The 40871-nt window shown below is 59.9% G+C and carries 39 protein-coding genes and 3 pseudogenes; 16 read left to right on the top strand and 26 right to left on the bottom strand.

The features are described from left to right. Positions 1–340 precede the first annotated feature (340 nt). Positions 341–2632 (bottom strand): putative bifunctional diguanylate cyclase/phosphodiesterase, encoded by a 2292-nt coding sequence (locus tag YP76_RS05910; RefSeq protein ID WP_046762705.1) that lies wholly within the window; start codon positions 2630–2632, stop codon positions 341–343. Positions 2633–2789: 157 nt separating this feature from the next. Continuing rightward, positions 2790–4550, bottom strand: coding sequence for a fatty acyl-AMP ligase (locus YP76_RS05905; protein ID WP_046762704.1), 1761 nt, complete (start codon positions 4548–4550; stop codon positions 2790–2792). A 150-nt stretch (positions 4551–4700) separates the two neighbouring features. Here YP76_RS05905 and YP76_RS05900 point away from each other — a divergent pair, with 150 nt between their 5' ends. From YP76_RS05900 to YP76_RS29155, 4 genes and pseudogenes are all read left to right on the top strand, one after another. After that, a complete protein-coding gene (locus YP76_RS05900) occupies positions 4701–5225 on the top strand; it encodes a regulatory protein RecX (protein WP_046762703.1) in 525 nt (174 codons plus the stop codon). A gap of 62 nt (positions 5226–5287) precedes the next feature. Next, positions 5288–5824, top strand: a complete 537-nt coding sequence (locus YP76_RS05895) for a DUF192 domain-containing protein (protein ID WP_046762702.1) — start codon at positions 5288–5290, stop codon at positions 5822–5824. 45 nt (positions 5825–5869) lie between these two features. Next, positions 5870–6268 carry an NADH:ubiquinone oxidoreductase subunit NDUFA12 gene (locus YP76_RS05890; RefSeq protein WP_046762701.1) on the top strand — a complete coding sequence of 133 codons (399 nt, stop codon included), beginning with the start codon at positions 5870–5872 and terminating at the stop codon, positions 6266–6268. After that, positions 6265–6666 (top strand): annotated as a pseudogene (locus YP76_RS29155) (DUF2155 domain-containing protein); the annotation flags it as partial. The gene YP76_RS05890 and the pseudogene YP76_RS29155, both read left to right, overlap by 4 nt. 35 nt (positions 6667–6701) lie before the next feature. Here YP76_RS29155 and aat read toward each other — a convergent pair. The 5 genes from aat to YP76_RS05860 form a co-directional block, all read right to left on the bottom strand. Continuing rightward, positions 6702–7463 carry a leucyl/phenylalanyl-tRNA--protein transferase gene (gene aat, locus YP76_RS05880; protein ID WP_046762699.1) on the bottom strand — a complete coding sequence of 254 codons (762 nt, stop codon included), beginning with the start codon at positions 7461–7463 and terminating at the stop codon, positions 6702–6704. A gap of 237 nt (positions 7464–7700) precedes the next feature. After that, a complete protein-coding gene (locus YP76_RS05875) occupies positions 7701–8516 on the bottom strand; it encodes a ferredoxin--NADP reductase (protein WP_046762698.1) in 816 nt (271 codons plus the stop codon). A 147-nt stretch (positions 8517–8663) separates the two neighbouring features. Next, positions 8664–8924, bottom strand: a complete 261-nt coding sequence (locus YP76_RS05870; RefSeq protein WP_046762697.1) for a hypothetical protein — start codon at positions 8922–8924, stop codon at positions 8664–8666. A 98-nt stretch (positions 8925–9022) separates the two neighbouring features. Beyond that, a complete protein-coding gene (locus YP76_RS05865; protein ID WP_046762696.1) occupies positions 9023–9340 on the bottom strand; it encodes a hypothetical protein in 318 nt (105 codons plus the stop codon). A gap of 114 nt (positions 9341–9454) precedes the next feature. Beyond that, positions 9455–11050 (bottom strand): phosphoenolpyruvate carboxykinase, encoded by a 1596-nt coding sequence (locus YP76_RS05860; protein ID WP_046762710.1) that lies wholly within the window; start codon positions 11048–11050, stop codon positions 9455–9457. Positions 11051–11342: 292 nt separating this feature from the next. Between YP76_RS05860 and YP76_RS05855 the strand changes: the two genes are divergently transcribed. From YP76_RS05855 to YP76_RS05825, 7 genes are all read left to right on the top strand, one after another. After that, positions 11343–12050 carry a response regulator transcription factor gene (locus YP76_RS05855; protein ID WP_046762695.1) on the top strand — a complete coding sequence of 236 codons (708 nt, stop codon included), beginning with the start codon at positions 11343–11345 and terminating at the stop codon, positions 12048–12050. Continuing rightward, on the top strand, positions 12016–13611 hold the full coding sequence (locus tag YP76_RS05850) for a stimulus-sensing domain-containing protein (protein WP_046762694.1): 1596 nt from the start codon (positions 12016–12018) through the stop codon (positions 13609–13611). Before YP76_RS05855 ends, YP76_RS05850 begins: the two co-directional genes overlap by 35 nt. Positions 13612–13769: 158 nt before the next feature. Next, positions 13770–14219 carry an HPr kinase/phosphorylase gene (locus tag YP76_RS05845; protein ID WP_046762693.1) on the top strand — a complete coding sequence of 150 codons (450 nt, stop codon included), beginning with the start codon at positions 13770–13772 and terminating at the stop codon, positions 14217–14219. After that, the gene (gene rapZ, locus YP76_RS05840) at positions 14216–15148 is read left to right on the top strand and encodes an RNase adapter RapZ (RefSeq protein ID WP_046762692.1); all 933 of its coding nucleotides are present in this window, start codon (positions 14216–14218) and stop codon (positions 15146–15148) included. Before YP76_RS05845 ends, rapZ begins: the two co-directional genes overlap by 4 nt. 32 nt (positions 15149–15180) lie before the next feature. Beyond that, a complete protein-coding gene (locus tag YP76_RS05835; RefSeq protein WP_007687176.1) occupies positions 15181–15585 on the top strand; it encodes a PTS sugar transporter subunit IIA in 405 nt (134 codons plus the stop codon). Beyond that, positions 15582–15854, top strand: coding sequence for an HPr family phosphocarrier protein (locus YP76_RS05830; protein WP_020818371.1), 273 nt, complete (start codon positions 15582–15584; stop codon positions 15852–15854). Before YP76_RS05835 ends, YP76_RS05830 begins: the two co-directional genes overlap by 4 nt. A gap of 116 nt (positions 15855–15970) precedes the next feature. Next, positions 15971–16966, top strand: coding sequence for a sensor domain-containing diguanylate cyclase (locus tag YP76_RS05825; protein WP_046762691.1), 996 nt, complete (start codon positions 15971–15973; stop codon positions 16964–16966). A gap of 156 nt (positions 16967–17122) precedes the next feature. Here YP76_RS05825 and YP76_RS05820 read toward each other — a convergent pair whose 3' ends face one another. After that, positions 17123–18340 carry an ROK family transcriptional regulator gene (locus tag YP76_RS05820; RefSeq protein ID WP_046762690.1) on the bottom strand — a complete coding sequence of 406 codons (1218 nt, stop codon included), beginning with the start codon at positions 18338–18340 and terminating at the stop codon, positions 17123–17125. Positions 18341–18383: 43 nt separating this feature from the next. Continuing rightward, complete coding sequence (locus YP76_RS05815; protein WP_052757322.1) at positions 18384–18989, bottom strand: MFS transporter; 606 nt, start codon at positions 18987–18989, stop codon at positions 18384–18386. A 182-nt stretch (positions 18990–19171) separates the two neighbouring features. Between YP76_RS05815 and YP76_RS05810 the strand changes: the two genes are divergently transcribed. Beyond that, entirely contained in the window at positions 19172–21523 is a 2352-nt protein-coding gene (locus tag YP76_RS05810) for a GH92 family glycosyl hydrolase (RefSeq protein WP_046762689.1), read from the top strand. On the opposite strand, the gene YP76_RS05805 is transcribed toward YP76_RS05810, so the two are convergent. After that, a complete protein-coding gene (locus YP76_RS05805; RefSeq protein ID WP_157035680.1) occupies positions 21490–22776 on the bottom strand; it encodes an MFS transporter in 1287 nt (428 codons plus the stop codon). The genes YP76_RS05810 and YP76_RS05805 overlap by 34 nt on opposite strands. Positions 22777–22799: 23 nt before the next feature. Between YP76_RS05805 and YP76_RS05800 the strand changes: the two genes are divergently transcribed. After that, positions 22800–23180, top strand: a complete 381-nt coding sequence (locus YP76_RS05800) for a hypothetical protein (protein WP_046762687.1) — start codon at positions 22800–22802, stop codon at positions 23178–23180. Between the two features lie 20 nt (positions 23181–23200). Here the strand turns inward: YP76_RS05800 and YP76_RS05795 are convergent, their stop codons facing one another. The 3 genes from YP76_RS05795 to YP76_RS05785 form a co-directional block, all read right to left on the bottom strand. After that, the gene (locus YP76_RS05795; RefSeq protein ID WP_046762686.1) at positions 23201–23482 is read right to left on the bottom strand and encodes a hypothetical protein; all 282 of its coding nucleotides are present in this window, start codon (positions 23480–23482) and stop codon (positions 23201–23203) included. Between the two features lies 1 nt (position 23483). Next, positions 23484–23720, bottom strand: coding sequence for a hypothetical protein (locus tag YP76_RS05790; protein ID WP_046762685.1), 237 nt, complete (start codon positions 23718–23720; stop codon positions 23484–23486). 107 nt (positions 23721–23827) lie between these two features. Beyond that, a protein-coding gene (locus YP76_RS05785; RefSeq protein WP_157035679.1) for an IS3 family transposase occupies positions 23828–24966 on the bottom strand; the annotation gives its coding sequence in 2 pieces (ribosomal slippage) (positions 23828–24699 and positions 24699–24966; 1140 coding nt in all). 135 nt (positions 24967–25101) lie between these two features. Here YP76_RS05785 and YP76_RS05775 point away from each other — a divergent pair. Beyond that, the gene (locus YP76_RS05775) at positions 25102–26127 is read left to right on the top strand and encodes an IS110 family RNA-guided transposase (RefSeq protein WP_408640427.1); all 1026 of its coding nucleotides are present in this window, start codon (positions 25102–25104) and stop codon (positions 26125–26127) included. Between the two features lie 195 nt (positions 26128–26322). On the opposite strand, the pseudogene YP76_RS27620 reads toward YP76_RS05775, so the two are convergent. Beyond that, positions 26323–26475 (bottom strand): annotated as a pseudogene (locus YP76_RS27620) (IS1380 family transposase); the annotation flags it as partial. A gap of 163 nt (positions 26476–26638) precedes the next feature. On the opposite strand from YP76_RS27620, the gene YP76_RS05770 reads away from it, so the two are divergent. Next, positions 26639–27997, top strand: a complete 1359-nt coding sequence (locus YP76_RS05770; RefSeq protein WP_052757321.1) for a hypothetical protein — start codon at positions 26639–26641, stop codon at positions 27995–27997. A 2-nt stretch (positions 27998–27999) separates the two neighbouring features. Next, a complete protein-coding gene (locus YP76_RS05765) occupies positions 28000–28785 on the top strand; it encodes an ABC transporter permease (RefSeq protein ID WP_046762682.1) in 786 nt (261 codons plus the stop codon). 69 nt (positions 28786–28854) lie between these two features. On the opposite strand, the gene YP76_RS27615 is transcribed toward YP76_RS05765, so the two are convergent. The 12 genes and pseudogenes from YP76_RS27615 to YP76_RS05710 form a co-directional block, all read right to left on the bottom strand. Then, a complete protein-coding gene (locus tag YP76_RS27615; RefSeq protein ID WP_157035678.1) occupies positions 28855–29709 on the bottom strand; it encodes a WcbI family polysaccharide biosynthesis putative acetyltransferase in 855 nt (284 codons plus the stop codon). Beyond that, on the bottom strand, positions 29709–31220 hold the full coding sequence (locus YP76_RS05755) for a GSCFA domain-containing protein (protein ID WP_232307465.1): 1512 nt from the start codon (positions 31218–31220) through the stop codon (positions 29709–29711). Before YP76_RS05755 ends, YP76_RS27615 begins: the two co-directional genes overlap by 1 nt. A 169-nt stretch (positions 31221–31389) precedes the next feature. Beyond that, complete coding sequence (locus tag YP76_RS05750; RefSeq protein WP_046762680.1) at positions 31390–33234, bottom strand: glycosyltransferase family 4 protein; 1845 nt, start codon at positions 33232–33234, stop codon at positions 31390–31392. Positions 33235–33259: 25 nt separating this feature from the next. Beyond that, positions 33260–33403: a hypothetical protein gene (locus YP76_RS28580; protein WP_232307464.1), complete on the bottom strand. Its 144-nt coding sequence runs from the start codon at positions 33401–33403 to the stop codon at positions 33260–33262. After that, a complete protein-coding gene (locus YP76_RS05745; RefSeq protein WP_046762679.1) occupies positions 33400–33645 on the bottom strand; it encodes a hypothetical protein in 246 nt (81 codons plus the stop codon). The genes YP76_RS28580 and YP76_RS05745 overlap by 4 nt, the downstream gene beginning before the upstream one ends. A 158-nt stretch (positions 33646–33803) precedes the next feature. Further along, positions 33804–35045 (bottom strand): HAD-IIIA family hydrolase, encoded by a 1242-nt coding sequence (locus YP76_RS05740; RefSeq protein WP_046762678.1) that lies wholly within the window; start codon positions 35043–35045, stop codon positions 33804–33806. Next, complete coding sequence (locus YP76_RS27610) at positions 35045–36553, bottom strand: glycosyltransferase family protein (RefSeq protein WP_157035677.1); 1509 nt, start codon at positions 36551–36553, stop codon at positions 35045–35047. The genes YP76_RS05740 and YP76_RS27610 overlap by 1 nt, the downstream gene beginning before the upstream one ends. After that, positions 36510–37169 (bottom strand): ABC transporter ATP-binding protein, encoded by a 660-nt coding sequence (locus YP76_RS05730; protein ID WP_046762676.1) that lies wholly within the window; start codon positions 37167–37169, stop codon positions 36510–36512. The genes YP76_RS27610 and YP76_RS05730 overlap by 44 nt, the downstream gene beginning before the upstream one ends. 58 nt (positions 37170–37227) lie before the next feature. Beyond that, complete coding sequence (locus YP76_RS05725; RefSeq protein WP_046762675.1) at positions 37228–38334, bottom strand: polysaccharide biosynthesis/export family protein; 1107 nt, start codon at positions 38332–38334, stop codon at positions 37228–37230. A gap of 232 nt (positions 38335–38566) precedes the next feature. After that, positions 38567–39577: a GDP-mannose 4,6-dehydratase gene (locus YP76_RS05720; RefSeq protein WP_046762674.1), complete on the bottom strand. Its 1011-nt coding sequence runs from the start codon at positions 39575–39577 to the stop codon at positions 38567–38569. Continuing rightward, positions 39577–40443, bottom strand: a complete 867-nt coding sequence (locus YP76_RS05715; RefSeq protein WP_046762673.1) for an NAD-dependent epimerase/dehydratase family protein — start codon at positions 40441–40443, stop codon at positions 39577–39579. The genes YP76_RS05720 and YP76_RS05715 overlap by 1 nt, the downstream gene beginning before the upstream one ends. After that, positions 40434–40871 (bottom strand): annotated as a pseudogene (locus tag YP76_RS05710) (dehydrogenase); the annotation flags it as partial. The gene YP76_RS05715 and the pseudogene YP76_RS05710, both read right to left, overlap by 10 nt.

The following is a 40871-nucleotide window of genomic DNA, read 5'->3' as shown; positions in this document are numbered from 1 at the left end:
AGGCGATCCGGCGACCGCCCGAAGTAGCGACTGAACTTGGTCACCGCGTGCAAATAGGACCGCTGAGTGGCGGGGGACAGGTTGCGCAAGCTCATGTCGTCGATCATACGACGGCGCAGCGGGCTGACCGTTACTGTGACGTCTGTCATGGGATGAACTCCTGGTGAGGGGTTGGTCTTCAGCAACCAAATCCTCCCACCAGGGGGTCATTCCCGCCAGCCTCCACGCGCCAGTCGAGCGTCAGCGAGTTCGTTCAATCCCTAAAATGTCACTACGGCCTAGCCTTTTGTTTGCCGCGATTTCTTAACCAGCAATCGATCCCGATCGCCTGGAAATCGCTCTAGGCCCGCGCCCGAAGCTGATCCGCCGGAAACAGCGCCGCCGCCTCGACGGCAGGCATCGGCCGCCCGAAATAATAGCCCTGCACCTTGCGGCAACCAAGGCCCCGGACCATCGCCAGTTCCGTTTCGGTCTCCACTCCTTCGGCGGTGGTGGCCATCCCCAGGCTGTCGGCCAGCGTCACGACCGCGCGGATGATCGCCAGGCTTTCCGCCTTGTTGTTCGACGCGCCCACCACGAAGCTGCGGTCGATCTTGATCGTGTCGAACCGCGTGCGGCTGAGATATCCCAAGGAGGAATAGCCCGTTCCGAAATCGTCGAGCGACAATTGCACCCCAAGGCCGCGCAACTGGTCGAGGATCTTGAGCGCCCCGGTATCGGCGTTGACGAACACGCTTTCGGTGACTTCCAGTTCCAGCCGCCGCGCCTCCAGCCCGCTCTGAGCCAGGGCCGATACCACCGCGCCCACGAAGCTGGGGTGCGACAATTGCTCGGCCGACACATTGACCGCGATGCGGACCGGCGCGGGCCAGCGCGACGCCTCCATACAGGCGGTCCGCAGCACCCATTCCCCGATCGGCCCGATCAGCCGCGCCTCCTCGGCCACAGGCACGAATTTCGCGGGGGAGATCGGCCCCATTTCCGGATGAGTCCAACGGGCCAGCGCTTCGAACCCGACGACGGTCCCCGTCTCGGCTTCCACCACCGGCTGGAACAGCACATGGAGCTGGTCCTTCTCCAGCGCATCGCGCAGCGCCAGTTCCAGTTGCCGCCGCTCTTCCGCCTGGGCATGCAGTTGCGGCTCATAGGCGCAATGGACACCGCCCCCTTCGCTCTTCGCCTGATAGAGTGCCAGGTCGGCGCTGCGGATCAACGCTTCGGACTCGCTGCCATCCTGCGGCGCCAGCGCCGAACCCACCGACGCCCCGACATAGAGCAGATGTTCGTCCACCTGATAGGGCGCGGACAGGCCGCTGATGATAGCCCCCGCCAGCGTGTCGATGCCGCGATTGGCCGCGACATGCGGGATCACCACGGCGAATTCGTCACCGCCGATCCGCCCGCAAAACTCGCTGCCCGAACAGATGTGCCTCAACCGCCGCGCCACCTGGGTCAGCAGCTTGTCTCCGACCTGATGGCCCAGCGTGTCGTTGACCGCCTTGAACCGATCGAGGTCGATCATGAGGAAGGCGCAGCCCGGCACGCCTGTCCGCATCCCGACCATGGACTTGTCCAATACCTCCCGCAGATGCGCGCGGTTGGGCAGGCCCGTCAGCGGATCGAACCGCGCCAGCTGGGTGATCCGTTCCGCCGACTCGCGTTGCTCGGTAATGTCGGAGCCCACACCGCGGAAACCCAGGAACACCCCCGTTTCATCATAGCGCGGCGACGCGGACAATTCCCACCACCGCACGCCCCCTTGCGCCTCGACCGGCAAGGCGATGGCGCTGAAATTCTCCCGCCGCTTCAGATGATCGGCCAGTTCATGCAATTCGGCCGGGAACAGACCGCTTTCCCAGGCGCTGCCTGCCAATATCTGCACCAGCAACGTGCCTTCGACTTCCGCCGGGGTGCGCCCCAGCATTTCAGCCATGCGCGGCGACACGCCGTTCAACCGCCGCGCGGGATCGGTCTGCCACAGCCAGTCCGATGCGCCATGTTCATATTCGCGGAGCAGCAGGCTCACCACCTCGCTCTTTTCCTCCAGTTGCACGCTGGCGCTGTGCTGACGGGCGAAGGTCCGCGCATAGATGAAACAACCCACCAGCAACGACAGCGCATAGCTGGTCGCCAGCGCGCGCAGGGGCAACTCCTCCGGACCGTCGAACATGAAGAACAGCCCGACGATGCAGGGCAGCAGGAACCCGGTCGCGGCCAGCGGCGTCGCGGCATAGCTGATCGCCCCGCATATCATGATGCAGCTGATCAGCGTCCAGTGCGCCACCAGTTGCGACGCGCTATGTCCCGAAGAGAACATCATCATGCATGCCGCCCAGACCAGCCCGTGCATCAGGCCGGTGCAGCCATGAACACGCAGGTCGGCGGCCGTCACCCCGGAACCCGTGCGACGGCGACGGTCCAGCAAGACCCCGCCGGCCATCGATGCCACCAGCCCGACGCTCCAGAGGATCAGCATGGATGCCGAGCCTTGATGGCCGAAAACCTGCCACAGGAACATGAGGCCGAAGACGTTCATCGCCTGCCGCAGCAGGGCGACGGCGGCGGCGGATTGTAATTGCCCCGCTATCACGCGCTCCACCGCGTCGCCCGACAAAGCGGTAAAGCCCATCATCGCCCGAAGCGATATGCGCTCCTGAGGTGCCTGGTCGGAGGATGAACTTTGCCCGCGTCTCACCCACCCGGCTTAGCAGCAAGCGGTTAGCAATCCGTAACGCCTGGGACGAACGCGGCAGAAAAATTGCAGCGCCGGGAAAGGCGCCGCGAAAGGATCAGGCGGCGATGTCGTAAGGCCGGATTTCGCCGGTCAGATAGAGATTGCGCGCCTTCGACCGGCTCAATTTGCCCGAGCTGGTGCGCGGCAGGGTACGCGGCGGCACCAGTTCGACCACGCAGTTCATGCCGGTGATCGCCCGCACCCGCTCGCGAATCTGGTCGCGCAGCCGCGTGCGCTCGTCATTGTCGGAGGTGCGGCAATGCACCAGCACGGCGGGCGCTTCCTCGCCGCCCGGTGTGGTGATGGCGAAGGCGGCGATGTCGCCCTGCTTGAAGCCGGGAAGCTGCTCCACCGCCCATTCGATATCCTGCGGCCAGTGATTCTTGCCGTTGATGATGATCATGTCCTTGGCGCGACCGACGATGTAGAGATAGCCGTCGCTCAGATAGCCCATGTCGCCGGTGTCGAGCCAACCGTCGAGCATGCAGGCGTCGGTCGCCTCCTGATCGCGGAAATAGCCGACCATCAGGCTCGGCCCGGTGGTCCACACCTTGCCGATCTGGCGCTCGTTCAGCTTGGCGCCATCCTCGTCGCGAATCTCCACGATCATGTCGCGGGCGGGCTTGCCGCAATTGACGATCGAACGGAAGCGCTGCGGCCGACCCTCGGTCGCGTCGCCGCCCGACAGGTCCGTCTCTTCGACCAGTTCGACGATGATGCCCTCGCCCGGCGGCATGATGGTGACGGCCAGCGTCGCCTCGGCCAGACCATAGCTCGGCAGGAACGCCTTGGGCGAAAAGCCCGCATCGCCAAAGGCATCGACGAAGCTCTGCATCACGTCGGGGCGGATCATGTCCGCGCCATTGCCCGCCAGTCTCCAGCGGGACAGGTCGAAGCGATCCTGCGCCTTGGTCTGGCTCGACATGCGGCGGGCGCAAATGTCATAGCCGAAGGTCGGCGAATAGCTGATCGACGTGCCCTCATTGCGGCTGATCAGGTCCAGCCAGGCCAGCGGGCGGCGGGCGAAATCCTCTGTCTTCATATAATCGGTCGACACCTGGTTGGCGACGACCGACAGGAAACAGCCGACCAACCCCATGTCATGATACCAGGGCAGCCAGCTGATGCAGCGGTCGCTGTCCTGCAACTCCATGCCATGGCTGTGCGCGGCAAGGTTGCTCAGCAGCGCATGGTGCGTCACCGCCACGCCATGGGGGAAGCGAGTCGAACCGCTCGAATATTGCAGATAGGCGATTTCTTGCGGCTGCGCCTGCGGCAGGTCGCAGGGCACGGCATCCCGCGCAATGAAATCCTCGAAAGCGATACTCTCGACCGCCTTCTGGCGACCGGACTCGCCCGCCATCTCCTCCAGTTCCTTGGGGAAGAGGAACAGCATCGGGTCGCAGCTCGACAGCTGGACGTTCAGCTGATCGATATAGCTTTCCTTGCCGCCGAAGCTGGTCGGCAGCGGCAACGGCACCGGCCATGCGCCGGCATAGACGATACCGAAGAAAAGCTGGGCGAAATCGGGGGCCGTCTCCGCCACCAGCGCCACGCGATCCTCCGGCTTCACCCCATGGGCGATCAGCCGATGCGCACAGGCGATCGCGTCCTCGCGCAGTTCCGAAAACGGATAGGCGCGCGCCAGATTCCCCCGCGCATCGTGGAAATTCAGGCCACGCCGCCCGGTCGCAGCATAGTCCAGCGCTTCGCCCAGCGTCTCGAAATCCGAGAAGCGGCGGGGCAGATCGTCGGTGGTCGGCGTCGGTGCCATCATGCTTTGCGAACCCGTCATATTGGCGTCACCCAATGTCATGTTTGTCATATTCCGGCGCGCCGCTAACAGCTTTCAAGCCACTTTGCACCGGATAGTTGCATTCCAGCTTGGGCTTTTACCTCAAAAGGGGCGGTAAAATTCCGGCCCGACTGTGGCATAATCAAGGCGCAACAGGCATGAAGCATTGCCATGGCTGATAAACGCGCCCCTCCCCCGCTCGATGAAGAGGCCTTGCGCGAGCTGGCGCTGCGCTATGTCGGCCGTTTTGCCACCAGCCGCGCCAAGCTGCACGCCTATCTTGGCCGGAAGATAAAGGAACGCGGCTGGGGCGGCGAAGGGCCCGCCGACCCGCAAGCGCTGGTCGATCGGTTGAGCGATCTCAAATATGTCGACGACGCCAGCTATGCGGCGATGAAAAGCGCCTCGCTCGCCCGCCGCGGCTATGGCGCCCGGCGTGTTGCCGAAACCCTACGTGCCGACGGCATAGCGGAGACCGACCGCGAAGAGGCCGACGCCCGGACCGCCTCCGAAAGCTGGCAGGCGGCCGACCGTTTCGCCCGCCGCAAGCGCCTCGGCCCCTATGCGCTGGAACGCCCCGACCCCAAGCAACGCGAAAAGTGGATCGCCGCCTTCCTCCGCGCCGGCCACAGTTTCGCCACCGCCCGCCGCTGGACCGATGCCGCGCCGGGTGAAATGCCGGAAGAGGAAGAATAAATCACATGAGCCAGCCTAAAAAAGCAGCGTTTTCAACCGCGAAGTTGCGCTACTCCGCAATCATGACATCCCTCTCCCTCTTCATCCTTCTCACCGCCTGCTCCCAATCCGCCCCCAAAACCGAAAACACCTCCTCCCCCGCCGCCACCCGGCAAGCCGCCCTCATCCCCCTCGCCATCCGCACGGCCAAAGCCACCCATCGCTTCACCGTAGAGGTCGCCCTCACCGAACAGCAGCAGGAACAGGGGCTCATGTTCCGCAAGACGCTGGCACCCGACTCCGGCATGCTCTTCCCGATGGAACCGCCGCGCACGGCCAGCTTCTGGATGAAGAACACAGTGATCCCGCTGGACATGCTGTTCATCCACACCGATGGCAGCATCGCCTTTCTCAAGTCCAATGCCGCGCCCTATTCGCGCGAGCCGGTGTCCGCGGGCATCCCCGTCGCCGCCGTCCTCGAACTGGCGGGGGGCCGCGCAGCGGAACTCGGCATCCAGCAGGGCGACCGTGTCAGCTGGGGCAATTGCGTCCTCGCCGCTCGCGCCGATCACGCAACGAACAGCCCCAAGGATCGCCTGAATTTCTGCCCGAACGACTGATCCGCCCTTGCCAAGCGCCAGCCCCAGCGGCTAAGCGCTTCGCCCATGGGAATCCTTGGCAAGATCTTCACCTGGTGGGATGGCGCGACCATCGGCACCGCGCTCTACACCTCCCGCAAGGGCACCAAGGTCGGTGAGGATCATCAGGGCAATGTCTATTATGAAGGCGGCACCGACCCCAACGGCCTGACCCGCCGCTGGGTGATCTATAACGGCGCCAATGATGCCAGCCGCGTGCCCGCCGAATGGCATGGCTGGCTGCACCATTCGATCGAAGGCGCGCCGGAAAGCTTCCTGCCACCGCCCCGCATCTGGGAAAAGGACTTCACCCCCAACGCTACCGGCACGGCCCAGGCCTACCGCCCTTCGGGCGCGCTGGAAAAAGGCGGCCTGCGCCAGAAGGCCACCGGCGATTATGAGGCGTGGAGCCCCGACGCATCATGACGCTGCGCCCGGCGGGACGTTTCCTGCCGATTCTCGGCTGCACCCTGATGCTCGCGGGCTGCGGTGGCGACGACATGCCCAGCGGGAACCGTACCGGTCCCGTCCGGATCGAAGGGCAGAAGATTCGCAACGGCGACGAATCGGCCCTGACCGGTACACCGATGAACGAGCGGGTCGCGGTGATCGGCCTGCTCAACAAGCGCAACGGCATCACCACCGACCTCAAGATGAAGCCCGGCGAAGCGCTGCGCGTGGGCGACGCCATCGTCCGGCTCCAAGCCTGCGAAACCACCGCCCCCTGGGAAAATGTTCAGGAAACCGGCGCCTTCGTGCAACTCGACGTGCGCAGCACCGCCGACAATAAATGGCGCCGCAACTTTTCCGGCTGGCTGTTCAGGGAACGGCCGGACCGCAATGTGGTCCAGCACCCGATCTATGACGTCTGGGTGAGAAGCTGCACGATGGCCTGGCCCGAAACCGGCCCCGACACGGTGAAGCTGGGCGACAAGGGCGATGTTCCGGACGGACCGGCCAAGTCATCCCCGGCGAGCGGCGAAAATGCCAGTTCCGCCCAGACACCCGAACCGCCGGCAAGCACGCCGCGCCCGGCGCCCAGCGCCACGCCGTCAAGCGCACCCGCCAACGATTGAAGATAATCGCACTGGCTGATCTCGATCGCGCCCAATGACCGCAGATGCTCGGTCATGAACTGGCAGTCGAGCAGGGCGAAGCCCCCGAACCGCATCCGCGCCGTCAACCAGGCCAGCGCCACCTTCGACGCGTCGGTGCGCCGCGACACCATGCTTTCCCCGAAAAAGGCGCGGCCCAGGGCGACTCCATAAAGCCCGCCAACCAGTTCGCCCTCCTCCCACACCTCCACCGAATGGGCGAAGCCGATCTCGTGCAGATGCCGATAGGCACGCTCGATCGGATGATTGATCCAGGTCGACGGCCGGTCTGGCGCTGCTTCCGCGCAAAGCTGGACGATCCCGCCAAAATCGCGATTGGCGGTAACACGAAACCGTTCCCGCCGGATCGTCTTGGCCAGCGAATGGGAGATATGAAAGCCGTCGAGCGGCATGATCGCCCGCCGCTTCGGCTCGATCCAGTAAACCTCGTCCGCTTCCCGGTCGTCCGACATGGGAAACACGCCGATGGCATAGGCCTGCAACAGCACCAGCGGATCAATCGTCATCAGGGAAAGACTAACCCGCCACGACGCAACGCGCCAGCCCGAGTTTGATCCAAACCATTGCCCACTTTCGAAAAATCACAAATGAGTGGTTTCCCGCCGGTCGCCACTCGTCACCGGACTTGATCCGCAGTGACGGGAACGGCATTTTTCTAAATTGACCAGGACAGGCCTTGTCCCGCAAGACAAAAGGGCCGGCATTTCGCCGGCCCTTTTGTCTTGCATCATGAAATCAAACGATCAGCCGACAAACGCCCGCTCGATCACATAGGCACCCGGCGCGGCGTTGGAACCTTCGACGAAGCCATGCTCCTCGAACCATGCGCCGAACTGCTTGATCATCTCCATGCTCCCGCACATCATGATCCGGTCGGTTTCGGGATCGAATTTCGCCTCGCCCGCTATGCCCTCGAACAGCGCGCCGCTTTCGACCAACTTGTCGATGCGGACATTGTTGCGGAACGGCTCGCGCGTCACGGTCGGTACATAATGGAACTGCGCCGCCGCCTGCTCCGACACCAGTGGGTCTTCCGCCAGCTTGCCGGTCAGCTCGTCATGGAAGGCGAGATCGCTGACCCGGCGGACCGAATGGACCACCACGACCTGCTCGTAAAATTCATAGACGTCGGGGTCGCGCGCCAGGCTGAGGAAGGGCGCCAGCCCCGTGCCGGTCGACAGCATGAACAACCGCTTGCCCGGCAGCAGCGCGTCCGTCACCAGCGTGCCGGTCGGCTTGCGGCCGAGATAGATCTGGTCGCCCGGCTGGATCAGTTGCAACTTCGACGTCAGCGGACCGTCCTGCACCTTGATCGACAGGAACTCCAGTTCCTCGTCCCAGGCGGGGCTGGCGACAGAATAAGCGCGCAGCAGCGGCTTGCCGTTGTCGCCCTGCAAACCGATCATCACGAATTCGCCCGAACGGAAACGGAAGCTGGCCGGCCGCGTGATGCGGAAGCTGAACAGATGCTCGTTCCAGTGCTTCACCGACAGCACGGTTTCCACGGAGAGCGCGCCGGTCGGTTCCAGTACCGGCTTTTCGATGGTCACGTCGTTCAAAACCTTTTCCCCTGCCAAATCCACGAACCGCCGACGCTCGAAGGGAGCGCCAGTTGCGTGGGCTTCGCAATAAGCTATGCAGCGCGAATGCCCCCTGGGCCGCGCGAAGGCAAGGCGAAAAAAACTTGTCGCCGCGAAAGCTGGCGATCAGGCGCGCGGGCAGGTGCGCGGATTCACCCGGCGGGCAGGGACGCAGCAGGGGAAACCGCCCGGTGGCGACAAGCGAACACTTGTGCCGCCGCTCGCACAGGCTCCGTCCTGCCCGCGTTCATCCATCGGGCCTTCCTTCATCGGATAGTGGACACTCAATATCGCCACAAGGGCAGCGCCGCCCCGCAACATCTCCCCGATCATGGTCGCTTCCCCTTGCACGATCGCCACAGGCGTCCGTCCCCAAGGCAGGCCCATAGCCGTTTATCTATCCAAAGGCATACCTAAAGCAGGGTATTATTGTACGATATTGCAAAATGACGCTCGCCCACCGACAAAACCTGCCCGAAGGCCCCTCAGCCGAACAATCCCTTCGCCAGATTGCCCAGTTCGTTGAGCGGATTGCCGTCGCCGTCCCGGTCGAACAACCCGCCAATCTTCGACAATATGGCTTCCGGCCCACCGAAATGCGCGAAAAGTTCCTGCAATTTGTCCGCCGACACGCCATGCTCCGCCGCCGTCGTCGCCAACGCTGCGACATCGGTTTCGCCCGACGCGATCTTGCCGCCGATTTCGCTCATCAGCGCCTGCATCTGATCCGGCTGAAGGCCGATCTTCGCGGCAACCGCTTCCAGACCGCCCATATTGCCCAGCAAATCGTCAAATAGTGCCATAGCTCATATCCCGCTGAAAATTCGATGCAGGATAGCATTGCGCGCCGGCAACAGAAAGCAAAAGAGGCCGGAAGATCGCTCCCCCGGCCCCTTTCGTTACGGATCGCTGCGCTGTCAGGCGGCGGTCAGCGCCGCATCGCGCACCGATGCGTCGACATGATCCTCGAACTGGGCGAAATTATCGACGAACTGCTTCACCAGCTTGCCGGCGGTCTCGTCATAGGCCGTCTTGTCGGCCCAGGTCGCGCGCGGATCGAGGATCGTCGCATCGACGCCCGGCACCGCCACCGGCACCTGGAAGCCGAAATTCGGATCGGTGCGGAACTCGGCGCTGTTGAGGCTGCCGTCGAGCGCCGCATTGAGCAGGGCGCGAGTCACCTTGATCGGCATGCGTTTGCCGACGCCATATTTGCCGCCGGTCCAGCCGGTGTTCACGAGCCAGCAGGTGACGCCGCCCTTGTTGATCCGTTCCTTCAGCAGATTGCCGTAGACCGACGGATGACGCGGCATGAAGGGCGCGCCAAAGCAGGTCGAGAAGGTCGCCGAAGGCTCCGTCACGCCGATCTCGGTCCCCGCAACGCGCGCGGTATAGCCCGAGAGGAAGTGGTACATGGCCTGATCCGGCGTCAGCCGCGCGATCGGCGGCAATACCCCGTAAGCGTCGGCGGTCAGGAAGATGATGTTCTTGGGCACCGGCCCCAGATTCTTTTCCGACGCGTTCGGGATGAAGTCGATCGGATAGGAACCGCGGCTGTTTTCGGCCAGGCTGTTGTCGTCCAGGTCGATCTCGCGGGTTTCCTCGTCGATCACGACATTTTCCAGCACCGTGCCGAACCGCTTGGTGGTGGCGAAGATCTCCGGCTCGGCTTCGGCCGACAGGTTGATCATCTTGGCATAGCAGCCGCCCTCGAAATTGAAGACGGCGGTGTCCGACCAGCCATGCTCGTCATCGCCGATGAGGGTCCGGGAAGCATCAGCCGACAGCGTGGTCTTGCCGGTGCCCGACAGGCCGAAGAATACCGCGGTGTCGCCGTTGGGGCCGATATTGGCGGAACAATGCATCGGCATCACGCCATGGGTCGGCAGCAGATAGTTGAGGATGCCGAACACCGACTTCTTCATCTCGCCAGCATAGCGGGTGCCGCCGATCAGGATCAGCTTCTCGGTGAAGTTGACCGCGATCACCGTCTCGCTACGGCTGCCGTGGCGGGCAGGATCGGCCTTGAAGGTCGGCAGGTCGATGATCGTGTATTCCGGCGTGAAACCGGCCAGCTCATCCGCGCCCGGACGGACCAGCAGGGTCCGGATGAACAGGTTGTGCCAGGCCAGTTCGTTGATGACGCGCACATTGACGCGATGTTCCGGCTGCGACCCGCCATACAGGTCGGCGACGTAGAGCTTGTCCTTCTGCCCCAGCGCGGCGAAGAAATCGGCCTTCAGAGCCGCGAAATGCTCCGGCGTCATGGGCACGTTGGTCTTGCCCCACCAGACGGTGGATTCGGTTTCCGCATCCTTGACGATGAATTTGTCGCTGGCCGACCGGCCGGTATGCTTGCCGGTCTTGACGACCAGCGGGCCGTCCTTGGCCAATATGCCTTCGCCATTGGTGAGCGCGGCTTCGACGAGGGGCGCAGTGCCCAGATTCCAGTACTGAAGGGCGCTGGTGGAAATGCCCTGCTGATCGAGGGTGAACGAGGATTTGGCCTGCACGCCTTTGCTCCTGAATATCATTATGTCCGGCCGCCATCTTATCATGCTTACGACCGGTCCGCCTCTCGACGCCGCGATCTTCGGACCGCATGGCGCCATTTGCTGCAGACAAAGCGGGCATAAGCCTTTGCGGTAGGTGCGTCAAACCCCGGAAAAGGCCACAACTGCGGCATTTATCCCGAATTCCCATGGCTACGCCGCATAACCCGCCCCAACGGACCTTCCTTGCGGGGGGAGCCGCCATCGTCTAACGCAGGGGCATTCCCATGCCGAAGATTTTCCGGGACACAGCATGACCGCAACCATCGCTCTGGTGGACGATGACAAGAATATCCTGACCTCTGTATCCATCGCGTTGCAGACGGAAGGGTTCCTGACGCGCCTCTATTCCGACCCGGAAGCGGCGCTGAAGGCCCTGGTCGAAAACCCGGCCGACCTCGCCGTGTTCGACATCAAGATGCCCCGCATGGACGGGCTGGAACTGTTGCGGCGGCTGCGCGAGAAGAGCCAGATGCCGGTCATCTTCCTGACGTCCAAGGCCGATGAGCTGGACGAGGCGCTGGGCCTGGCCATGGGAGCCGACGACTATATCAGCAAGCCCTTTTCCCAACGGCTGCTGATCGCCCGCATCCGGGCGATCCTGCGCCGGGCGGAGGCGCGCCGGGTCGACGCCGCGCCCGACGAGCCGGTCGCCGAACCGATCGTGCGCGGCCGGCTGGAGATGGACCCGGCGCGCCACCGCGTGAAATGGATGGGCCGCGACGTGACGCTGACCGTCACCGAATTCCTGATCCTGGAAACGCTGGCCGCGCGCCCCGGCGTGGTCAAGAACCGCAACCAGTTGATGGACGCGGCCTATCAGGACGATGTCTATGTCGACGACCGCACCATCGACAGTCACATCAAGCGACTGCGCCGCAAGTTCCGCGAAGTCGACACCGAATTCAACGCGATCGACACATTATATGGCGCCGGTTACCGCTTCTCCGAAGAGGTTTGACCCGGTCGCCGGGTTGAGCTGGTCCGGCCGGATCAGCCTGACCCCGCGCATCCTGGCGGTCAATGTGTTCGCGCTGGCGTTGCTGGCGGGCGGCTTCTTCTATCTCGACAGCTATCGCACACGCATCGTCGATGATCGGCTGCAACAGTCGGCGCGGGAACTCCAATTGCTGGCGATCGGCCTGGAAAATGCGCCCGCCGACCGGCAGAATGCCCTGATCGCCGCCTATTCCCGCCAGACGGAGGATCGCGTCCGGCGCTATGATGCGCAGGGCACGCTGATCGCGGACAGCTTCACCATGAACGCGCCGCGCTATCGCCTGCGCCTGCCGGAGGAGGAGGAATGGCAGCGCCATGTCGCCCGCTTCCTCGACAAGGCGATCGACCGCATCGTTTCCGCCGACCGCCCGCCGAATTTCGAGGAACCTGCGGTCGACCGGGCGCAAACCTGGCCCGAACTGGTGGAGGCGCGCCGAACCGGCCGGATGCAGGCGATGAACCGCTATGCGCCCGACCGCACCTTCATGATTTCCGCCGCGGTGAACATGAAGGATGGCACCAGCCTGCTCGCCACCGAAAACGCCCGCGACATCACGCGAATCGTCCGGGCGGAGCGGTTCCGCCTGGGCATGGTGCTGGCTGCGGCGGTACTGGCGTCGGTGCTGCTCTCGCTCTTTCTCGCCCGGACCATCGTGCAACCGTTGCAGCGCCTCGCCCGCGCGGCGGTGCGGGTGCGCCTCGGCCGGGCGCGCGAAGTCACCGTGCCGCGCCTGCCCGACCGGCGCGACGAGATCGGCATGCTGGCCCGCGCCCTCTCCGACATGAGCCATGCGCTGCGCCAGCGGATCGACGCGACCGACGCCTTCGCCGCCGATGTCAGCCATGAACTCAAGAACCCCATCGCCTCGCTGCGGTCGGCGCTCGACGCGCTCGACCGGGTGGACAAGCCGGAGCTGCGCGCCCAGTTGATGGCGATCGCGCAGGACGATGTGCGGCGGCTCGACCGGCTCGTCACGGACATTGCCGAAGCGTCCCGCATCGACGCCCAATTGTCGCGCACCCGGTTCGAGCCGATCGACCTTGGCCTGCTGATCGAGAGGATGGTCGTCGCCCGCGAAGCGCGCGGCGTCCCCCGGGGCGTGCGCCTGGCCTTCGCCCGCCCGCGCAAGAATGTCGCGGTGGTGCTGGGCGAGGAGCAGCGGATCATCCGCGTGCTCGACAACCTCATCGACAATGCCGTGTCCTTCTCCCCCGACGGCGGCCTGGTCCAGATCGTCGCGACCGTGGCGGACAATGAAGTGCTGGTCAGCGTCGAGGATCAGGGTCCGGGCGTCCCCGAATCCGAACGGGAACATGTCTTCCGTCGCTTCCACAGCGTGCGCCCCGAAAATGAGGCGTTCGGCAAACATTCGGGCCTGGGCCTCGCCATCGCCCGTTCGATCGTGGAGGGACATCAGGGCAAGATCAGCATCGCGGACCGCCAGGATGCGCAAAGCGGCGCCTGCTTCATCATGCGCCTGCCCATGGCGGTGGAACGCGACCCCGGCATCGTTTCGGAATAGATTTGCCGGGATCAACCCCGGGTGACGGGAAGATAATGACGGAAAATGCGCATTTCCCGCCAACCCGCAAAGTGCGCCATAATGAGACCGTCCCGGTTAATTCGATTCCCACCAGCGCCAACAAGAGCTAGTATGGCGACGAAACGATAAGTTTGAACATGGCGTCGACACCTTCTTCCGAAACCCTTCATGCAACCAGCGTGGCGATCGACGGTCAGGCTGTGCTGCTCTGCGGCCCCAGCGGCATGGGCAAATCGGACCTGGCACTGCGCCTGATCGATCGCGGCGCCGTGCTGGTCAGCGACGACTATACCCGCGTGCTTGCGATCGAGGGCCGGCTGTTCGCCCGCGCGCCCGACCGGATCGTCGGCATGATGGAAGTCCGCGGCCTGGGCCTGGTCGACATGCCGCATGCGGACAATGCCCCCGTCGCGCTGGCCGTGGACCTGAGCGACGCGGTCGAGCGCATGCCGCTGGAGCCGGCGATGCGGGCCATGGCCGGTGTCGATGTGCCTGTCGTGCAACTCGCGCCGTTCGAAGCCTCCGCCCCGATCAAGGTCGAGCTCGCGCTCAGGAACATGGGCCTGAAGAGCGTCGGTCCATCATGAGTTTCGAAACACCAAAGACCATATTGCTCGTTTCCGGCCTGTCTGGCGCCGGCAAGACCACGGCGCTCAAGACGCTGGAGGATATGGGCTGGGAAGTGGTCGACAATCTGCCGCTGGTGCTGCTCGACCGGCTGCTCGACACGCCCCTGCCCGAGGGGCATGACGAGGGGACCGACCGGCCGCTGGCGCTGGGCATCGACGCACGGACGCGCGGCTTCGACGCGGCCGCCATAGCGCAGCGTATCAAGGCATTGCGATCCCGCCACGGCCATGATGTCGAGACGCTGTTCCTCGACTGTTCGGATGCGGAGCTGGAACGGCGCTTTGCCGAGACGCGCCGCCGTCATCCGTTGGCGACCGACCGTCCCGCCGCCCACGGCATCGCCCGCGAGCGCGAACTGACCGAGCCGCTGCGCCGCTGGGCCAATCAGGTGATCGACACCAGCAGCCTCACCAGCAACGCCTTGCAGCAGGAAATCCGCAACCGTTTCTCACGCGACGGGCTGTCGGACCCGGTGCTGACGATCATGTCCTTCGGCTATTCGCGCGGCGTACCGCTGAGTGCCGACCTGATGTTCGACATGCGGTTCCTGCGCAATCCGCATTGGGAGGAAGCGCTGCGGCCGAAGACCGGCCTCGATCCCGATGTCGCCGCCTATATCATGGACGATCCGGCCTATGAAAAGGCCGTCGGGCGGATCGAACAATTGCTGACGCTGCTGCTGCCCCGTTATGCCGAGGGCGGAAAAAGCTATGTTACCGTGGCGTTCGGCTGTACGGGCGGCCGGCATCGTTCGGTCCATGTGGCAGAACGCGTCGCCAGATACTTGCAAGATGCGGGCTTTTCGCCCACGGTCTCGCACCGCAATATGGAATCAGCGCCCCAGGACGCCCTGGAGAAGCGCGAACCGGGAGGCCCGAAAGCGTAATCCATGAAAAACAGGTGGGCCACGTAAGCAAGATGATTGGACTGGTACTCGTCACCCATGGGGCGCTGGCGACGGAATTCGTCGTGGCGATGGAGCATGTGGTCGGTCCGCAGCAGCAGATCGAGACCATCTGCATCGGCCCCGAGGACGACATGGAGATGCGTCGCGCCGACATCGCGGACGCGGTTGCCCGCGTCAATGACGGATCGGGTGTGATCCTGCTGACCGACCTGTTTGGCGGCACTCCGTCGAATCTCGCCATTTCGCTGCTAAAGGCAGGCGAGATCGAGGTGATCGCGGGCATCAACCTGCCCATGCTGATACGCCTGGAAAGCGCCCGCAAGGTGATGGACGTGCGTCAGGCCGTCGCCGCTGCGCGGGAAGCGGGTCAGAAATATATCAGCGTAGCGTCGGAACTGTTGGGCAGCACCACATGAGCGAAATCAGCCAGGAAGTCAGGATCAGTAACCGGCGCGGCCTCCACGCCCGTGCCAGCGCGAAATTCGTGACCCTGGCCAGCGGCCTGCCCGCGCAGATCACCGTGCGCAAGGACGGCAGCGAAGTCACGGGAACCTCCATCATGGGCCTGATGATGCTGGGCGCGGCGATGGGCGACAGCATCACCATCAGCGCGACCGGCCCGGAAGCAGCCGATTCGCTGGGCAAGCTGGTGACTCTGGTCGAGGACAAGTTCGGCGAGGAATAAGACGGATCACCGCCGCCAAACCTTTGTTAAGCCTCGCCAAGCCATTATCATAGGATAAGTTTGAACCAGAATCGCGGGGCGCGGCAGGCTGCGTCACCAGTTGAGGTGCCTTGGCAATGCTCGATCCGAAGCTGACAGACGAACCGGCCCGCCTCGCCGCGCTCGAACGCTATGAAGTTCTGGATACGCCAAGGGAACCCTCCTTCGACCGCATCACCGATCTGGTCCGCAGCATTTTGGGCGTGCCGATTTCCGCCGTCTCGCTGGTCGACGCCGATCGGCAATGGTTCAAGTCGCTGGTGGGCCTCGACGACAAGGAAACATCCCGCGACGTCGCCTTTTGCAACCATACCATCCGCCAGCGGGCACCCATGGTCATCACTGATGCCAGGGAGGATGCGCGCTTTTGCGACAATCCGCTGGTGACGAGCGATCCCAATATCCGCAGCTATGCCGGTATCCCGCTGGAGACCCCCGACGGCTACAATATCGGTTCGCTCTGCGCGATCGACACGGTGCCCCGCCAGTTTGATCCCGGCCAGATCGCCATCCTCCAGAATCTCGCCGCGCTGGTGGTGGAGCAACTCGAACTGCGCCGCATCGCGGAACGCGATCATCTGACCGGCGCGCTCACCCGCCGCGCTTTCCTTAGTGAAATGAACCGCGCCATCGCCCTGTTCGAACGGCATGATCGGCCCGCGAGCCTGCTGCTGTTCGACATCGATCATTTCAAGCGGATCAACGATACGCACGGCCACCCCGCCGGCGACCAGGTGATCCGCGGCATCGCCCGACTCTGTACCAGCCTGCAACGGCCCAGCGATTCGCTGGGGCGGTTGGGCGGCGAGGAATTCGGCATATTGCTGCCCGAAACCGCTGAAGAGGATGCCGCCAGGGCCGCGCAACGCTTCTGCGATGCGATTGCCGCGACCGAAATCCCCGGCACGCCGCCGCTGCACGTCACGGTCAGCTTCGGTGTGGCGGAACTGCGCGGAGATTGGCCGACGAGTGAAAGCTGGCTCGCGGTGGCGGACATGGCGCTCTACGAAGCCAAGCGCTCGGGCCGCAACCGGATCGCCATCGCCCGGCACGACGCGACGCACGCGACCTAGGGCGCGAAGGAGGCGGAAGGAAAGGCGGGTTCCCCGCGTCCTTTGGCGCAACGCTGGAGCGCGCTGCGTTAAATCATACGCAAGCCGCGCGCTCTCAGCTTTTGTTGTCGCATCGCTTTAAGCGCAAAACCGGTTCCCACTTTTGCGTACGATGCTCTAGGTTTCCATACCGACGCCCATGCTGCGCGGGGCTTTCCACAAGGCGCCGGGTTTGGGCAGCAGGAAATGGCTGAACGGCAGGATTGCCGCGCCGACCGCGGGGGCATCTTCGGACAGGGCGGCGCGCGCGACCGGGGCGACGGCGGGCAGGCTGGCCGCCATCTCCTGCATCCGCGCGTTGATCCGTTCCGCCAGCCGTTCCACCAACCGCATCGGCAACCGGCCACCCAACAGCACCGCTGCGGGATTGACGAGGCAGTTCACCGCCGCCAATGGCTCGGCCAATTGCTGCGCAGCCAGGCTGATCCAGCGGTCGGCGCAGGCCGCGGCGTCCGTTTCCCCGCCGAAAGCTTCCGCCAAGGTGAAACCCTCCGCCGACAATATGTTGGCCAGGGCGGACAGTGAGACGATATTCTGAAGTTGCGCATCCGGGCCGCCGCCCACGCGATGCGCCTGCATGAAGCCGATCTCGCCGCTGCGACCGTCCGCGCCGCGGACATAATTGCCGTCGATCACCAGCCCGCCGCCCAGGCCCGAGGATAGCAGGATGTAGAAGAAGCTGTTGATCTTCTGCCCCAGCCCCAGCTGCATTTCGCCCATGGCGGCGGCGGCGGCGTCATTTTCGGTGAAGACAGGCGGGCCGTGGGGGCCGGAAAAGAGCGCGGCCATGTCGGCGCCTTCCCATTCGGCATAGGCGGCGGGACGTCCGGGCAGGTCGATCGATCCAAGGTCGTCGGGCACCGCGACACCGATGCCGACCAGCTTGGCAGGGTCGACCTGGGCGCCTTTCAGCATATTTTCGATCGAGCGTTCGTAGAGCGCCTTCACATGACGGGGCAGGGCATAGTCGATTTCCTCGCTCGCCCGCGCCAGCGTCTGCCCGGCGAAGTCGACCAGCACGATGGTGATATGATCGCGGTCGATATTGATGCCGATCGAATAGCAGGCGTCTGGGCGGATCACGAGCTTGGTCGGCGGCTGGCCGCGTCCGCCGCGCCTTTGTCCCGCTTCCTCGATCAGCCCGTCCTGTAGCAGGCGCTTGGTGATGTTGGCGATGGCCGGCGCGGTGAGCCCCGTGATCCCCGCCAGTTCCACCCGCGTCAGAGACCCGCACACCCGGATCGCATGCAACGTGATCCGCTGATTATGGTCCGCCGCGCGCTCCAGATTGGTGCCGGACAGCCGGGGGCGCACGGAATGCAATATCCCGTTCATCGATGCTCCAGCCCATGGCCCGTCCGGGCTGCTTGAATGCGCGTCATGCTGCCGGTCTTTCATGCTGTACGGAACCCGTCAATGGTTGCTGCACCTCCTCCAGCGAGCGGCCGCTTGTTTCAGGGAAGTAGCGGCGGATGAGGATGAACTGGAGGAACATGGCGACAGCGAAAATCGCGAAAGGGACGGCGCGCGACCATTGGCCCACCACCGGAAAGCCGAAGGCGATCAGGGCATTGAGCAGCCAATGGGTTGCGCTGCCGATCGATTGCCCTCGCGCCCGGACGGCGGTCGGGAAGATTTCCGAGAGATAGACCCAGATGACCGCGCCCTGCGACACCGCGAAGAACAGGATGAAGGCCACCAGTGCCGGGAGCAGCAGATATTGCCCTCGGCCGGTCGCGTAGATGGCGGCGACGCCGGCCAGGGCGAGAGCGGTGCCGACCGCGCCGGTCAGCAGCAGCGGCTTGCGTCCGAAGCGGTCGATGACCGCCATGCCTAGCCCAGCGGAACTCAGGAGAAATTCATGGGTAAGGGCGCGGGTGACGCCCGCGATGACTGCCGTGTCGAAACCGAACAGCAGGCCCGCAGCCCCTCCGGCGATGATCGCGCTGGCCCGGAAACCGGCGGCTTCGATCCCGGCATTCATCTCTCCTGCAAGGCTCCCGCTTGACTGCGGATTGAATAACGAAATTTAATGTATTAATTCGGCAGTCGATGCAACCGCCTGGGGCTTTTGCCGTTGCGGTTGCGATGAAGACGAGAAAAACAGGGGGCAGACGCGAGTGGGACAAGCGCGTCCGAACCATTAGAGCCGGGAGGCAATGGATCATGATCGGGCGAACCCTTTCCTTCACCCCCTTGCCCTTCGCTGCCGCGCTGCTGCTGTCCGTTTCGGCATGGCCGCTCGCCGCTGAAACGCCTGTGGACCCCCTGGCCTTCGTCGATCCCATGATCGGCACCGGCCCCGAGGGCCATACATTCCCCGGCGCCTCCGCACCCTTCGGCATGGTGCAGCTTTCGCCCGATACCGATGCGACCTGCCAGATTCGCGACTGCTATGCCCATGCGGCCGGTTACAGCTATCACGATCCGACCATCCAGGGGTTCAGCCATACCCATTTCTCGGGCGCGGGCCATTCCGATCTGGGCGACATCCTGGTGATGCCGCAAACCGGCGCGGTCCTGCTCGATCCGGGCGATCCGAAACAGCCACGCTCCGGCTACCGCCAGCGTTTCTCGCATGACAGCGAGAAGGCGAGCCCCGGCTATTATGCGGTGACGCTGGCCGATAGCGGCATCCGGGCCGAGCTGACCGCCGGCGAGCGGGTGGGCATCCACCGCTACGCCTTTCCCGCGGGGCAGGAGGCGCATCTGCTGATCGACTTGCGCTCCTCGCTTTACGATTATCCGGGCAAGATCCTCTGGTCCGGCCTGCACCTTCATCCCGACGGCACGCTGACCGGCTTTCGCGAGACGCGGGGATGGGCGCCGGGCCGCAAACTGTTCTTCGCCATGCGTTTTTCCGCGCCGCTCAAGGATCATACCTTTCTCGACCGGGATCAGGCGGTTCCCTACAAGGGCTTTCAGGCGCCCGGCCGGGGCAGCGATGCGCTGGCCGAAAAGCTGGGCAAGGCGCTGGAGGCACGGCTCGATTTCGGCAGGCTCGCTGGCCCGTTGGAGGTCCGCGTGGCGCTTTCCGGGGTGGACGAGGCTGGCGCCATTGCCAATCTCGATGCCGAAGGCGCCGGCTTCGACACCGTCCGGAAAAGGACCGAGGACGCTTGGCGTCGGGCGCTCGGACGGCTGGAGATGGACGCGCCGGAGCCGATGCGCAGGAACCTCTACACCGCACTCTACCACACGCTGCTGGCGCCCAGCATCTGGAGCGACGTCGACGGCCGTTATCGTGGGCCGGACGATCAGGTCCGTCAGGCGAAGGATTTCACCTTCCGGTCCACCTTCTCGCTCTGGGACACGTTCCGCGCCGAACATCCCTTGCTGACGCTGGTCCAGCCGGAAAAGACGACATCCGACGTCGTCAATTCGCTGATCGCCAGCCAGCAGCACAGCCCGCATGGCATCCTGCCGGTCTGGCAATTCGCCGGGCGGGAAACCTGGACGATGATCGGCTATCATGCGGTGCCGGTGATTGCCGACGCCTATCTGAAAGGGTTCAGGGGCTTCGACGCGGACAAGGCGCTCGCCGCCATGGTCGCCAGCGCGGACTATGCCCCCTATGGCGGCCTGGGCGACTATATGAAGCTTGGCTATGTGCCGATCGACCGGGAGCCGGAGGCGGCATCGAAGACCGTCGAATATGCCTATGACGACTGGACGATCGCGCGCATGGCGCAGGCCATGGGGCGTGACGATGTGGCGAGGCGTTTCCTCGCGCGGTCGGGCTACTGGCGCAACAGCTTCGACGTGAAGAGCGGCTGGCTGCGGGCGCGCAAGGCCGATGGCAGCTTCCGCACCCCCTTCGACCCCACGGCGATCAATTACGGGTCGGATTATACGGAGGGCAATGCCTGGCAATATAGCTGGTTCGTGCCGCAGGATCAGGCCGCTCTTTTCCGCGTGCTGGGCGGTGATGCGAAGGCGATCGCCAGGCTCGACGCCATGTTCGACTATGACATGTCGAAGCTCGACTATAGCCATGCGGAGGATATTGCCGGGCTGATCGGCCAATATATCCACGGCAACGAACCCAGCCACCATGTGGCCTATCTCTACGCCCATGCGGGCGCGCCCTGGCGGACGCAGGCGCGGCTGAAGCAGATTGTCGAGAGCCAGTACAAGCCGACCCCCGACGGGCTGTCGGGCAATGACGATCTGGGACAGATGTCCGCCTGGCTGGTCTTCACGGCCCTGGGTTTCTATCCTGTCACGCCCGGTTCGAACCAATATGTCATCGGCCGGCCCTTCGTCCGCCGCGCGGTGCTGACCTTGCCCGATGGACGGCATTTCACGGTGGAGGCGGAGAATATGTCCGACGCCAATATCTATGTCGGATCGGTGGAACTGAACGGCCGGCCGCTGGATCGAAGCTGGATCGCCGATGAGGATATCCGCAAGGGCGGCAGTTTGCGCTTCATCATGCAGTCCAGGCCCAATATCGAATGGGGGAAGGGAGCCGGCACGCGGCCTTATTCGCTTTCCACCGCCACGCCGGCCCGCTGACGCCGCTTCGGCGGTGGCGTTTCGGGCAAGGTCCAGAAAGCCGGCAGAACGCCGAGCGCCACCATCGCGATCATCAGGCCGGGCACCAACGGCCATCCGGTCCGATCGATCGACCACTGCGCCAGAAACGGCGTCAGCCCGCCGAACAGCGCCGTCGCGCTCGTCGCCCCGAAGGCAAGGCCGCTGAGGCGCCCTTCGCCCGGAAATTGTTCGGCGGTGGCGACCGCGCCCACGGCGCTGACCGCCCCCCCCAAGGCAGCGAGAAGAAGCGCGCCGGTCAGCGCGCTCCCGAAATCCCCCTGCATCATCAGCAGGAACAGACCCGTCGGCGCGAGCGTGGCCGTCAGGGCCAGCGCGACCAATATGGGCCTTCGCCCGATCCAGTCGGCCAGCAGGCCGGTCAGCGGCGTCACCAATATCACCACGACCGCCGCGATGGTCGACAACCAGAGGGCAGCCCCCTCCCCCATGGCCTTTGTGCCGGTGAGGAAAGTGGGGACATAAGTGATGCCGACATAATAAGTGATCGATCCCAGCGCCGAGATGGCAAAGCCGCGCGCTATGGCGGGGCGGTGGCGGCTCAGGCTGTGATGCAGCGGATGGCGCGGCACGGTTCGTTGCGCTTGTTGCCGTCTGAAATCAGGCGATTCCTCGATCGTCGACCGGGCGAGCAGGATGAGCCCGGCCATGGCTGCGCCCACGAAAAATGGAATGCGCCATCCCCATCGTTCAAGGTCCGGGGCATCGAGCGATACGACGATGGCCGCCGAAAGGCCTGCCGCCAGCAAGGCCCCCACTTCGCTGGCGGCAGCGGCCAGCGACGTCACGAAGCCGCGCCGCTCGGGCCGGGCGCCTTCCAGCAGATAGGCGACGACACCGGTATATTCGCCGCCCACCGAGAAGGCCATCATGCACCGCAGGAGCAGCAGCAGAATGCCGGCCGTCGAGCCGATCTGCGCGAAAGTGGGGAGCAGCGCCGTTGCCAGCATGGCGAAGGACATCAGGCCCATGGACAAGAGCATGGTCGGCCTTCGGCCGTATCGGTCGCCGATATGGCCGAAGGCGATCGCACCCAGCGGACGCATCAGATAGGCGACCGCGAAGCCCGCCAAAATGTCCGTCAATGCGACCGGCGTTCCGCCCAGGAACACGCGGGACAGCAGCGATGCGAGATAGAGATAGAGGGTGAAATCATACCATTCGACGATGGTCGACAGGGCGGCGATAGCGATCGAACGACGGGATATGCGCATTATGGTCGCGTCTGACTGCATGAATGACCTTTTCGCCGCGTCTCACCTTTGGCCACAACGCCGTGGTCGTCAAATCGACGCCATATCTTGATGATTCCGACGAGAGGAAAAGCGAGACCCGTTGGCCTCAAATGGGAAAGCCCCGCAAGGCGCGAAGGCTTGCGGGGCTTATCATGGTGGGCGTGGCAAGGATTGAACTTGCGATCCCTGCGATGTCAAGGCAACGGGGCGTGGTAATTTTTCTGTTTGAAAACAGTTCATTAGAGAATCGGCTGGGTGCAGCTTCCCAGAATTTGCCCAGCTCGTCCAAAGTCGAATTCCCTTCCAATTTAGCAGCGTCTTGCATGACTGTCCTAAACCCTCAGATAGTTGATGTTCGCATCTTTTTCTACCTTGGCCGATAGCTGGAAAATGCTTGCACGGGTTAAGCCCGTTTCTTTCTCATATTATCCCGAAATGCTGCGGTGCGGGCGGTCATCTTGGTCGCATCATAAGCGCCGAGGGGCCATGCTCCATCGCGGCGCATCGGGCGATGCCGATGGAGGGCTTTCACGAACATGCCGGCGAGGACTTGGGCGAGTTTCTCCAGACTGCATTCCGGGATCGCGCGCCTGTGCGACATCGGAATCTTTGTCACCGGCAGGAAAAAATGGCTGCTCAGCGATACTGTCGCCGGCGCTAATGGCAGGCCATGCTTGCCGAACAATTCACGCCCGTACCATCTTTTCGAGTTTCGCCAGGAAGAAGCGCTCACTCCATAGTTCGAGCGACTTTGCCTCCGTTGGACGTAGAAAGCGTCTGACATCTTCAGCGGCGGCCTGCCAGTCTATAGCGCCTATCGTGTTTCGCAGCGTGCCCTTCAGCCACGCCACGTCGATCTTGAGGTCTTCCTGCCCCGCCCATGGGCCAGAGGTGGCTGGGGTAGTCTGAACAGGGATCGGCATTCGATAAGTGGATCATCTGCCGGTTTCATCATCGAACTGCCGATATGGGGCGTCATGCAGGGAGGGCGAAGCCCGACCGGAGTGACGCCCCATATCGGCAGCAAAATTCATGCTGCCATCGCAATAGGCAGGTTGTCAAAATATGCCTGGTCCGGGGTCCGGGCGCCAAGGCTCGAATGCGGCCTCCTTGCGTTGTAAAAGTTCAGATAACGACCGATCGATATCCGGGCTTCGCTAACCGCGGCGTAGGCGCGCAGGTAAACTTCCTCATATTTCACCGAGCGCCACAGGCGCTCGACCACCACATTGTCGCGCCATGCGCCTCGGCCGTCCATGCTGATGGCGATTTCCTCCCGGTGCAGCACGCTGGTGAAGGCGTGGCTCGTGAATTGACTGCCTTGATCCGTATTGAAAATCTCGGGCTTGCCGTAGCGCGCCAGGGCTTCCTCCAGCGCCTCGACGCAGAAGTCGGCCTCCATCGTGATCGACACACGCCAGGCCAGGACCTTGCGGCTGAACCAATCCACGATGGCCACGAGATAGACGAACCCCCTCGCCATCGGGATGTAGCTGATGTCAGTCGCCCAGACCTGGTTGGGCCGCACAATCGGTACTTTGCGCAGCAAATAGGGGTAAATCTTGTGCCCTGGCGTTGGCTTCGATGTGTTCGGGCGACGGTAAATCGCCTCGATCGCCATCTTCTTCATCAGCGTGGCCACATGCTGGCGGCCGATCTCGATCCCTTCCTGCCGCAGCAGATCGCGCAGCATCCGGCTACCCGCGAACGGAAATTCCAGGTGCAGTTCGTCGATGCGCCGCATGATCGTCAGATCAGCCACCGAAACCGGCCTGGGCAGGTAATAAACGCTGCCCCGGCTGATCCCCAGTTCCCGCACCTGCCGCGATAGCGGCAAACTGTGCGAACGATCGATCATCGCTTTGCGCTCGGCAACAGACCGGCCTTCCCGAGCGCGCCGGCCAAAAAATCATTCGCCAGCGTCAACTCACCGATCTTGGCATGCAGTGTCTTCACGTCAACCGGCGGCTCGCCCGTTTCCGATGCCTTGTCCGAACCAAACACACCGGCCGCGCCCTCCAGCAACTGGCTACGCCACGTCGTGATCTGGTTCGGATGCACGTCAAACTGCTGCGCCAACTCGGCTAGCGTCTTCTCGCCCTTCACGGCAGCCAGTGCCACCTTCGCCTTGAAAGCCGGACTGTGATTCCGGCGGGGTCGTTTGCTCATCTCTGCTCCTGTCTCGCAGCCATCCTGGCCACCGTCAGGCAGAAAATCCACTTATCTCAATGTTCAGTTTTGCCAGGCCACCTCTGCCTGCCTGGATCAGCGCAGCCTGAAGATGCATCAGATTGGGATCTGTCGATGGAAACGACACATGTCTGTGTCGTCGATACTGATGGACGCAAGATCGGAACGCAATGCGTTGACAGCACGCCGGAGGCGATCGCCGTGGCACTGGAGCAATACGGGCCGATCGAGCGCGCGGTGATCGAGACCGGGCGGATGACACCATCAATCGCCCTGGGCCTTCGCGAGTTGGGCGTTGCAATCGTCTGCATCGACGCGCGCCAGGCACATCAAAGCCTGAAAGCGATGAAGGCGAACAAGACAGATCCGCATGATGCGGCCGGGTTGGCCGAATTGGCGCGGACCGGCTTTTACAAGGAGGTGCATGTCAAATCGTCGGCGGCGCATGGTGTCCGCGCCGTGATCACTACGCGGGGGCACCTGGTCGAAGCGCGCGTTCGGCTGGACAACACCATCCGCGGTCTCTGCGCTACCTTCGGGATCAGGCTGGGCATAGGCCAAGGCGAGCGGTTCCTAGCGCGAATACAGGTAGCAGCGTCAGTTCCCGGTCTTGGTGAAGCGGTTGCATCGCTGGTCCGCGCCCGCGAGGGCCTTGTCGCCGAAATCGGACAGATGGATCGCCAACTGAAGGCGATCTGCGCCGCAGCGCCAGTCTGCCAAGCCCTGATGAGCATCCCCGGCGTGGGCGTGCAGACCTCAGCCGCGTTCGCCGCAGCCGTCGATGACGCAAGCCGGTTCAAGCGATCACGGACGGCCGGTGCCTACTTCGGGCTAGTTCCCCGACGGCACCAATCGGGCAAACTCGACTGGACGGGCCGGATCACCAAACAGGGGGACGGTACCGTTCGCAAGCTGCTCTATGAAGCGGCCAACTCGATCCTGACACGCACCAAGCAGAGCTTCGCGCTGAAAAGCTGGGCGCTCAAGATCGCGAAACGGCGCGGCCTCAGAAAAGCCAGGGTCGCTCTCGCCCGCCGCTTGGCTGTTATCTATCATGCATGCCATGTTACGCGATGGTACTTTGTTCGAGGCGTGAGATGCGAAAGAACCAGTTCGCCAGCGGTGATGCTCTCTAGCTGACCCGAAGGCGGTGTCCCGCGAGGGAACGCAGGGACGGACGATCTGCGAAGGTGATCAGATGGGCTACCAAGCCCGCTTCGAGTCAATGCAACGTCCGGCCTTGTGAGACCCGATACAGCACCACTGCCTCGGTCGGCGAGTGCGGACAGATCTTTGAGACCTCAAGGGACAACCGCCGAGCAACTGCAAATTACAGATCCTGAGCATAGCTTGGGCTAGCAGCAAAACACCGCCATCCGAAGTCAACCGCCCACCATCGAACGTGCCCGCCACCTTCTTGCGCCACACTGCTGGAAACGAAATCACCGCTGCGCTATCGTGGCTCTCGGCGGGTGTGGCCTGTGGCATTTTTTGCCTCGTTGCAGGTTGGTCTAGACAGCCAATTTCCTACAGCAAGACAATGGCTTATGCCACTCCCGCCAACCCTTTACACCGACCCTCGTGAATAAAACGGGCTAGCTGCCCGGCGATCTGGCTGCGTCTGTCATCAAGGGTCTCATGAGGCCTCGATATGCCGCTCGAGACATATCAGAAGAAGGGCCGTGTCCAGTTGAAGTCTGCTGCCTTTGCCGAACTCCATATATGTACGGGAGAAAGGGGGCTCTGCAGCGTGGGTCGCCGCATAGTTTCTTTGCTCACGCTGGAAAAGTCGCTATTGAGCCTCGCGGAACGCCGCCGGCAGAGGGAGGAAATCGGACCAATGCTGCAAAAACGCATATCGGCAATTGCCTTGTGGGATGATAAATTGAAAAATAAGCGTTTTTTGTCGAATGGCTTGAAGAAATTCAAGAATATCGGCATTTCATTCCACTTGATAGTTTCGCTGCCTGTCGCATTGTCGGCATTGTACTACTATGTTCTTGCATCCGATGTATATGTCGCAGAATCGAGCTTTGTTATCCGTAATTCGGATACGCCAAAGATCAATGGTCTGGGATTGATATTAAACACAGGAGTTACGTCCAGTAACGACGAGAATGCTTATGCTGCGCGGGCCTATATGATTTCCCGCTCCGCCCTCAGCTATCTCGACGAGAAAGATTATATCAAGAAGGCGTATACTCGGCCGCAAATTTCGATTTTTGATCGATTCAATTCTTCCGGGTTGAACGGTACATTTGAAGATCTTTATCGTTACTTCGTCGATATGGTTCAGATTGAACATGACCGTTCGACGGCGATCACGACTGTCCGTGTCCGCGCTTTCACCCCTTCGGACGCTCAGAACATCAATCTGAAGCTCATGGAGCAGGCTGAGAAAGTTGTTAATCAATTGAACGAGCGGGCACGTGCCGACATGATTGGCTTGTCGAGGAAGGAAGCCGAGGCAGCGCAGGGACGATTGCAGCAGACGTCTATTGCGCTTGCAGCCTATCGCAATAGGCAAGGCGTCATTGACCCTGAGCGACAAGCCTCTGCGAGCATCGAACTGATCACAAAGCTGCAAGGTGAATTAGTGGCGGCTCGTACGCAATTGTCCGAATTGCGGTCTATAGCGCCTAATAATCCGCAGGTGAAAGAGATAGAGTACCGCATTGCGGCGTTGAATCAGGGGCTAGCCGAAGAACAGGGCAAACTGACCGGCAACCGCAATTCAATGGCGACGCGGGGCATTGAATATCAGCGTCTGCAACTTGCCAATACATTGGCGGAAAAGGAATATGCTGTTGCCTTGAATGCGCTGCAGGAAGCGCGCAACGCCGCAGACAAGAAGCAATCCTACATCGAAACCCTCTATCGGCCCAACCTGCCCGATGAGGCCGCAGAGCCGCGTAAGTTGCGGGGAATGGCTGCTGTGCTGCTGTTTTCCCTCGTTCTTTGGGCGCTGGCCCGGATGCTTGTTGCCGGCATTCGCGAACATCAGGACTGACCGTGCAGCACGCCGCAACCTTTCAAAGCTTCTTCCGCTCACTCCGCATCCAGTGGAGGGTAATCCATGCCCTTCTCATGCGGGAAGTGCTGACCCGCTATGGCCGGCACAATATCGGCTTCCTTTGGCTGTTCGTCGAGCCGATGATTTTCACTATCGGCGTGACGGCGATTTGGACCTTCATGAAGGCGCTTCACGGTGTAGAAATCCCTATCGAGGCATTTGCCTTGACTGGCTATTCAAGTCTGCTGGTGTGGCGCAACATGCCGGCGCGTTGTATGTTTGCGATCACGATCAACGAAGCGTTGATGCATCACAACAATGTGCGCCCGATCGATATCTATCTTTCCCGCATTTTGCTTGAGGCAATCGGGACGACCATGTCCTTCATAGTGCTGGGCCTGTTATTCATATCCATAGGCTGGATGGAACCGCCAGAGAACCTCCTTAAGGTCATAGCGGGTTGGGCATTTCTCATCTGGTTCGGCGCCTCGCTCGCAATGCTGCTCGGCACTCTCTCCGAAAAGCACGACATGGTCGAAAAGTTCTGGCACCCAGCGGCATATCTCATGTTTCCTTTCGGAGGAGCCGCGTTCCTCGTGGACGCAATGCCTGTAGCGGTGCAGCCTTATATTCTGTTGCTGCCGCAAGTAAGTGGAACGGAGCTGTTGCGGGATGGCTTTTTCGGATCAAAGGTCCATGCTCATTATGATCTGATCTATGTGATCGCAGTGAACATGCTGTTCATGCTGGTGGCACTGATCCACATGCGCAAAATACAGAAATAATCTATTCTCTGCAGGGGCTTGCCCCTGCAGAGGGAGCATTTTCTCCGGCCATGCGGAGCATCGCTGCTATCAAAGATGTCTGGATACGGCGTCGACATATTCTTTGTAATGGGCGTATGGCACGACAGTGCCCTGCGGGCAGCTATTGTATATCTGGAACGATTTCGTAACGAATTCAACGAGATCGACAGGCCTGTAACTATCTCCCTTGAAGATGTAGCTGCCTTCGACCCCTAGCGCCTCGCCTATCTCAGGATATATGGCAAAGCATTCTGCGAGTTGCAGATTGTCATGAGGGATAATACCGCCTGCAATCGGTGTTCTACCCTGCATGTGCACCAATTCCTTGGCAACATCGTGAAGAACGTGGATGTGAGGATGGTTCGAACTGTGCATGAATGCCCGGTTCCTGCCCCAGCGCCGTAATGAGTCGGCAATGTCTATTCCCGAAGCAGCCATTTCGGCGATCAGCCGTTCGCGTTCCGGCACCCATAGCGACATGTAACCGCAGCGCTCGTAAAAGCTGCCATTGAAATAGTGCAAAGTATCAGAAACGCCCATTCCTTTGGAGAAGCACCCATAGACAATCGCTGAATGATAGTCTCCTTGCGGACCCCGAAGGACCTTTCCGTCACATTCAAGATAGACGAGATCCGGATGGTAAGGTCGGAAAAAGACGGCGGGGACGGCAACTCGATCAGCAATCTTGTCAATTTCACCGCGTGGCAGAAGGTGAGCGACGCCTGGATTGAGGAATAATTTGCTGTAATTGCCCATTTCCTTGCCGAAGCGCTTCGGCTCTGAATTGAACAGGGCGATATCAAGCCCGGTAACCATTACGTCACTAACCAAAGATTGGATGCAGTTGCCGAGACCAACGGCTTGGCAGGCGGAGATAACTAACCACTTTTCCATAACCGGCATTAGTTCCGTATCCTGTCCAATATCTCTTCATCACAAATGATGTTAGACATAGAGCTATTTGTAATCATCTCTCGCGGCAGATCGGCAGGTTCTGAGTCGACGCCTTCAATGTAGTGTTTCATGAAGCACCGCATCACATGAGACACTCCGCGCATATTTACCTCGCGGTAATCCGCCTCATAATAGAGGCCACCCGAAGAACTTCCGGTGATGATCTCGAAAGACGGAAAATAGTCCACCCAGTCGAACCGCTTCAACGCTTTTTCTGCAGCCACGCGCAATACCGATTTGCTGTAAACCGTGGAAACGAGGACGGAACGCGGTTCATAGGTCGCGATAAGCGGCACGGGTGAAACCGTTAGCAATACCTTGGCGTTTGGGTTGATCGCGTGAAACTTACCGAGGAATTCTTCTAGCGCACCATAGGTTTGCTCGAGGTCCAGATTGATGAACTCGTACTTGTCGGTATCCCAACCGCCTCCCACGACGCCTGGCGCAGCCGAGAAAACCGAGCCGTCCGCCTTGGATCGCCAAGCCTCTGTCAGGCCGAGTGTAAAAACGAAGATGTCTGTGTCTTCGAATAGGCGACGAACCGCATTGAGGTGGTTTCGCCGGTCAGCCCTTACGGCCTCTTCACTGTCGAAGCCGTTGGGCTGAACCTGTTGTCGATAAGGATCGACAAAGCGGCCATCGGGACGGACCCAAGCCGTTTCGGCCGGTGTCCGCGTCCCGAATGCTTCATCGAACAACTGAAGCAGTTGCACAGTGGTGTATACATTGCCGTATCGGGCAGAGAAGGTGCCGTAATTATTGTGTGCTCGCTCGCGTTCACTTAACATTTCGCCCTTCTCGGTCACGAAATAATTGAAACCAGCAGCGGAAATGCGTCTTGAGATATGTTGAGCGAAGCAACTGCCGGCAGTGCCCACGCGCGCGTTCTGGGAAATCCGGAAACGCGGATTGGTGACCGGGTCGACCCGGAAACTTTCGACGGCGGAAATGGATCGACGCCAGAATTGATGCCCCGGCAAGCCCTTATAGGGATTGCTCACGCTCTGCATATCTGTTGCTTCGCTCGCGTTAACCTTGATGCTGAAGACGAACAAGCCAAGATCTCGGCGATCCTCACCCATGCCGTGGTTAACTGGCCTTGCCGGATTATCTATTTCGAAGCGAATCTCTAACGGCCGCTTGGCAGAGGTTCGATCAAGCGAGAGTGGGATATCTAGTCGAACTTGTTCGAGATGTCGTTCAAAAGCAAAATCGGCTAGTTTTGCGCCATTTACATTGATTGCTACGGATTGTGTGCCTGCATCGGTGGGAACGAAGGGTGAAGCCTCAATCTCGATTGCTAACACCTGTGGCCAGTCGGATTCATTAAGGAGTACAACCCGAGCGGTACTTCCATCGCTCCATCGTCCTTTACTTTCAGTCCCAGAGAACCCCTCCAGCCTCATTGCTTGGTCGGTCCGTGAAAAATCAAAGACTCTGGAAAAGGGTTGGGCTGTCATCAAAACCTCTTCTCTGGCGCCACCAGTGACGAAAATTGCAATATCATCCTACCGGTAGTTCCAGGCCTTGGGCAAGTAACATCGACCCGATGCGGTCGCCACTTACAATGCCTCGCTTCCCATGATGACCAAAGTGAAATGCCTCCGGTCAGGCATCTGGGGGCTGCGTTCAGGTATATGTGTGTACGGCAGATCCGTACCGCAGAACTAAGAAACGCTGATCCGTAAGATTAAGGTCTTCAAGGATATGGAGGCCATAACGATAAATGCCCACCTCAGCGGCGTATTTGCCTTCGAGTAGAAGCGTATTCATATAGTCATTCACGTTTTTACCTAGTCCTGCCTCGTAAAATCCCTGACCCATCGCTATGAAGTCCAGAAACGCCTCAGGGACGATTATGCGGGCACCGATTGGCAGGGTGGATATTACGTCAGTCAGGGCTTTCAGTTCATCTTTGCCGCCGCTGGGCAGGCATGTCAGGCAAAGGCTGGCGTAGCTTGAGAGATCAAGGCCTGGCTCAAGCACATTCAGAGGCTCGCCAATGGCGCGCATGGACAGATACATGGAACCGTTCGGATCCAGTTTTTTATCGCCAGAGCGCTGCATTTCCCGGTGAACGATGGAGAGTATCTCACGGTCGCCCATTAAGGGGTTTGTAAGGGAGATGCCTTTTCCGTTGCTATCAAGAATAACAGCCACGTGGCCGCCGCTCGCTCGCTTCTTAGGGTACCAAGCGTCATTTTCCCGCCGGATGGCGAGGCGCTCCACCGCCTTGCTGCGACGCGCGACGTAATTATGCATCTGTTCCGCGACGATCCGGCAATAATCTGCACTATAGCGCGGCATTCTGTAAAATGAGACGTTCGCGCGAGCCGCTTGCTGCTTTTTCCTCAAAAATTCTGGATTGCGCGTGATGTTTCGCAGAACATCAGCCACTGCATCGTCTTCGGTGCCATCGACGGCGAATGGAACCCGAATGACACTGTCTTCATGCAGGTCGACAAAGGATCCAATCTTATTCACCAGAAGTGGTACGCCAACTGCTAGGGCCTGGCAGGCGATGCCACTGCTTTCACCGGCCGTAGGATAGCGGAAGTTGACGACTACATCGCTGATCGCAATGAATGTTTCCAATTCCACTTCGGGTACATAACGGTCAACCAGCAGCACCCAGCCGCGGCGCTCAAGTTCGGCAATGCTTTTGGCGCACTGCTTGCGGACCTCGGCATCCCATTTCCCGACAAGCAACAATTTCACATCAGCGTCGGGTTCCAGTCGACAAAATCCCTCCAGCAGTTCGGGAAGGCGCTTATGAAACGCCTGAAAGCCCATTACGCCGAAGGTGATCGTCTCTTCAGTTATGTCGAGTTCGGCGCGGTGCTGAGCGAGATCCGTGCGGTCAACCAGTGGCGTTAGCGGATGAAGGAAGTTTGGGACGAGCGGGACACTATGCACCGGGACATCAGGGAATTTTCGGCGGAAATTTTCCGCTTGATACGGTGAATGTGTAATGATCCCCGAGGCATATTGGAGAATAGCCCGATTGAAATAAGCAGAATGCACGCCGGTCGCGGCAAGGCGCGGTTTATTCCAGTCAAGAGAATTTTTAAGCATGATCGCATTGGATATGCCAATTTCCTCTTCGATGAAGGTGTGTTTCAGTCCCGTCGCCTGGCAGAATAACCAGAATAGACTGATATCATGCATAAGAACTGCCCCTGGGTGACGGAGGAAGCACTCTGCAATCCAGCCAAAATGATCGTTATTAGCCAGCTGATATAAGATGAAATCATCATCAGCGCGATCATATTGGAAATAAATGTGTATATCCTGAAGGGTCGGCGATCGTCCCTTGGGGAAAAAATCAATTTCCTCTTCTGCCAGAGGAAACATTTTGTCGGAGAGAATGACAATGTCGTAACTCTCGCACAATGCTCGAGACATGAGGAGCGTATGATTACGGCACCAAAGATTGTCCGGCTGCATCACCGAAACGATATGAATCTTCTGCATGATAGCTCTCTTATCAGGAACTCGTTCAGCGTCTCTGCTTGCGCTCATCGAGAGAAGCCATCAAATCGACGATTTCGCGTTCGAGTGAAGTAAGCCGTTTAATCTGCTGATTGAGCAGATCAGCCAGAAGCATCCGGTTCGCTGGCAACTTTGGGCGCAAATTCATCACTTATGGCCTTCGTTATCAATGAGCTCGGCCATTTGCCTTCGAGCAATCCAAAGATCATGCTCTAGAGAAGCTAATCTCTTGTCCAGCGTCTCAATGAAGCCAATCAGCTCTCTGTCTTCAAGAGTCAGGCCGCCGGACTGATCCTCTGAGTCTTCGATCACGCTTGCCCCGCTATTTGAATTGCCTTGCGATTCCGTGCCGGCTTTTTTCAGCCCATGGACCAATTTCGTCAGCTTTCTCATGAGCCTCCTGTAACATTGATCATCGATGTGGTCACCATCCCTAATAGTCCGGCCGGACCGTGCTAAAAGGAAGGCCCAGTGATTTTTGCCTGAAATAGCTGACATGTCGAGATTCGTGCACCGCAGGCGCAACTATCTGATACAGGTATCCCGTTTAATCAGGCCGAAGCGGCAAATAGTGCACGGCCCTTCTCGCTGCTCATGATCTCCTGGTACAGATTACCACCGTGGAAATGGAGAAAAGCGACCCCTGCAGCGTCGGCTGCAGCCGCGTCGCTGGACTGATCACCGACGAAAAGGCAGTGCGAGAGATTCAGGTCATGCTGTCGCGCAGCGCGCAGAAGCATGGCCGGTTCTGGCTTGCGGTCGAACGGGGCCTTGATTCGATATGATTCTGCTACCGCGTCAGGATGGTAGGGGCAGAGGTACACAGCATCGACAAATGCGCCAAATGCGTGAAGTTCTTCCTGCATCCAGGCATGTAGGGAAACCGCGTCGCATTCACGGTATTTGCCACGTCCGATCCCTGCCTGATTGGTTATGACGACTACGGCGCGCCCCGCATCGTTGGCGGCCCGAATGGCCTCCCTTGCACCATCGATCCATTGCCAATCGTCGCGCTTGTGCAAGTAGTTGATGTCTTGGTTCAATACTCCATCGCGATCCAGAAAGAGGGCGTCGCGACGACGAAAGGGTAGCTCAATCCGACCGCGTTGAAGAGTTTCAGGAAGGCCGATGTCGATGAAATATCCCTCGACACGAACTGAACCCAATGTGCCTCCCTTTACAAGGCGCGGGAAAAGATCGGTTTCGATAGATGCAGGATATTTCGAGATCATTGACAGCGCCCGATGACGGATCGCGTAAACGCCCGCATTGATGACGCCCTGCTGTCCAATCCTGCTCTCGTCCTTCTCTCTGAATTCGGTTACGAGGCCGTCACCGTTTGCCTCCACAGAACCGTACCGACCGACATCATCGACAGTCCGCAGAGCAATTGCTGCGTCCAAATGCGGCGAACCTTCGAGCTTTGCGGCAAGCGCTCGAAAGTTGATGTCGAAGAAGGTATCGCCGTTTGTCACCAGGAAGGCCCCGGCAAGTCGGTCACTAATAAATGTCAGAGCACCGGCTGTCCCGCGCGCCTCGGGTTCGACGAACACGGAGATATTGGCGCCCTTGCAGCAGGCATGATGGTAGCGTGCGGCAATTTGGTCCCCGAAATGGCCCGCGACAATCAAAATGTCGACGAATCCCTGTCGCGCCGCATTTTCTATGATGTAGTCAAGAAATACCCTTTGTTCGGTAATTTGCATCATGGGTTTCGGGGTGGTCCGGGCATGTTCTCCAAGGCGCGTGCCTTTGCCGCCCGCCAGGATGACGAGTTGTCGAATGGAAGGCATCAGGATGTGGCCTCCGAAATCATGGAGTTTGTTGCAATGTCCAATTCTGGCGCGGAAAGTGGCGCAAATCCACTATTCTCACTCAATATGGCACGAAAAGCATCATTGAACTGTTCCACCCCATGCTTTGAAACAAAATCATGAATGCATTCCGGCGGAACACGCACATTTTTCCGCAATAGGTCAGCCAAAGCCGTGGAGTTCCCATCAAAATATACGACTGCGTCACCATAGGCTGTAAACGCGCCGATGGGGGATGTAATCACGGTCTTTTCCATTTTAAGCAAAGTGGGGACGACACCGCTACTTTCACCGAGGTTATGCTTCCGAAGCTGAATCGCGATGTCGCATTCAACCATGTCGCGCTGGAAATCGGCTTCGTTGGATTGATGACGCACGTCTATCCATGAAGGTGGTTCGTTGCCGAAGTGACGTTCTAAATATATCTTGCTGCCATAACCAGACAGAATGAGGCGCACATTCCTGCCTTCATTAGTCAATAGATGGCAAGCCTCTATTATAACGTCGGTCAATTTATTGAGGCTTGGACAGCCATATGATCCGATAACCAGTTCGCCGTTATTTTCGGATTTTCTTAGTTCAGGATCAACGCCTTTTTCTAGTTCGAAAACCGGATGGTATAGTACCCCCACATGCGAGGCCTGATCCCCGCAATTTGAGAGGATCATTTCTTTCGCAGCTAAGCTGTTGACGATGAAGCTGCGTACACCGAACATATGGGAAATAATTCGCGGTCCGAATATCCCGGCATCGATAAAATCATCGAACACATGTTTATTGCCGCCGCGGATGTCTCTAAGTTTCCTATCGTGCAGTTGGGCAAGTTGCGCCGCAAATGCTTGTTCAGTCAGCCCGAGAGCGTGACGCGTGACGTTAAAACATGCAGGATCGTGAAGATAGCAGTGCACACCTTGTGATCCGAAGCTCTCAATAAAATTTTTGAGAGATTTCAGCAACACTATGTTGTGATCGGAATTGCCAATGACAAAAACGATATTGCGATAGGGACGCCGCAGATGATTAAAGGGAAGGCTTTCGAGCGAGAGGAGGTTAGCATCTGAATTCTTGCCGCATATGGTACGCATCGCATGAACGATCTTAGAATGATCGGTGATGTGCGTGTAGATGTCTAAGTCTTTTGGCCAAACCGACAAGTGACTTTCGGAAAAGCGGGCAATGCCTGTTTCATCTGGCGGCAGACATGTGATAACTGCGAGTTCCGCTCGGCTGTGAGGATTGGCACATTCTTGAATGAAGCGTTCGAGCTGCAGTGCGGCTATAGCTCCGCGCAATTCGTCGATATCCCTGCGGATTTCCCGATCACGGTGCCCCATCAAAGTGTAGCGAGCTTCCTTTCCAAAGGATCGAATTGCACGCCACTTACGCCAAATATTGAACTTCATCGGCATAACTGAATCCATATCATCATGCGCGCCGCCATAATCATTCGAGCAAAAGTATCCTATGATAGCAATGATATGCTTCATCTACGTCTACGAAGCTGGTAATCTTTCCATTTTCTAGGACGTAGACGCGGGTGCAGTGTTCGCGAATAAAGCCGGGATCATGTGACACAATGATCATTGCTTTATGCTGGCGCTTTTCAAAAAGTTCAGTGCGAGATTTTTCTTGGAAACGGGCGTCGCCTACAGCTACGACTTCATCGATTAAGAAGCAGTCGAAATCCACGGCCATGGAAATGCCGAATGCGAGACGGGACAGCATGCCTGAAGAATAATTCTGCAGCGGCTCATACAGATAGGCACCAAGTTCCGCAAAATTGTCGACGATCTCGATCTTGTCCTTGGTGCTGACGCCATAAACTCGGCAGATGAAGCGGATATTATCAACGCCCGTCAGACCTGTCTGGAATGCTCCGCCGAACGCAAGCGGCCAGGACACCGACATGCTTCGGTGGACCTTTCCTTGCGTCGGCCGTTCTGCACCGCTGATGATCCGGATCATCGTTGACTTTCCGGCGCCGTTCCTGCCCAGAATGCCGATTTTTTCCGATCTGTCGATGGATAGGTTAATGTCGTCCAGCACGGTCTTGGGACCGCGACGGGTGTCGTAAAGCTTAGTAACCGATTCCAGCGTGATCATGCTGTTACGTCTACCTCAGCCGCTTCAGGCGGTAACGTCCGCAGGTGTAAGGTAGTGATCATGGGACAACCGTGGAGACTGTCACTACTGGTAGAACTGACGATGCGATCACATTGACGAATTTCTGGAAATCGGCAAGCGGTGCATTGGAGACATACAGGATGTCCTGATTGCGTACTGGAAAGCTTTGCGCGGCAAAAAATAGTACGGGATCCCGAAGATCGATGCGATAGATGACCGGTATTTTTTCTCCGCCGACTTCGATGCCCAGCGCTGCTGGCGACTCCATTCTAAATATGAAGACGCCGGATACATTCGCTCGCATGTCCTGCAATCCGGAAACGCGACCGAGTGCCTGAGACAAGGTGATGCCGGTCGCTTCGAAGGGAATCTCTTCATTACGGCCAGTAGCGCCCAGAGCGGTAAAGCTGTATGGCTGATAGAGCGCGGTCACCAGATCGTCGGGCTGAAGGCGGATATTTTCCGGTGGATTAGCAACGACGCGCTCTAGCGGCATGGAAACCGTGCGGCTGTCACGCGTCACTTGCACAGTCATTTTGCCGACGGGTTGCCGGGTTCCACCTACGCTAGCCAGTACGTCAAGCAGGCGCTCTCCTTTGGGTGTCAGGGGTACACGTGAACTGTTGTTCACTTCGCCCATTACGGTCACGGTTCGGGAGGCGCTGGTGATGACCTTCACCAACGCTTGCGGGGCGTGGGCCTTCCCCGTCAAGCCTCTCTCTATCACTTGGCCCAACTGGGTGGGCGTGCGACCGGCAGCCTGAACAAGTCCCACAAACGGTATGGAAATCTTGCCTTCGGGATCGACCATCTGTTCGGTCAATTGCGAACGCGGACTCGCTGTTGCCCCAGAGCCCAAATTGACAATGCCGCCGCCGAACAGCACTGCCGGGGGCGCTTCCCAGAGTTCCACGCTCACAATGTCGCCTCGGCCGATAAGCGATCCGACAGGCGTGCCATCACCTAGGGTTTCAGAAAAGCTCGCCTGAACCGTGCTGGCTGCAACTCTTTTTGCTACGGTAGCATCAAGGTCAATGACGCGAATGGGACTTTCGCCGACCATGCGGTCTGCACTGCGGTTGATGGCGTCGGACCGCGGGCCGCCCGCTGGAACAAAGGAGCATCCCGACAGCAAGACAGGCATCGCACAGGCAAGGAGTGCCCATTTTCCAGCGGAAAACCTAAGAACTCGGCGGCTAGCAGCAGGCTTGACATAGATAGGCAAGGATAACCGTCCAGTAGTTGGGTTGTAGCGCGGGCATAACCGCTGCCACAGCGCAAGGCAATGGAAACGACGGCGGCGTGTCACTCTGGTCGCCGCGCGGCGCTCCCGTATTCCGGATCACCGCTCGGTCGTTGCTAGGAAGTCGCTTGGATCAGCGAGTCAGAAAGTCCCCTTCACGTGCCACCCGCTCCCGCCAATATTCGAGCAAGTCACCCATCGTCTGTTCAAAGGAAATTTCGGGTTTCCAACCGGTATGGTCCTGGAACTTCTTGATGTTGGGAACCTGAAGATCGGCGTCGATCGGGCGGAGTCGTTCCGGATCGGTTTCCACGCTTATGTTCTTGACATTCGAAAAGGACAACAAAGTGTCGAGCATTTCACGCACGGAAGCGACGTGATCGCCGCCGATATTGTAATAGGCGCCCGGAGTTGGCTCGACCGTAACGAGCATATAATAGGCGCGCACCGCATCCCGCACGTCTGCCCAGGTGCGCAGAGAGTCGAGATTGCCAGTCTTCACAACCGGCGGGATCAGATTGTTTTCGATAAGAGCGATCTGCTTTGCGAAGGTGCTCTCGGCGAACACGTCGCCGCGGCGCGGGCCGGTGTGGGTGAACATGCGCGTGGTCATGACCTTCATCCCATAGGCCTCGCCATAATAGCGGCCGATGAGGTCCGTTCCCACCTTGGAGATCGCATATGGCGATGCGGGGTGGAAGGTGCATTCCTCGTCAATGGGCAGCTTTTCCTTCGGCACGCGACCGAAGACTTCCGAAGATGCGCAGACGTGGATCACGGCCTCAGGGGCGTGGCGCCGCAGGGCTGCGAGCAAGCGTTCGGTCCCTTCGATATTGGTGTCGAAGGTTTCGATCGGCGCGTCGAAGCTGGTCTTGGGATAGCTCTGCGCCGCGAGATGGAAGACGTAGTCGGGTTTGCTGTCGCGCACCACCTGATCGAGCGACAGGGAGTCCCGGAGATCGCCATAGAGGAGATGCATCCGGTCCTTCGCATTAATGCGCGGGATATGATGATGGATGTTGGTCAGCGGGCTGCGCCACCGGCACAGGCCATGGATTTCCCAGTCCGTATTTGCCAACAGGTAATCCGCAAGGTGAGATCCCACCATTCCGGTGATGCCCGTAATGAGCGCCTTAGATGCCATCAATGATCTCCGATGTTAAAATCTATTTGGATTGCTTGATCGATCGACCGCAAGGGTCGTCCGAGAAGAGATTCAAGCCGGGTGGAAACGAGCTGGATTTCCCGAGGCCGGTCCTTGAAGAAATCAGGGCCGGGAGAAATCTCGCGAATGTCCAGCTGCCGGGCAACCAGCCGCTTGATAGCTCGTGCGATGTCCAGCCGGGAAACCGAGCGGCTCCCGCCGAAATTGACCACATTGGCTGTGGCCTCCCAACGGTCATGCAGTGCGAGAAGACCATCTACTACATCGCCGAGGTGAATTACGTTGCGCGCAAACGGGTGGAATATTTCGGCCGTGATGCCATTCGCGGCGCAATCGAGCAGATAGCGCGTGAACTTGTCCTGTCGTGAAAAAACATAGGAAAGCCGCGCGACCTTGAAGCCCGGGTCGCTTTGAAAGCGGCGTTCCACCTCTAGTTTCATTTCCGCATAGGCGCCGACCGGCCTGCACGGCGTGTCTTCAGTGACTGGAAAAGGAGCTTCACCATAGACAGCATCGGAGGAAAGAAAGATGACATGCGCGCCTCGCGCAAGCGCTCGTTCTATGAAATGCGTAGTGCCGGTGACATTGATGGCATAGGCGTTGTCGTAGTTATTGGAACAGTGATCCGGGCTGGAGATCGCAGCGGTCAAAACAATCGTCCAATCTTTCGAAACTGCTTGATAGTCGAATTTCTCCGGGTGAGCCAGGTCCAGGGGCAATAGACCGTTCCCGCCCAAGGAGGACGTTCCCGCAATCGTAAGTCCGCGCCGGCTCGCCTCGGCGATGATAGCGGCGCCGACATATCCTTTTGCGCCGACAACAAGGAGTGAACCGTTCACACCCATCGAGGATACTCCCAACTCGTCGCGGCCTCGACAATCAGGCGGCAGGTTTCGGTTCGCCCAAGAGACTGTTCGTTGATCAGATGCGCAACCTGGCTGCGACGCGTAGGATCGATCAAAAACATAGCGAAGCCACCGCCGCCAGCACCCGACAATTTGCCTGCCAACGCGCCGTTCGACAGAGCGATATCAAAAAGTCTCTCAACCTCTGGCGAAGAAACGGCGGCGGAAGTTTGCTTCTTTGCCTCCCAACCGCGCGCCAGAATTCGGCCAACTTCCGGCATATTGCCGAACAGCAGGGCCTCCTTCATCAGTGTAGCTTCGAGTTTGAGTTGATGCATGGCCTCAAGCGATTTTCCACCGCTGCTGATGGATTTTGCCTGTGCGTCTATGATGTTGGCCGATTGGCGCGATCGGCCGGTAAATACTAG

This window comes from Sphingobium chungbukense, from assembly GCF_001005725.1.
Taxonomy (GTDB): Bacteria; Pseudomonadota; Alphaproteobacteria; order Sphingomonadales; family Sphingomonadaceae; genus Sphingobium; species Sphingobium chungbukense.
Note: the sequence above shows the minus strand (reverse complement) of the source record. Positions and strands in the feature narration are given on the sequence as shown.

Coding starts and splice junctions, on each gene's coding strand:
- YP76_RS27615 (WP_157035678.1), bottom strand. CDS start 29,709: ATGCCGGTTATGGAAAAGTGGTTAGTTATCTCCGCCTGCCAAGCCGTT.
- YP76_RS05755 (WP_232307465.1), bottom strand. CDS start 31,220: ATGACAGCCCAACCCTTTTCCAGAGTCTTTGATTTTTCACGGACCGAC.
- YP76_RS05870 (WP_046762697.1), bottom strand. CDS start 8,924: ATGGGCCTGCCTTGGGGACGGACGCCTGTGGCGATCGTGCAAGGGGAA.
- YP76_RS05745 (WP_046762679.1), bottom strand. CDS start 33,645: ATGAGAAAGCTGACGAAATTGGTCCATGGGCTGAAAAAAGCCGGCACG.
- aat (WP_046762699.1), bottom strand. CDS start 7,463: ATGACGATTGATCCGCTGGTGCTGTTGCAGGCCTATGCCATCGGCGTG.
- YP76_RS05720 (WP_046762674.1), bottom strand. CDS start 39,577: ATGGCATCTAAGGCGCTCATTACGGGCATCACCGGAATGGTGGGATCT.
- YP76_RS05800 (WP_046762687.1), top strand. CDS start 22,800: ATGACCTTTTCGCCGCGTCTCACCTTTGGCCACAACGCCGTGGTCGTC.
- YP76_RS05855 (WP_046762695.1), top strand. CDS start 11,343: ATGACCGCAACCATCGCTCTGGTGGACGATGACAAGAATATCCTGACC.
- YP76_RS05770 (WP_052757321.1), top strand. CDS start 26,639: ATGCCGCTCGAGACATATCAGAAGAAGGGCCGTGTCCAGTTGAAGTCT.
- YP76_RS05830 (WP_020818371.1), top strand. CDS start 15,582: ATGAGCGAAATCAGCCAGGAAGTCAGGATCAGTAACCGGCGCGGCCTC.
- YP76_RS05775 (WP_408640427.1), top strand. CDS start 25,102: ATGGAAACGACACATGTCTGTGTCGTCGATACTGATGGACGCAAGATC.
- rapZ (WP_046762692.1), top strand. CDS start 14,216: ATGAGTTTCGAAACACCAAAGACCATATTGCTCGTTTCCGGCCTGTCT.
- YP76_RS05730 (WP_046762676.1), bottom strand. CDS start 37,169: ATGATCACGCTGGAATCGGTTACTAAGCTTTACGACACCCGTCGCGGT.
- YP76_RS05810 (WP_046762689.1), top strand. CDS start 19,172: ATGATCGGGCGAACCCTTTCCTTCACCCCCTTGCCCTTCGCTGCCGCG.
- YP76_RS05750 (WP_046762680.1), bottom strand. CDS start 33,234: ATGCAGAAGATTCATATCGTTTCGGTGATGCAGCCGGACAATCTTTGG.
- YP76_RS05865 (WP_046762696.1), bottom strand. CDS start 9,340: ATGGCACTATTTGACGATTTGCTGGGCAATATGGGCGGTCTGGAAGCG.
- YP76_RS05835 (WP_007687176.1), top strand. CDS start 15,181: ATGATTGGACTGGTACTCGTCACCCATGGGGCGCTGGCGACGGAATTC.
- YP76_RS05890 (WP_046762701.1), top strand. CDS start 5,870: ATGGGAATCCTTGGCAAGATCTTCACCTGGTGGGATGGCGCGACCATC.
- YP76_RS05845 (WP_046762693.1), top strand. CDS start 13,770: ATGGCGTCGACACCTTCTTCCGAAACCCTTCATGCAACCAGCGTGGCG.
- YP76_RS05910 (WP_046762705.1), bottom strand. CDS start 2,632: ATGATGGGCTTTACCGCTTTGTCGGGCGACGCGGTGGAGCGCGTGATA.
- YP76_RS05825 (WP_046762691.1), top strand. CDS start 15,971: ATGCTCGATCCGAAGCTGACAGACGAACCGGCCCGCCTCGCCGCGCTC.
- YP76_RS05790 (WP_046762685.1), bottom strand. CDS start 23,720: ATGCCGATCCCTGTTCAGACTACCCCAGCCACCTCTGGCCCATGGGCG.
- YP76_RS05895 (WP_046762702.1), top strand. CDS start 5,288: ATGACATCCCTCTCCCTCTTCATCCTTCTCACCGCCTGCTCCCAATCC.
- YP76_RS05715 (WP_046762673.1), bottom strand. CDS start 40,443: ATGGGTGTGAACGGTTCACTCCTTGTTGTCGGCGCAAAAGGATATGTC.
- YP76_RS05815 (WP_052757322.1), bottom strand. CDS start 18,989: ATGAATGCCGGGATCGAAGCCGCCGGTTTCCGGGCCAGCGCGATCATC.
- YP76_RS05850 (WP_046762694.1), top strand. CDS start 12,016: ATGGCGCCGGTTACCGCTTCTCCGAAGAGGTTTGACCCGGTCGCCGGG.
- YP76_RS05740 (WP_046762678.1), bottom strand. CDS start 35,045: ATGCCTTCCATTCGACAACTCGTCATCCTGGCGGGCGGCAAAGGCACG.
- YP76_RS05805 (WP_157035680.1), bottom strand. CDS start 22,776: ATGCGCATATCCCGTCGTTCGATCGCTATCGCCGCCCTGTCGACCATC.
- YP76_RS05900 (WP_046762703.1), top strand. CDS start 4,701: ATGGCTGATAAACGCGCCCCTCCCCCGCTCGATGAAGAGGCCTTGCGC.
- YP76_RS05725 (WP_046762675.1), bottom strand. CDS start 38,334: ATGCCTGTCTTGCTGTCGGGATGCTCCTTTGTTCCAGCGGGCGGCCCG.
- YP76_RS05820 (WP_046762690.1), bottom strand. CDS start 18,340: ATGAACGGGATATTGCATTCCGTGCGCCCCCGGCTGTCCGGCACCAAT.
- YP76_RS05905 (WP_046762704.1), bottom strand. CDS start 4,550: ATGACATTGGGTGACGCCAATATGACGGGTTCGCAAAGCATGATGGCA.
- YP76_RS27610 (WP_157035677.1), bottom strand. CDS start 36,553: ATGAAGCATATCATTGCTATCATAGGATACTTTTGCTCGAATGATTAT.